Annotated in this window: 49 protein-coding genes (1 of these 49 running past the window's edge); 22 read left to right on the top strand and 27 right to left on the bottom strand. The window is 66.8% G+C overall.

Annotation, left to right across the window (positions count from 1 at the left end; genetic code table 11):
• Positions 1–108: 108 nt before the first annotated feature.
• Positions 109–1,020, bottom strand: coding sequence for a type IV toxin-antitoxin system AbiEi family antitoxin domain-containing protein (locus PKD89_RS00395; RefSeq protein ID WP_287376931.1), 912 nt, complete (start codon positions 1,018–1,020; stop codon positions 109–111).
• 436 nt (positions 1,021–1,456) lie between these two features.
• Entirely contained in the window at positions 1,457–2,233 is a 777-nt protein-coding gene (locus PKD89_RS00400; protein ID WP_289010878.1) for an SIR2 family NAD-dependent protein deacylase, read from the bottom strand.
• A gap of 153 nt (positions 2,234–2,386) precedes the next feature.
• Between PKD89_RS00400 and moeB the strand changes: the two genes are divergently transcribed.
• Positions 2,387–3,619, top strand: coding sequence for a molybdopterin-synthase adenylyltransferase MoeB (gene moeB, locus PKD89_RS00405; RefSeq protein ID WP_289010879.1), 1,233 nt, complete (start codon positions 2,387–2,389; stop codon positions 3,617–3,619).
• 12 nt (positions 3,620–3,631) lie between these two features.
• Here the strand turns inward: moeB and PKD89_RS00410 are convergent, their stop codons facing one another.
• On the bottom strand, positions 3,632–6,403 hold the full coding sequence (locus tag PKD89_RS00410; RefSeq protein WP_289010880.1) for a glycosyltransferase: 2,772 nt from the start codon (positions 6,401–6,403) through the stop codon (positions 3,632–3,634).
• A 102-nt stretch (positions 6,404–6,505) separates the two neighbouring features.
• Between PKD89_RS00410 and PKD89_RS00415 the strand changes: the two genes are divergently transcribed.
• The 7 genes from PKD89_RS00415 (at position 6,506) to PKD89_RS00445 (ending at position 14,078) form a co-directional block, all read left to right on the top strand.
• Positions 6,506–7,621, top strand: a complete 1,116-nt coding sequence (locus PKD89_RS00415; RefSeq protein ID WP_289010881.1) for a glucose-1-phosphate thymidylyltransferase — start codon at positions 6,506–6,508, stop codon at positions 7,619–7,621.
• Between the two features lie 36 nt (positions 7,622–7,657).
• Complete coding sequence (locus tag PKD89_RS00420; protein ID WP_287376914.1) at positions 7,658–8,224, top strand: dTDP-4-dehydrorhamnose 3,5-epimerase family protein; 567 nt, start codon at positions 7,658–7,660, stop codon at positions 8,222–8,224.
• A gap of 42 nt (positions 8,225–8,266) precedes the next feature.
• The gene (gene rfbB / locus PKD89_RS00425) at positions 8,267–9,238 is read left to right on the top strand and encodes a dTDP-glucose 4,6-dehydratase (protein ID WP_289010882.1); all 972 of its coding nucleotides are present in this window, start codon (positions 8,267–8,269) and stop codon (positions 9,236–9,238) included.
• Positions 9,235–10,686 carry an O-antigen ligase family protein gene (locus PKD89_RS00430; RefSeq protein WP_289010883.1) on the top strand — a complete coding sequence of 484 codons (1,452 nt, stop codon included), beginning with the start codon at positions 9,235–9,237 and terminating at the stop codon, positions 10,684–10,686. The genes rfbB and PKD89_RS00430 overlap by 4 nt, the downstream gene beginning before the upstream one ends.
• Positions 10,683–11,651, top strand: coding sequence for a hypothetical protein (locus PKD89_RS00435; RefSeq protein WP_287376903.1), 969 nt, complete (start codon positions 10,683–10,685; stop codon positions 11,649–11,651). The genes PKD89_RS00430 and PKD89_RS00435 overlap by 4 nt, the downstream gene beginning before the upstream one ends.
• Before the next feature lie 78 nt (positions 11,652–11,729).
• On the top strand, positions 11,730–12,446 hold the full coding sequence (locus PKD89_RS00440; RefSeq protein ID WP_287376900.1) for a phosphocholine cytidylyltransferase family protein: 717 nt from the start codon (positions 11,730–11,732) through the stop codon (positions 12,444–12,446).
• A 138-nt stretch (positions 12,447–12,584) separates the two neighbouring features.
• Positions 12,585–14,078: a bifunctional glycosyltransferase/class I SAM-dependent methyltransferase gene (locus tag PKD89_RS00445; protein WP_289010884.1), complete on the top strand. Its 1,494-nt coding sequence runs from the start codon at positions 12,585–12,587 to the stop codon at positions 14,076–14,078.
• Positions 14,079–14,163: 85 nt separating this feature from the next.
• Here the strand turns inward: PKD89_RS00445 and PKD89_RS00450 are convergent, their stop codons facing one another.
• From PKD89_RS00450 to PKD89_RS00475, 6 genes are all read right to left on the bottom strand, one after another.
• Positions 14,164–16,845 carry a UPF0182 family protein gene (locus tag PKD89_RS00450; RefSeq protein ID WP_287389650.1) on the bottom strand — a complete coding sequence of 894 codons (2,682 nt, stop codon included), beginning with the start codon at positions 16,843–16,845 and terminating at the stop codon, positions 14,164–14,166.
• 62 nt (positions 16,846–16,907) lie between these two features.
• The gene (locus tag PKD89_RS00455; RefSeq protein ID WP_287376887.1) at positions 16,908–17,696 is read right to left on the bottom strand and encodes an ABC transporter ATP-binding protein; all 789 of its coding nucleotides are present in this window, start codon (positions 17,694–17,696) and stop codon (positions 16,908–16,910) included.
• A 5-nt stretch (positions 17,697–17,701) separates the two neighbouring features.
• Positions 17,702–18,541, bottom strand: a complete 840-nt coding sequence (locus PKD89_RS00460; protein ID WP_324332210.1) for an ABC transporter permease — start codon at positions 18,539–18,541, stop codon at positions 17,702–17,704.
• A 17-nt stretch (positions 18,542–18,558) separates the two neighbouring features.
• The gene (locus PKD89_RS00465; RefSeq protein WP_289010888.1) at positions 18,559–19,905 is read right to left on the bottom strand and encodes a sugar transferase; all 1,347 of its coding nucleotides are present in this window, start codon (positions 19,903–19,905) and stop codon (positions 18,559–18,561) included.
• Positions 19,902–21,158, bottom strand: coding sequence for an ABC transporter ATP-binding protein (locus tag PKD89_RS00470; RefSeq protein WP_289010890.1), 1,257 nt, complete (start codon positions 21,156–21,158; stop codon positions 19,902–19,904). Before PKD89_RS00470 ends, PKD89_RS00465 begins: the two co-directional genes overlap by 4 nt.
• Positions 21,155–21,964, bottom strand: a complete 810-nt coding sequence (locus PKD89_RS00475) for an ABC transporter permease (protein WP_289010891.1) — start codon at positions 21,962–21,964, stop codon at positions 21,155–21,157. The genes PKD89_RS00470 and PKD89_RS00475 overlap by 4 nt, the downstream gene beginning before the upstream one ends.
• Positions 21,965–22,055: 91 nt before the next feature.
• Between PKD89_RS00475 and PKD89_RS00480 the strand changes: the two genes are divergently transcribed.
• Positions 22,056–22,976 carry a class I SAM-dependent methyltransferase gene (locus PKD89_RS00480; RefSeq protein ID WP_287376873.1) on the top strand — a complete coding sequence of 307 codons (921 nt, stop codon included), beginning with the start codon at positions 22,056–22,058 and terminating at the stop codon, positions 22,974–22,976.
• Positions 22,977–23,071: 95 nt separating this feature from the next.
• On the top strand, positions 23,072–23,773 hold the full coding sequence (locus PKD89_RS00485) for a hypothetical protein (RefSeq protein WP_289010892.1): 702 nt from the start codon (positions 23,072–23,074) through the stop codon (positions 23,771–23,773).
• 114 nt (positions 23,774–23,887) lie between these two features.
• On the opposite strand, the gene PKD89_RS00490 is transcribed toward PKD89_RS00485, so the two are convergent.
• From PKD89_RS00490 to PKD89_RS00505, 4 genes are all read right to left on the bottom strand, one after another.
• Entirely contained in the window at positions 23,888–24,520 is a 633-nt protein-coding gene (locus tag PKD89_RS00490) for a hypothetical protein (protein WP_287389645.1), read from the bottom strand.
• Positions 24,521–24,780: 260 nt separating this feature from the next.
• Positions 24,781–25,611 carry a hypothetical protein gene (locus tag PKD89_RS00495; protein WP_289010910.1) on the bottom strand — a complete coding sequence of 277 codons (831 nt, stop codon included), beginning with the start codon at positions 25,609–25,611 and terminating at the stop codon, positions 24,781–24,783.
• 401 nt (positions 25,612–26,012) lie between these two features.
• Complete coding sequence (locus PKD89_RS00500) at positions 26,013–27,620, bottom strand: glycosyltransferase family 2 protein (protein ID WP_289010909.1); 1,608 nt, start codon at positions 27,618–27,620, stop codon at positions 26,013–26,015.
• On the bottom strand, positions 27,617–27,946 hold the full coding sequence (locus PKD89_RS00505) for a hypothetical protein (RefSeq protein WP_289010908.1): 330 nt from the start codon (positions 27,944–27,946) through the stop codon (positions 27,617–27,619). The genes PKD89_RS00500 and PKD89_RS00505 overlap by 4 nt, the downstream gene beginning before the upstream one ends.
• 127 nt (positions 27,947–28,073) lie before the next feature.
• Here PKD89_RS00505 and PKD89_RS00510 point away from each other — a divergent pair, with 127 nt between their 5' ends.
• Positions 28,074–28,538, top strand: coding sequence for a YbhB/YbcL family Raf kinase inhibitor-like protein (locus PKD89_RS00510; RefSeq protein WP_287389641.1), 465 nt, complete (start codon positions 28,074–28,076; stop codon positions 28,536–28,538).
• Between the two features lie 3 nt (positions 28,539–28,541).
• Here PKD89_RS00510 and PKD89_RS00515 read toward each other — a convergent pair whose 3' ends face one another.
• The 6 genes from PKD89_RS00515 to PKD89_RS00540 form a co-directional block, all read right to left on the bottom strand.
• Entirely contained in the window at positions 28,542–29,513 is a 972-nt protein-coding gene (locus PKD89_RS00515; RefSeq protein ID WP_349257303.1) for an LLM class flavin-dependent oxidoreductase, read from the bottom strand.
• A 52-nt stretch (positions 29,514–29,565) separates the two neighbouring features.
• Positions 29,566–30,333 (bottom strand): polyphosphate--glucose phosphotransferase, encoded by a 768-nt coding sequence (ppgK, locus tag PKD89_RS00520; protein ID WP_287389638.1) that lies wholly within the window; start codon positions 30,331–30,333, stop codon positions 29,566–29,568.
• A gap of 30 nt (positions 30,334–30,363) precedes the next feature.
• Positions 30,364–31,611, bottom strand: a complete 1,248-nt coding sequence (locus tag PKD89_RS00525) for a hypothetical protein (protein ID WP_287389636.1) — start codon at positions 31,609–31,611, stop codon at positions 30,364–30,366.
• Between the two features lie 34 nt (positions 31,612–31,645).
• Entirely contained in the window at positions 31,646–32,491 is an 846-nt protein-coding gene (locus PKD89_RS00530) for a class I SAM-dependent methyltransferase (RefSeq protein WP_287389635.1), read from the bottom strand.
• A 328-nt stretch (positions 32,492–32,819) separates the two neighbouring features.
• Positions 32,820–33,272 (bottom strand): phospholipase A2, encoded by a 453-nt coding sequence (locus PKD89_RS00535; RefSeq protein WP_287389634.1) that lies wholly within the window; start codon positions 33,270–33,272, stop codon positions 32,820–32,822.
• Positions 33,273–33,400: 128 nt separating this feature from the next.
• A complete protein-coding gene (locus tag PKD89_RS00540) occupies positions 33,401–34,609 on the bottom strand; it encodes a TetR family transcriptional regulator C-terminal domain-containing protein (RefSeq protein WP_287389633.1) in 1,209 nt (402 codons plus the stop codon).
• A gap of 113 nt (positions 34,610–34,722) precedes the next feature.
• Here PKD89_RS00540 and PKD89_RS00545 point away from each other — a divergent pair, with 113 nt between their 5' ends.
• Positions 34,723–35,790, top strand: coding sequence for a DUF2804 domain-containing protein (locus PKD89_RS00545; RefSeq protein WP_287389631.1), 1,068 nt, complete (start codon positions 34,723–34,725; stop codon positions 35,788–35,790).
• Positions 35,791–36,012: 222 nt separating this feature from the next.
• Here PKD89_RS00545 and PKD89_RS00550 read toward each other — a convergent pair whose 3' ends face one another.
• Positions 36,013–37,554 (bottom strand): alkaline phosphatase family protein, encoded by a 1,542-nt coding sequence (locus tag PKD89_RS00550; RefSeq protein ID WP_287389630.1) that lies wholly within the window; start codon positions 37,552–37,554, stop codon positions 36,013–36,015.
• Positions 37,555–37,641: 87 nt separating this feature from the next.
• Between PKD89_RS00550 and PKD89_RS00555 the strand changes: the two genes are divergently transcribed.
• Genes PKD89_RS00555 through PKD89_RS00565 form a run of 3 tightly spaced genes read left to right on the top strand, consistent with a single transcriptional unit; the run spans position 37,642 to position 40,325 of the window.
• Entirely contained in the window at positions 37,642–38,022 is a 381-nt protein-coding gene (locus tag PKD89_RS00555; RefSeq protein WP_287389629.1) for a hypothetical protein, read from the top strand.
• Between the two features lie 36 nt (positions 38,023–38,058).
• Positions 38,059–38,901, top strand: a complete 843-nt coding sequence (gene rfbD, locus PKD89_RS00560) for a dTDP-4-dehydrorhamnose reductase (protein WP_287389628.1) — start codon at positions 38,059–38,061, stop codon at positions 38,899–38,901.
• 56 nt (positions 38,902–38,957) lie between these two features.
• Complete coding sequence (locus tag PKD89_RS00565; protein ID WP_289010904.1) at positions 38,958–40,325, top strand: dihydrolipoyl dehydrogenase family protein; 1,368 nt, start codon at positions 38,958–38,960, stop codon at positions 40,323–40,325.
• Between the two features lie 26 nt (positions 40,326–40,351).
• Here PKD89_RS00565 and PKD89_RS00570 read toward each other — a convergent pair whose 3' ends face one another.
• Entirely contained in the window at positions 40,352–40,849 is a 498-nt protein-coding gene (locus tag PKD89_RS00570; protein ID WP_289010903.1) for an SRPBCC family protein, read from the bottom strand.
• A 111-nt stretch (positions 40,850–40,960) separates the two neighbouring features.
• Between PKD89_RS00570 and PKD89_RS00575 the strand changes: the two genes are divergently transcribed.
• A complete protein-coding gene (locus PKD89_RS00575) occupies positions 40,961–41,320 on the top strand; it encodes a hypothetical protein (RefSeq protein WP_287389625.1) in 360 nt (119 codons plus the stop codon).
• Between the two features lie 45 nt (positions 41,321–41,365).
• Positions 41,366–42,322, top strand: a complete 957-nt coding sequence (locus tag PKD89_RS00580; RefSeq protein ID WP_287389624.1) for a neocarzinostatin apoprotein domain-containing protein — start codon at positions 41,366–41,368, stop codon at positions 42,320–42,322.
• Positions 42,323–42,337: 15 nt separating this feature from the next.
• Here PKD89_RS00580 and PKD89_RS00585 read toward each other — a convergent pair whose 3' ends face one another.
• A complete protein-coding gene (locus PKD89_RS00585; protein WP_287389622.1) occupies positions 42,338–43,138 on the bottom strand; it encodes an SDR family NAD(P)-dependent oxidoreductase in 801 nt (266 codons plus the stop codon).
• A gap of 227 nt (positions 43,139–43,365) precedes the next feature.
• On the opposite strand from PKD89_RS00585, the gene PKD89_RS00590 reads away from it, so the two are divergent.
• The gene (locus PKD89_RS00590; RefSeq protein WP_289010901.1) at positions 43,366–43,824 is read left to right on the top strand and encodes a hypothetical protein; all 459 of its coding nucleotides are present in this window, start codon (positions 43,366–43,368) and stop codon (positions 43,822–43,824) included.
• 194 nt (positions 43,825–44,018) lie between these two features.
• On the opposite strand, the gene PKD89_RS00595 is transcribed toward PKD89_RS00590, so the two are convergent.
• The 3 genes from PKD89_RS00595 to PKD89_RS00605 form a co-directional block, all read right to left on the bottom strand.
• Positions 44,019–45,326 (bottom strand): oxygenase MpaB family protein, encoded by a 1,308-nt coding sequence (locus PKD89_RS00595; RefSeq protein WP_287389620.1) that lies wholly within the window; start codon positions 45,324–45,326, stop codon positions 44,019–44,021.
• Positions 45,327–45,440: 114 nt separating this feature from the next.
• Positions 45,441–45,731 (bottom strand): hypothetical protein, encoded by a 291-nt coding sequence (locus tag PKD89_RS00600; protein ID WP_287389619.1) that lies wholly within the window; start codon positions 45,729–45,731, stop codon positions 45,441–45,443.
• Complete coding sequence (locus PKD89_RS00605; protein WP_287389618.1) at positions 45,724–45,966, bottom strand: hypothetical protein; 243 nt, start codon at positions 45,964–45,966, stop codon at positions 45,724–45,726. Before PKD89_RS00605 ends, PKD89_RS00600 begins: the two co-directional genes overlap by 8 nt.
• Positions 45,967–46,179: 213 nt before the next feature.
• Between PKD89_RS00605 and PKD89_RS00610 the strand changes: the two genes are divergently transcribed.
• A complete protein-coding gene (locus PKD89_RS00610) occupies positions 46,180–49,029 on the top strand; it encodes a DEAD/DEAH box helicase (protein ID WP_287389616.1) in 2,850 nt (949 codons plus the stop codon).
• Between the two features lie 184 nt (positions 49,030–49,213).
• On the opposite strand, the gene PKD89_RS00615 is transcribed toward PKD89_RS00610, so the two are convergent.
• Together PKD89_RS00615 and PKD89_RS00620 are read right to left on the bottom strand one after the other, a co-directional pair.
• On the bottom strand, positions 49,214–49,531 hold the full coding sequence (locus PKD89_RS00615; RefSeq protein ID WP_287389614.1) for a hypothetical protein: 318 nt from the start codon (positions 49,529–49,531) through the stop codon (positions 49,214–49,216).
• Positions 49,521–49,781 carry a hypothetical protein gene (locus tag PKD89_RS00620; RefSeq protein WP_287389612.1) on the bottom strand — a complete coding sequence of 87 codons (261 nt, stop codon included), beginning with the start codon at positions 49,779–49,781 and terminating at the stop codon, positions 49,521–49,523. The genes PKD89_RS00615 and PKD89_RS00620 overlap by 11 nt, the downstream gene beginning before the upstream one ends.
• Positions 49,782–49,918: 137 nt before the next feature.
• On the opposite strand from PKD89_RS00620, the gene PKD89_RS00625 reads away from it, so the two are divergent.
• The 3 genes from PKD89_RS00625 to PKD89_RS00635 all read left to right on the top strand — a co-directional run.
• Positions 49,919–50,914 (top strand): GNAT family N-acetyltransferase, encoded by a 996-nt coding sequence (locus PKD89_RS00625; protein WP_287389610.1) that lies wholly within the window; start codon positions 49,919–49,921, stop codon positions 50,912–50,914.
• 475 nt (positions 50,915–51,389) lie between these two features.
• Positions 51,390–56,177 (top strand): Eco57I restriction-modification methylase domain-containing protein, encoded by a 4,788-nt coding sequence (locus PKD89_RS00630; protein ID WP_287389609.1) that lies wholly within the window; start codon positions 51,390–51,392, stop codon positions 56,175–56,177.
• 240 nt (positions 56,178–56,417) lie between these two features.
• Positions 56,418–57,671, top strand: partial view of an RNA-directed DNA polymerase gene (locus tag PKD89_RS00635; protein WP_287390634.1) — the 5' portion only. Its footprint extends 90 nt past the window's final position; 1,254 of the gene's 1,344 nt are visible here — the first part of the coding sequence; the start codon lies at positions 56,418–56,420; its stop codon lies off the right edge, out of view.

Here is a 57,671-nt window from a genome sequence, read left to right on the forward strand (position 1 = left end):
GCGAGCCCTCTCCATCGCCTCGCTTCGCCACGGCGAGCCCTCTCCATCGCCTCGCTTCGCCACGGCGAGCCCTCTCCATCGCCTCGCCCTACCGCCCGCCACCGTGGCTTACTGCCTACGGTCGGGCCGCTTCGCCAATGCGAGCACGTTGCGCACCGCCTCGACGATCTCGTCGTCGGAAAAGGCCGACGTGAGGTGAACCCCGGTCCACCCCGCGGCGGCCAGGTGATTGGTGCGATGACGATCGGCATCAAAGGCCTTGCGGCTTTCGTGGTGTTCGAATCCGTCGGCTTCGGAGAACACCTGTGCATCCACCCAGGCCATGTCCAGCCGGTACTCCTTCACGCCGACCGTGATTCGATGCTGGCATGTGGGGAGAGGGACGCCCGCCTGGGTCAGCACTCGGAGTACCCGGGCTTCGAGCGGGCTCTCCGCTGGACCTGCGCAGCGCCGAAGCTCCACGAGGTCGCTCAGCACACGGGGACGCCGCCCGTACGTCGCTTGCGTGGCGATGACCATGGCGTCGACGGCATCGATCGTGGCCTGGCGACGACGTAGCGCCGTGTCCAGGCAGGTGGCCAGTTCATCAACCGTGATGCGGCCGGACAGGTCGATCAGGGTCCGAGCCGGGCTGGTGACGGGAATGCCGTCGGCGAGTGCCACATCCTCAGGGTCCAGGCGGGTACTTCGGTGCACCCGCACGTTGCGACGCTCAACCTTGCGCCCGCCGGGCACGATCACCTCCACCCGGGCATGACGCACCTCCCATCCCCACACGCGGGCGGCCGTGCTGTGGCTTGCCCATGCCTCGCCGATGCTCAACACTGCTGCGAGCGTCCGCTGATGAAGCGTGGCCGGCGTGGCCCCCAACGCCAGCACGCCGATGCCCGCTCGACGCCAGCGCCCCTTTGCCACCGCAGAGGTCACCGATCCTCGGTCGAAGCCGAGTTGCGCAGCCTGCTGGGTCGTCACCAAACCGTGCTGACGCGTCGCCAACTGAACCAAGGCCCGCTCGCTCATGAGAACAGCGTCTGCCGGGCCGGATAATTCGGCAACGGGGACCACGCCCCGGGCGGGTCCTCCACCGCGTTATGTCGGCGGTCCCCATGGAGCCTGCGCCTCGGGCATCGCCGAGCAGCGCCGCCGAGCAGCGCCGCCGAGCAGCGCCGCCGATCGGGCGCCCCGGTCCAGCCGGCATGCTGCGAAAGTCTGACCGCCGGGTTACGCATCACCACCATGCAAAAGTTGGCGGTGAGACTTTCGCACGACCGCCTGGGAGGGGGTCTGGTGGGTTCGGGCGAGACGGCGAGCATTTGATCCCGTCCGAGCGGTCGTCGCCTTGTTTGGGTGAAGCGGCGCTCGGGTGCCGTCTCGCTCGGGTGCCGTCTTGCTCGGCTCTCGTCTCGCTCGGGTGCCGCCTTGTTCGGCTCCCGTCTCGCTCGGGGTGCCGTCTCGCTCAGGTGTCGATGATGGCGGGCAGCACCTCGGAGATCGAACCGAGCACGACCACGTCGGCCAGATCGTCCATCGGCGTGGGTTCGCCGTTGACGATCACGATCGACGCGCCGTTGGAGGCGGCGATCGGCACCATGTCGGCCACCGGGTACACCTGCAGTGTGGTGCCGACGCTCAACAGCAGGTCGGCCTGGGCCGCGGCGGCGAACACTCGATTGAGGTCGGCCGCAACCAGCGCCTCACCGAAGAAGATCGTGGCCGACTTCAGGATGCTGCCGCAGAGCTGACAAGGAGGATCGGCCTCGCCGGCGCGCACCCGGTCGAGGGTGGTCTGCATCGGCGACGTGATCCCGCAGCCGACACAGCGAACCTGGCGCATCGTGCCGTGAACCTCGACGACCTTCTCGGTCGGCAGCCCCGACTCGACGTGGAGACCGTCGATGTTCTGGGTGACGGTGAGTGCCAGGCGGCCGGTTCGCCCGAGCTCGGCGAGCGCGGTGTGGCCGGGGTTGGGATCGGCGCGCCAGGCCGGGTGGTCCATGCGGGCGCGCCAAGCCCGCTCCCGCACCTCGGGGCCGGCCAGGTAGTGATCGATCGTCGAGAGCTTTTCCGTCTCCGGGTTTCGGGTCCACATGCCGTCAGGGCCTCGAAAGTCGGGGATGCCCGAGTCGGTCGAAATGCCGGCACCGGTCAGCACGACGATCCGCCGGGCGTCGGCGACCAGCTGAGCGGCCCGTCGCACGGCTTCGGGATCGGCGGTCGGGTGAGTCGTGGCCATGGCCTCAACCTACCGAGCGGCCTCATCGGGTGGTCACGCGCAGGGCGGCCGGCCCGCTTGGCGGGAATGTCGACCAGGTTGGTAGGGTTTATGTCAAGCGAGCCCGGAGACTTTCCCCGGGAGTGCACCAACCCCGAGCAACGAGCGTGATCGATGGCCAACTTCCGTGACCTCCTCAAGACGACCAAGCAGCAGATTCGTGAGGTCGATACCGAGACCTCCGACCGGCTGCGCGACCAGGGCTCGATGATCCTCGACGTGCGCGAGGCCGACGAGTACGAGGCGGGTGCAGTACCCGGGGCGTTGTTCATCCCCCGTGGCCACCTCGAGAGCCAGATCGAGATGCGCCTGCCCGACAAGGACACGCCGCTGATCGTGCAGTGCGCAGGCGGCGTGCGTTCGGTCTTCGCGGCCAAGACGCTTGCGGAACTGGGTTACACCGACGTGGCGTCGATGGCCGGCGGGTTCGGCAAGTGGAAGGACGAGGGCCGCGAGTGGAAGGTGCCCCAGAGCCTCGATCCCGACCAGAAGGACCGCTACAAGCGCCATCTGCTGCTGCCCGAGGTGGGCGAGGAAGGTCAGATGAAGCTGCTCGATGCCAAGGTGCTGCTGCTCGGCGCCGGCGGCCTCGGCAGCCCGTCGGGCCTGTACCTGGCGGCGGCGGGTGTCGGCACGCTCGGCATCGTCGATATGGACGTCGTCGACCGCTCCAACCTGCAGCGCCAGATCCTGCACAACGTCGACCGGATCGGCATGCGCAAGGTCGACTCCGCCAAGGAGGCGATCGAGAAGCTCAACCCGGACGTCAAGGTGATCACCCACGACGTGCGCCTTGACGCAGACAACATCGAGGACATCATCTCCGGGTACGACCTGGTCGTCGACGGGGCGGACAACTTCCCCGTTCGGTACATGCTCAACGATGCCTCGGTGAAGTTGGGCATCCCGGTCGTGCACGGCTCGATCTTCCGCTTCGAGGGGCACGTCACCGTGTTCGACCCCAAGAACGGGCCCACCTACCGTGACCTGCTGCCCGAGCCCCCGCCACCCGAGATGGCGCCGTCGTGCGCCGAGGCCGGCGTGCTCGGCGTGCTGCCCGGCATCGTGGGGTGCATCCAGGCGGTCGAGACGATCAAGTACATCCTCGATCTCGGCGACCCGCTGATCGGCCGTTACCTGGCCTTCGACGCCCTGGAGATGAGCTTCCGGGAGTTCAAGATCCGTCGCGATCCGGCCAACGAGATCACCTGGGAGAACCGGGACCAGATCAAGGTGGTCGAGCTGACCGACCAGTGCATGCCGGCGCCGCTGGAGGCGCCGGTCGCCTCCGTAGCCACGTCCAATGGCAACTCAGCGCCGGCCGGTCGGCAGCCGGTCGGCGTCTGAAAGTCGGACGACTCAGCCCTGTCCCCTGGGATCTGCGCGAACCAGGATCTCGGCCAACGCAGAGGCGCCGGCGTCCCAGGTGGGTAACTCGACGTCGGCGGCACGGTCGAACCCGTCGGTGAGGGCCTCGTCCAACGCAACGGCGAGGGCGTTGGGGTCGGTGGCTTCGACGTAGGTGACCAGCTCGCCGCCGATCTCGCGTAGCGAGCCGCCCGTCGAGGAGACGACCCGACAGCCGTGCCGAAGCGCCTCGACGACCGGCAGGCCGTAGCCCTCGGCGTGCGACGGCACGGCGACGACGGTCGCCAGCTCGTACAGCGCATCGAGGGTGGCGTCATTCACTTCGGCTGGCCACACGATCCGATCGCCGAACCCCGGGTGGGTGCGGATGCGCTCACCAAGCTCGTCGGCCTTCCATCCCTGGCGTCCAACGATGACCAGGGTGGCATCGGCGTCGACGGACTCGAAGGCGTCGAGCAGCCCGGCATGGTTCTTGCGGGGTTCGAGGGTGCCGACGACGAGGACGACCGGCCGTTCGGCCAGGCGGTCGAGAAGGCCTTGATCGACAGGTTGGGGTGAACGCGCAACCGGGTCGGCACCCAGCGGGATGACCTCGATCGCCAGCGGCCCCCGGCGACGGTCGCGTGGGCGGTCGTCCGCAAGGCGCAGGAGCTCGCCGGCGGAGAATCGTGAGCTGGTGACGACGACGTCGGCGTGTGCGAGTGCAGCGTCGACGTGGTCGACGAAGACCCGGGCCAGGTTGGGGTCGAACCAATCAGGGTGGGTGACCGGCAAGACGTCGTGCAGCAGGCTGACCACGGTGACCCCGGCGTTGCTCAGCCGGGGGTAGAGCACACGACGGGGAATGTCGCCGAGGTTCCAGCTGGCGTCGAGGTCCAACACGATCGACCCGGCAGGGAACTCCTCGATGATCAACTCGCCGTGGTGGGCCGGGCGTCGACGAAGCTGTGTCCGTCGGCGCGTGGCGTCGATGCGGGACCGCACCGGAGGTACGGCGGCCGCCCGGGTCACGGTCCGGCGCCAACGGGGCGCCCGACCCGGCGGGGGCGGCGGAGGATGGTTGGGCATGGCTTCGGGGTCGAAGAAGGCGGCGGTCTCGGCGTCGTCGAGACGCCGGTAGGCGCCATCGAGCGAACTCCACCGCATGAGCACCAGCGACAGCTCGAGGTGGTCGAGCGCCAGCCTGGTGACCAGCTCGGAGACCGCCCGCTGGATGCCGGCTCGCCAGCGCGAGACGAGCGTGTCGGTCACGTCGATAAAGACGATGGTCGGTCCCCCCACCTCGGGCCGGGGGACCGACGGGGCCGAGGTGCGCAGCCAGCGACTGCCGACCGCGTCGGTGGACGAGGTGCCCACCCGGCGCCAACGGTCGTCCAGTCGGGTGGCGAGGGCGCGGGGGAGGGAGGCACCGGTTCCGGCCATGACCGCGAGCCAGCGGCGGGTGATGTCCAGGTCGGGGCGCTGGAGCCGGCGTACCTTGCCCACGACGTTGCGACGGGCGAACGGCCAGGAGTTCCCCCAGGCGGCACCGAGGGCTCGCCGGGCGTCGGTGCTCGAGCCATTGCGGGCGACGGTGAGCAGCCAATTTCGGTAGTTGAGGAAGAAGAACCCGGACCACGACGACCCGGCGGTCGCCCCGAGCTGATGGTGGAGTACGGAATGCGGAGCGGTCATGGTCATCCATCCGGCCCGTCGCATCCGCCAGGACAGATCGCTGTCCTCGTAGTACATGAAGAACCTGGGGTCGAACAGGCCCACGTCGGCCAGGGCAGCCCTGCGCAACAGCACGCCACCCCCGGTGAAGCCGGGTACGACCTCTGGCTCGGCGAGGCTGTCGACGCGGTCTCCGAGGCGCAGCTCGTAGCCCTCGCAGTGGTCGGTCAGCGCGGTACCCAGGCTGTTGACCCGGCGCCCGGGTCGTCCACCGGCCGGAAGGCTGAGGCGCACGACGCCGTCGATCGGCTCGCCGGTCGCCGACGATGCACCGCAGCGAAGCGCGATCGGCCGGGTGCTCTCGAAGGTCAACTCCAGCCAGGCCGGTTCCTGGCGGTCGCCCTCACCGTCACCGTCGTCGGTGAGGCCGGCGGGCACCGGTATGGCGATCGATCCCTCGTTGGCCACCTCGAGCTCGCGACGAAGTGGGATCGACCAGTGCGGCGGGCGTGCCACCCCTGGGCCGGCGAGCACCTGGGACCATCGGCCTTGCCCGTCGACCGATACCTCGGTCAGCCGGGCCCGGCCGCCCTCGCCACCCACTGCAACCTCGACGTCCACGAACCAACGATCGAAGACGATCAGCGGGGCGGCGGCGCCGACCTCCGGGTGGGCCTCGAGGGTGTCGACCAGGGGCGCAAGCCAGCCACGGTCGACGACGGCATCGTTGTTGACCAACGCAATGAAGTCGGCGTCGGCTGGGCGCAACGCCCGGTTGATCCCCTCGGCGAAACCCAGGTTGGCGCCATTGCGGATGACCCTCCAGCCGGGATGGCGGCGGGCGAGCACCTCGGCGGAGCCGTCGATGCTCCCGTTGTCGACGAGCACCAGGTCCAGCTCACCCGGGGGCCACTCGGTGGCCTCGATCGATCGAATGCAGCGCGACGTCAGGTCGGCGGCGTTCCAATTGAGCACCACGACCCGAACCGACGGCACCTGCGCTGAGGTGACCTGAACAGCGGGCTCCCGTGCGGACGGCTCCCGTGCGGGCGGCTCCCGTGCGGGCGGCGTCCGGTCGGCGTCGTTCTCGGTCGTAGAGGGCTCGGACATCGACCCACGACGCTACCGTCGGGGCCGTGGCCGGCGATCAATCTGGGCTCGGCACGAAGCCGGACGCTGGGGAACCTCGCTGGACCTGCTAGAACGGCGGTGATGAAGGGCCTGATTCTCTCGGGCGGCGCTGGAACGCGTCTGCGCCCGATCACCCACACCAGCGCCAAGCAGTTGGTGCCGGTTGCCAACAAACCGATCCTTTTCTACGGGATCGAGGATATGGCCGCTGCCGGGATCACCGAGATCGGGATCATCGTCGGTGCGACCGCGCCGGAGATCGAGATGGCGGTGGGCGACGGCTCCGACTTCGGGGTGAGCATCACCTACCTGACCCAGGACGAACCGCTCGGGCTGGCGCATTGCGTGCTGATCGCCCAGGAGTTTCTCGGCGATGACGATTTCGTCATGTACCTGGGCGACAACATGTTGCAGCAGGGCCTCGACGGGTTTATCGACCGCTGGCGGACCATGCACGCCGATTCCCGGCCACCGTCGCTCGATGTTTCAAACCGGTCGAACAGCGGCCCGGCGGCCCAGATCCTGTTGACCCCGGTGCCCGAGCCGCATCGCTTCGGGGTGGCCGAACTCGACGCCGCCGGCCACGTGGTGCGGCTGGTCGAGAAGCCTGAGGATCCGCCGTCCGACCTGGCGCTGGTCGGCGTGTACCTGTTCTCGTCGGCGATTCACGAGGCGGTCGCGGCGATCGAGCCATCCGACCGAGGCGAGCTGGAGATCACCGACGCCATCCAGTGGCTGATCGACCACGACGTTCCGGTCCATCACGACCTCCTCGACGGCTGGTGGCTCGACACCGGCAAGAAGGACCCGTTGCTCGAATCGAATCGCCGCGTGCTCGAGAGCATCGAGCCGCGGATCGACGGCGACGTCGACGAGAACTCGACGGTCGATGGCCGGGTGGTTATCGAGGCGGGGGCCCGGCTGATCAACGCCGAGGTGCGTGGCCCGGCGATCATCGGACGCGGTTCGACGATCACCTCGAGCTACATCGGACCGTTCACGGCGATTGCAGCCAACTGCGAGGTGATCGATTCCGAGATCGATCAGTCGGTGATCATGGAGGGGGCCCGCATCCTGTCGGTGCCCCGCCTGACCGACTCGCTGCTGGGACGCGACACCGAAGTGGTTCGCAGCACCCGTCGACCCCACGCAACCCGGGTGATGCTCGGGGATCACTCCGCAGTCGAGCTGGCGTAAACCCACGAAGTCGTTCTCAACCCTGGAGGTTGGCCCATGGCCGAACTGAACCCATCCGACACGATCGACGGCGTGGTCGTCGTCACCCCCGACATCCACCGTGACGCCCGCGGCATGTTCATCGAGACCTACCGGCGCAGCTGGTTTCCCGGTCAGCGGGAAATGATCCAAGGCAACCGCGGCGACCGTCAGGCCAACTCGGTGGTCGGCCTGCACTACCACCTGCATCAGTCCGATTACTGGTACGTCCCCAACGGCTGGGCGAGGGTGGTCCTCCACGACCTGCGCGCCGGCGGTCCCACCGACGGCGCCACCCTGTGCCTGGACATCGGCGAGGTTGACGGCGGCCCCAACAATCACCTGGGTGTCTACATCCCACCCGGCGTCGCCCACGGGTTCGCAGCCCTGACCGACATGACGATCACCTACCTGGTCGACGGCTATTACAACCCGGCCGACGAGCTGGGGGTGGCTTGGAACGATCCGGCGATCGACGCCGATTGGGGGCTCGTCGACCCGCTGGTGTCCGACCGGGATGCCGCCAACCCCGGCCGCGATGCGTTGGAGCCCCAGTGGCGTCCCCACGCCGCACTGCGCACCTGATCACCTCTCTCCCCTCAACAGGACCTCTCAGCAAGGACTCATATGAAGCTGTTCGTCACCGGCGGAGCCGGGTTCATCGGTTCCAACTACGTCCGTCATGTGCTCGACACGAGCGATGATGAGGTGACGGTGTTTGACGCATTGACCTATGCCGGTAACCGGGCCAACCTGGCCGACGTCGAGGACGACCCCCGCTACCGCTTCGTCCACGGGGACATCTGCGACCGCGACGCGGTGAGCGAGGCGATGGCCGGCCACGACGCGGTGGTCCACTTCGCTGCCGAAAGCCACGTCGACCGCTCGATCCTCGGCCCCGACGTGTTCGTCCGAACCAACTGCACCGGCACCAACGTGGTCTGCGATGTCGCCCGGCAGGTCGAGGTGGACGCGATGGTCCACATCTCGACCGACGAGGTCTACGGCTCGATCGAGGCCGGCAGCTTCACCGAGACCGACCCGCTCGATCCCCGGTCGCCGTACTCGGCGGCCAAGGCCGGCTCAGATCTGATCGCCCTCAGCTACTACTCGACCTTCGACCTGCCGGTGCGGGTGACCCGCAGCTCCAACCAGTTCGGTCCCTACCAGTTTCCCGAGAAGCTGATTCCGTTTTTCGCCACCAACCTGATCCAGGGCAACAAGGTGCCGCTGTACGGGGACGGGCTCAACGTCCGCGACTGGCTCTACGTCACCGACAACTGCGTCGCTGTCGACCTGGTGCTGCGCCGGGGAACGGCGGGGGAGATCTACAACATCGGCGCGGACAACGAACGCACCAATCGGGAACTGACCGACCGCGTGCTTGGGCTGTTGGGCAAGGATGAGACCTCGGTCGAGTACGTGGCTGACCGGCTGGGCCACGACCGCCGCTACTCGGTCGACTGCGACAAGGTGCGTGCGTTGGGCTGGGTGGGCCCGACGCGTCCTTTCGAGGAAACGCTGGCCGAGACCGTGCAGTTCTACGTCGATCGGCCTGACTGGTGGGAACCCTTGCTCGAGCGGGTCAAGAACCGGTGAACCTCCCGGCCGACGCCAAGGCGTCGCCCGCGTCCCCCATCGGTTCCTTCGGTGATCCGGTCGGCCTCGTCGTCACGGTTGCCTGGTTGTTCGCCCTGGGCCTTGGGCCGGTGTACACGCTGCGCAACCGCATCAACCCACCGCTGAGCGGCCAGTACATCGACGACGCCCTCGTCAACGCGGCCTTCGTCGGGCTGCACGTGGGGGTGATCGCCGTGATCGTCGTGCTCGCCCGGCGTCGGCCGGCGATCTCTGGACTTACCGCCGTGCTGCTCGTGGCGCTCCACCTGCTGGTGATCGCCTCGGCCTGGTGGTCGCTGGCGCCGGGACGCTCGGCGACGCAGGGGGTGTTGTTTGCGCTGACGACGGTGGCGGCGCTGGTGGTGGGCGACCGGGTCGGCGTGCGGGGCGTCGTCCTCAGCCTGGCGGTCGCCTCCCAGGCGGGCGTCGTGCTCAGCCAGCTGGCGGTGCGGCGGGGCTGGCCCGACACGATCGACCTCAACGGCGACTGGGCGGGCATCTACCTCAACCGCAACTCGCTCGGGCCGGTGTCGGTGTTGGCCCTGCTGGCGACGACGGCGACCGCTGCGCTGTGGTGGTGCGACCGGAGGAGCGGTGATCGGCGGGCGTCCAACGGAGCTGGCGCCCGGGCTTACGGCAGCGTCGTCGGCGTGGTCGTCGCCACCGTCATCGTGGGCCTGCTGCTCGTCGATGCTCACACGCTGATCCGTTCGGCCTCGCTGACGCCCCTGGTCGGCGCCGTCGTGGGACTGCTGACCGCGCTGGTGGCGCTGGCGTTGCCGTGGTGGGCACACCGGCGCCGACCGGCGGGCGCGACGGGCCGGGCAGCGAGCCCGGCGATGCTCGGCGTTGGCCTGCTCGTCACGTGGGCGGGCCTGGCGCTGGCGGCGGTCGTGGGTCGATCGGCGCTGGCGACCGGGCTGGACCGAAGCACGACTCTCTCGGGCCGCACCGAGCTGTGGGGGTGGTTGATCGATGCGATCAGCCGTCGCCCGTTCAGCGGCTGGGGCTGGCTTGGGGTGTGGGAGGACCGGGCGCTCGAGGTCGAGGTGGTCGGCCGCTTCGACGTCGACTTCTCGACGGCCCACAATGCGGTGATCGAGATGCTGCTGGGGGTCGGAATCGTCGGTGGGGTCCTGTTGGTGGCGGCCGTCGGCGTGACGACCTGGCCGGTTGTTGTCGTTGCGGCGAGACCCGGCGTTCAACGCGCCGTCGGCGTCGTGGCGTTGGGGTTTGTCGGATACGTCGTGGCGGTCAACCAGCTGGAGACCTACGTCGGCGCCAACCTGTTGCCCTGGGCCCTGCTGATCGCGCTCGGGGCCGCCTGCGCTCGCCAGTTGAGGGCCGGCACGGCCGAACCGGTCCACACGCCAGGGCCGGTCGGCCGGGCCGGCATGGCGATGCCGGCGGCCGAGGTGGGCTCGTGAACGCCCCCCGCATCGACTGGGTGGTGCTGACCACCGGCGACCGGCCGGTCGAGCTGGCCAGGGCGCTCAACTCGCTCGCCGGTGGGCTCGCCGCCGAGGACCGGGTCCACCTGGTGCTCAACGGGCCGGACCTCGACCCGCCCGCGGCGTCCAGCCTGGCCGCCGACGTGGCGGCGGCCCTGCATGTGATCCACGCCGGGGAGAACCTGGGCATCCCGGGCGGCCGCAACCTGGGCGCCGGCATCGGGAGCGCCGGCGTCGAGCGCGCCGCGACCGTCGAGGCCGTCCAGAACAGTGCCGTTGAAGGTGGGGCCGACGTGATCGCCTTCTTGGACGACGATGCCGTCGTCGTGGGGGCGGGCGCACTGTGCGCCGACCTGCGAGCCCGCTTCGGATCCGATCAGCGGCTGGGCGGTGTCTCGTTTCGCATCGTCGACCCGACGACCGGGGCCACCGCTCAGCGCCACGTGCCCCGCCCGGGCGGTGCCGGGTTGGATCGCGAGGGGCCGGTCACCAGCTTTCTCGGCGGTGCCTCGGCGCTGTCCGGGCCGATGTTCCGCCAGGTCGGCGGCTACGAGGCCGCGTTCTTCTACGCCCACGAGGAGAGCGATCTGGCGTGGCGGGCAATCGGCCAGGGCTGGAGCTTCGTCTATGCGCCCTCTCTGGTCGTCACACACCCGATGCTGCCGACCACCCGTCACCCGGGGGCGATCGAGCGTTCGATGCGCAACCGGGTGTGGCTGGTGCGTCGCAACCTGCCCCTGCCGGTGGCGCTCGTTCACCTGGTGGTGTGGGTGGCGATCGGGCTGACCCGCTCGCGCTCGGCCGCCGGTGCCGCATCGCTGCTGCGGGGCCTTCGCACCGGGCTGGGCCCGTGTCCCCGGCCGCCGGTGCCGGTGGGCACCTCCCAGCGGTGGCGCACCACCTGGCGCCTCACCCGGGCGGGTCGTCCGCCGATCCTCTAGTCCGCTGTCGCTTCGCCTGGTCGGCGGATTCGAACGGTCAGCTACCATCGGCCCTTCATCCTGCGAAAGGTCTGCCGAGTGAGCCCACGTGTTGTGATCCTGGCCGCCGGAGTGGGTTCACGCCTCGGCAAGCCCCATCCCAAGCCGCTGACGCCCATCGCGGGTGGTCGCACGATCATGGACCTGCAGCTTCGCCACCTCAGCGACCGTTTCGATGCCGACTTGATCTCCACCGTCGTGGGGTTCAAGAAGGAAATGATCATGGAGGAGCACCCCGAGGTCTCCTACATCTATAACGATGAGTTTGGCGATACCAACACCTCTAAGAGCCTGCTGAGGGGGCTGCGCCTCACCGGCAGCGACCCGGTGCTGTGGCTCAACGGCGATGTCGTGTTCGACCCGGCAGTGCTCGAGATTCTTCAGCCCTACATCGACCGTGACCAGAGTTTCGTGGCGGTCAACACCGAGTCGGTGTCCGACGAGGAGGTCAAGTACACCCTCGACGACCGGGGCTTCATCAACGAGATCTCCAAGGAGGTCTCGGGAGGCCTGGGCGAGGCGGTCGGCATCAACTTTGTCGGCTCCTCGGACAAGCCGTTCCTGGCCGCTCGCCTGGAGGACTGCGGCCCCCAGGATTACTTCGAGCGAGGCATCGAGCTGGCGATCCAACGGGACCGCCGCAAGTTCCGGGCGGTCGATATCTCTGCGGCCCGTTGCATGGAGGTGGACTTTCCCACCGATCTCGCCCAAGCCGAGACCACGTTTGCCGACCTGGGGTCGGTCCGCAAGGGCTGACGGCCCGCCGTTGGAGCACTGCCCCGAAAACTGGGGGCCGTCCGGGCCTCGGTACACTGGAGGGCCGTTTGGGACAGCCGTCCGGACGGATTGTCGACAACCCCGAGGTGCCCCGTGCCAGAGCCGACCGATCCTGAGATGACCTCCCCGGCCGAGACAGCGGTGGGCGATCTGCGGATCGGCATCCTCGTCGTTGCCTACAACGCTGCGTCGACGCTGCGCGAGGTGCTCGATCGGATCCCCGAGGACTTTCGCACCCGGGTCGAGAAGGTCTACGTGTGCGATGACTTCAGCACCGACGACACCTATTTGATCGGCCTTGGGTACTCCCAGACCCGCGATGACCTGCCGATCACGATGGTGCGCCAGCCTCGCAACCTGGGCTACGGCGGCAACCAGAAGTCGGGGTACCGCATGGCGATCGACGACGACCTGGACGTGGTCGTGCTGCTGCACGGCGACGGGCAGTATGCCCCCGAGAAGCTGCCCGACATGGTGGTGCCCTTCGAGAGCGATTCGGCCGACGCGGTGTTCGGCAGCCGCATGATGACCCCCGGCGGTGCCCTGCAAGGCGGTATGCCCCGGTACAAGTACGTCGGCAACAAGGTCCTGTCCCGCTTCGAGAACCTGATGCTCGGCACCGAGCTGTCGGAGTTTCACAGTGGGTACCGGGCCTATTCGACCAAGGCGCTGGCCTCGATCGATTTCGAGAGCAACTCGGACGACTTCGATTTCGACACCGAGATCATCATCCAGCTGGTTGAGGCTGGAATGCGGATCGAGGAGATCCCGATCCCCACCTACTACGGGGACGAGATCTGTCGGGTCAACGGCATGAAGTACGCGGCCGACGTCGCCACCCATGTGGTGACTTGGCGCCTGAACAAGATGGGCCTCGGGCAGGGGCGCTTCGCCGACGTCGGCGAGGAGTACGACCTCAAGCCGTCTGCGGACAGCTCGCACGGCGTGCTGCTGCGCTGGCTGGACTCGATGCCGTCCTCGCGCGTGCTCGATCTGGGTTGCTCCGGCGGCCAGTTCGCCGCAGTGGCCCGGGCGAGCGGACACCACGTGACCGGGGTCGATGTCGCCGCTGCGCCGGGGGTCACCGACCGACTCGACCGGTTTGTACAGGCCGACCTCGATGCCGGCCTGGGCGAGGAGCTGATCGTCGAGCTGGGCGACGAGCCCTTCGACGTGGTGGTGATGGGCGACGTGCTCGAGCACGTGCGTCATCCGGGCCGGCTGCTCGCCGATGCGCGCAAGCTGCTCGCCCCCGGGGGGTCGATGCTGATCTCGGTGCCCAACTTCGGGCACTGGTACCCGAGGTTCCGCACCGCGCTGGGCGCCTTCGACTACGACATGCGCGGCATCCTCGATCGCACCCACGTGCGCTTCTTCACCCGACGCAGCCTGATGCGCCTGCTCGACGATGCCAACCTTCGGGTGGTGAGCTTCGACCAGGTGGGCCTGCCGCTCGGTGCGCTGGCCGAGCGCAGCGAGCTGGGCGTCGATGAGCACGGCGAATTTGATGAGCAGGGCCCGGGTGTGTTGGCCAAGGCGGAGTGCGCCCTCGCCCAGGCTTGGCCGACGATGTTTGCCTACCAGTTCCTGGTCAAGGCCGAGCCGGCCTGACCGAAGCCGGCCCAGAGGGCAGCCGCCTCCAGCTCAGGCCTCGCAGGCCAGAGGGCCGGGCTCACGGAGTTCGGTCGCCCGCGGATCAGCCGTCCGGTGTCCCGGCGTCGGCCGCCACCGTCTCGGGTGCGGTGGCCACCGGTTGACGCAGGTTGTTGAGCGCCTCTTCGAGGGTGCTGCCTCGCCCGACCAGCCCGTCGGCGTAGGCCAACACCTCGACCAGCTGCTGGGTGGCGTCGGGGCCGTTGGCGGTGACGTACACCGGTCGCACGTACAGCACGTCCTTGCCGTTGGGTACCAGCGTCATGGCGCCGAAGCGAACGGTGGACCCGCCGGCGGAGAGCAGCGTGAACTGTTGGCTGAGCTCGGTGTCGCCGTTGATCGCCGCCTGGACGACTGAAGGGCCCCCGATCTGTGTCTGGCCGTCCGACCCGTCGGGGCTGGGCACGGTCAACAGTTCGAGCTTCTCGCCGTCGTCGTTGTCGGCCAGTGCAAACGCCGACAGGGCGGCGCGCGGCGAGTTGGCGTTGGCGGCCGAGCCAAGGTTGAACGGACGCACCCCCACCCAGCGGGGTCCCTCGCCGGTCGAGGTGTCGAGTACCTGGGCGACCGGCGGAATGCCGCCTGGTGCCGGGTCCGAGCCCTCGATATCGCTGCCCGGGTCGCCGGAGACCACCCAGTTGCGGCTGCCGTCGAGGAACAGGTCGGGGTCGGTCACGTGGTAGCGGCCCAGCATGTTGGTCTGCACCTTGAGCATGTCGACCGGGTAACGCAGGTGCGCCCGAATCCCGGCAGGCATCTCGGAGATCGGGGTGAACGCCCCCGGATAGACACGGCTCCAGGCGTCGAGGATCGGGTCGTCGCCGCCCTGGCGCTCGGTGCGGTACAGCGTGACCGTGCCGTCGTAGGCGTCGACGGTGGCCTTGACCGAAGCGCGCAGGTAATTGAAGCGTCCCTGGGTGAGGTCGCTGTCCGGTGCCAGCCCTGCGGTGTTGGCGAACTGGGAGTTCGGGTAGGTGTCCGACGTGGTGTAGCCGTCGATCACCCAGGTGATCCGGCCGTCGGCGACCACCGGGTACGGGTCGGACCCGAACTTGAGGAAGGGCGCCATCGTGTGCAGGCGCTCGTTGATGTCGCGGCGGTACAACAGCTGCGAGTCGTCGGTGACGTAGTCGCTGACCAGCGGGTCGAGTTCGCCCTGGGTGAGTGCCAGCGCACCCTTCCGCCAGATCGAATTCATCGCTATGCCCGTGTCGGCGTCGAAGGTGGCACCGTTCTGCTGAGCGCGCTCGGTGCCGACGATTGCGTACCAGTTCTTGACGCCCTCGCCGAAGTACAGCTCCGGGTGATCGACCTCGAACTCGCCGGTCAGGGACTCGAAGTCGGGGCGGCCGTCGGGACGCACCTCGTCCGCCGGGGCCACTGCCAGGCCGTCGCCGTGGGTGTAGACCAAGTGCCTTTGTTCCCAGCCGCCCTGCGGAAGGCCGCCTGCGTCGGAGCTGCGGGCGGCGAGCAACACCGGCCGGAGTTCGCCATCGATCTTGTAGCGGTCGAGGTCGACGTTGGTGATCTTCACCGCTGTTCGGCCTTCGAGGACCTGGAAGGTGGAGGCATAGGGCCCCGGGTCGAGCAGCGGAACACGAGCGGGAACACCCTTGGCCGAGCCGGCCGACACCGGCAGGTAGAGCGACGGGGGCGTGGGGTCGGCCTCGACCAGCGAACGTTCGGTGATGTCGTTGAGGGTGTAGGCCGACCGGGTGGCCTCGAGGTTGTTCTCGACGTAGGGTCGCTCGACGATGGCCTCCTGCGGGGCGACCCTGAGGCGTGTGACGATGCCGGGCATCAGGTACAGCCCGACGACGGCGATCACGCCCCAGAGCGCGGCCGCGATCACCGCCAGGCGTCGGAGCCTGAAGCGAAGGTTGGCCAGGCACAGGCAGCCGACGACCACGGCGATCAGCGACAGCGTGTACAGGGTGGTGCGCTGCACGGTCAGCTCGGTATAGCCCGCCCCGACGAAGGCGCCGGAGGTCGACATGGCCAGTGACCGTTGCTGGACGACCATGAAGTCGATCGCCTTGACGAAGGCGAGCAGCCCGAACAGGACCGACAGGTGCGCCACCGCCCGCTGGTCGGAACGGCTGACGAAGTGGGTGAGGCTGATGCGCCGGTTGACCAGGTACACGAGCAGGGCCAGGGCGATGGCGCCGACGAGCATCCAGCTGAGCCAGGTGGTCACCAGGTTCCAGAACGGCAGCTTGAACAGGTAATCGCTGACGTCTCCGCCCAGCTCGGGCACCTCGATCCCGGTCGGGCGACCCTCGCGGAACAACAGCCATACCTGCCACTTCGAAGCGACCCGACGGGTCTCCCACAGGGCGAAGAGCACCGGAGCGGCCACGGTCAGCCATGTGTGGGCGGGACCCATCTTGGCCTCGTACCACTTCAGGATGCGGCCCTTGGGTCGATCGACCTCGGCTGCGCCTCGATGATTGGCTAGGTAGACGGAAGCGCCGGTGACGACGAGGGTAATGACCAGTGCGATCGCGCCCAGTTGCAGCCGCGCCACCATGGTCGTGCGCCAGATCGGCACGTCGGACACCGTGCGGAACCACCACATGTTGAGGGCCTGTTGGGCGATGGCGCGCAGGCTGAAGACGCCGACGAGGATGACGGCGATGACGGCGATGACGGTTCGCTGACGGTGGGATCGGCGCTCGACGAGGCTCACGAGCATGGCGCGTTCGGTGGTGGTGGCGACAGGCATGGTTCAGTCCCGGGTGGCTTCGTCGTGCTGGTGGGGGGAGCCGATCTTCGGTCGGTGCGGGCTCACTTCTGCTTCTCCGTGTACTGGGCGATGACGTCTGCGATGGGTCCGTCGGCTTTCAGCACGCCCTGCTCCAGCCAGATCCCACGCTTGCACAGGCGTTTCAGCTCGTTCATGTTGTGGCTGACCATCAACAACGTGCCGGCGTGGTCCAGCATCTCCTGGATTCGCCCCTCCGACTTGGCTCGAAACTCCTTATCGCCCACCGAGAGCGCCTCGTCGATCATCAGGATCTTGGGGCGGATCGATGTGGCGATGGCGAAGAGCAAACGGGCCTTCATGCCCGACGAATACGATCGCAGCGGACGGTTGATCGCATCGCCGATGTCGGCGAACTCGATGATTGAGTCCATGTGTTCGTCGATCTGTTCGAGCGACATGCCGAGGGCCAGGCAACCGATGCGAATGTTGCGGATGCCGGACACCTTGGGCAACAGGGCTGCGCCCACGCCCATCAGCCGGGGTTCGTAGGCGGCGTAGATCTGCCCGTTGGTCACCGGTAGCAGACCGGCGATGGCGGCCAGGATGGTGCTCTTGCCGGATCCGTTCGAGCCCATGATGGCAACCGACTCGCCCTCGTAGACGGCAAAGCTGGCGCCCTGGACAGCGTGGATGATCGTCCTGCCTGCACCCTTCAGCCCCGTGAAGCGCTCGCGGAGGCCGCGTTGGCGGTCCTCCCAGACCTCGTAGTCGATGTCGACGTCGTTGAGCAGCAGCACCATCGGGCCGCGTTGGGCAGAGTCGGCGTTGGATGCGTCGCCCGGCCGTTCGCCCGGGGTTGGGGTCGTCACCGCCCTCACCCCCGCCCGTATCGCAGCTCGGCCCGCCGGAAGAACCTGAAGCCCCAGACGAGGGCGAAGACCGACCAGCCGATCGCCACCGCAAGCTGGTGTCCGGTCAGCGGGAGACCGAGGAACGACCACCGGTAGAGGGTCAGGTAGGCGGCGAACGGGTTGAGCTCAACCAGCAACAGCATGGGGCCATGGATCCGATCGGCGATTTTGTCGAGGGGAAACATGACCCCGGAGGCGTAGATCCCCAGCCGAAACAGAAACGGCACGATCTGGGCGACGTCTCGAAATCCATCGTTGAGGCGGGCCACGATCATGGCGGCACCGAGGTTGAAGCCGGTATGAATCAGCAGGACCACCGGGATGGCCAACCACCGGGGGTTGGGATAGAGCCCCATGACGATCGACAGCGCCGCCAGCATGCCCAACTCGAACCAGAACGTGATGATGTGGCTGAAGGTCACCGACACCGGCAACAGCGCCCTCGGAAACTGCACCGCTCGGATCAGCCCCTCGTTGGAGGTGATCGCCTGTGCGCCGGACAAGACGGTCTTCGATGTGAGGTTGTAGGAGAACACCCCGATCGTGAGCCACAGCAGGTAGTTGTCGACGCCGCGTGAGGAGTTCAAGATGACGCCGAAGATCACGTAGTACACCAGCACCGTCAGCAGCGGGTTGGTGATGTGCCACAGGTTTCCCAGCAGCGTATCCTGGTGCCGAGCCCGGACCTCCTCCATCGGGAGGGAGGTGGCGAAGTCGCGGCGTCGCCACATCTCGCGGAGGTAGACGAGCAGCGGTTGCTGCGCGGCGACTGGGCGGAGCGGAGGGGTGACGTCGGTGGTCATGGGAGGGAGCCGGCGACCTAGCGGGCCTTGCGCAGCGCCACCAGGCTGCGAAGGGTGAGAATCACGATGCGGAGGTCAAAGGGCAACGATTGATTCCTCAGATAGTAGAACTCGTACTGGAGTTTCTCCCGCGCGCCTTGGGAATCAGAAGTGTACCCGAGGTTGATCTGAGCCCAACCAGTCAGGCCGGGCTTCACCAGGTGGCGGTGGTCATAGAACGGAATGATGGCGCTGAGTTCCGCGACGTAGGACGGCTGCTCGGGTCGAGGGCCGACCAGGGAGAGGTCTCCGCGCAGAATGTTGGCAGCTTGGGGCAGCTCATCGATGTGCAGCTTGCGCAGCACCTTGCCGAACGGGGTGACCCGGGGGTCGTCCTTCTCGGTCCACGGGGTTTTTGTCGTTTTCTCTGCCTGATCGCCGGCGTTGCGCAGCGGCACCATCGTGCGCAGCTTGTGGATGCGGAACTCCTCACCGAGCTTGCCCACCCTGGGCTGGGAGTAGATCAGAGGTCCGCGGTTGCCCAGCAGGTTGCCGATCGCCACGAAGGGGACGGCGACGATGAAGGCCAGGCCGAGGGTGAGGCCGGCGACCACGTCGAGCAGCCGGTTGACGCGCAGGTACACCGGGGAGTGCACCTCGCCGATGTCGAAGAGCAGCGACACGTCGGCCAGCTCGGAGAGCGGCACGAGGCGGAACCAGTCCTCGTAGAAGCCGAGCAGCGTGCGGATGCGCATGCCCTCGGCGTGCAGGTGTGCGGCCTCGCGTGCCAACGGCGAATCGTTCATCAGGTCGTCGGCCAGCACCAGGATGCTTGGCCGATGCACCTCGACGGCTCTGCGCAGCCGCTCGGCCGTGTCGGTGGCGCCGGGGACGACGCTCAGCGTGGCGCCGATGCGCAACATGTTGGGCACGCCGCGCTCGGTGACCCGTTCGAGGTCGGCGAGCTGGTCGGGCGACGCGAGGACGATCGCCATCACCGCACCTCGGCCTCGGCTGGCGACCAACGGCAGGCTGACGAGCAGGTTCACCACCGGCATCACCGCCAAGCTGGCGAACACGACGAATCGGGGTAGCAGGGCATCTCCGGCGGCCAGCTGGATGATCGACGCCACCCCGACGGTGACGGCCGGGGCGGCAAAGCTGGCGCCGACCGCTCGACCGACGGTGCGGACAGCGTCGGGCAACCCGGCCATGTAGGCGACGAACAACAGCCCGATGGTCCACCCGGCGGCGGCGGCAGTTCGACCGGGGTCGCTCAGTGAGTACCGGGGCTCGGCGATGGCTGAGGCGTGAAAGGTGAAGAGCCCGACCACGGCCAGTGCAGTGGCGACGATCAACGCCAGCTGACCGACCCTCCGCCTCATGGGAGTGGCGCCTCCCAGCTGCCGGCGAGGTCGATCAGGCCCGCAACGATCGGGCGCGAGCCCTGTCGAACGACCAGCCGGTATCCCTTGTCGATCCGGTCGTAGAAGTGCTGGTTGTGCTCGTCGCGCACCGCGACGGTCAGCTCGTAGGTGCCCGGCGCCAGCGGCACCCTGTCGACCACCCAATCGATATGGCCGATGCCGTCGACCGTGCCCAGCTGGCGTCCTTCCAGCCAGGTGGAGGTGTCGGCGACGTGGGTACCCGATTCGTGGTGCACCGAGAAGCCCAGCACCGGCGCCTTGACCGGTTGGGTGGTCCGGTAGGCGAAACGGATCGTGCCCGGTTCGCCACAGATCAGCGATTGGGTCTCGGCTCCGGCGTCGTCGACCAGCCCTACCTCGGTGATCTGTATCTCGCCGGAGCCGTGGTGTTCCACGTCACCGAAGCTTCTCCCGGCCCGAGCGTCCTCAGCGGCATTCACCCGGTCGAGGTAGGCGCTGACCACGGCGGAGGCGTCACCGACCAGTTGCACCTCGCCGCCGTCGAGCCAGACCGCTCCGTCGCACATCGTCTCGACGACCGTCATGCTGTGGCTGACGACGATCACGGTGGCGCCGCCCTTGCGCAGCTCGTAGAGGTACTCGAAGCACTTGCGCTGGAAGGCCTCGTCGCCGACGGCAATCACCTCGTCGATCAACAGCACCTCGGGGTCGATGTTGACCGCCACGGCAAAACCGAGCCGCACGTACATGCCGGAGCTGTACACCCGCACGGGGGCATCGATGAACTCGCCGATCTCGGCGAAGTCGACGATGCGGTCCATTCGGGCGTCCACCTCGGCCCTGGTCAGGCCGAGGATGGCGGCGTTGAGGTAGACGTTCTCCCGGCCGGTGAGGTCCGGGTGAAAGCCGGAGCCCAGCTCGAGCAGGGCCGACATGCGACCCGACACATCGATGGTGCCAGCGGTGGTTTGATAGATCCCGGCGATGCATCGCAGCAGTGTCGACTTGCCGGAGCCGTTGTGGCCGACCAGCGCCCACATCGAGCCGGCGGGCACATCGAAGCTGACGTCGGACAGCGCCCAGAACTCCTCGTTCTTGGCGCGTCGCCCGGAGGTGAGGCGCTCCTTGAGCGAGCTGGCGCCCTCGGTGCGCAGGTTGAAGTGCTTGGAGACACCGTTGACCTGGATCGACGAGTCGCCCGTGCGCTCTCCGGGGCCCTTGGCCTTGAGTAACCGCTTCCTCAAGCTCACAGTTCCTCGATGACCGACGGGGCGGTGCGGGAGAAGTACCACCAGCCGAACACGACCGATCCGATTGCCCAAGCCGCGCCGTACGCCACGCTGTTGACCGACGGCATTTGGCCCTCGTACATCAGGAGCTTCATCTGCTGGACGTAGTGGGTCACCGGGTTGAGCTTCAGGATCTGCTGCGCTGTGAACGGCCCGACGTCGGCGTTGATGTCGTCGAGGCGGTACACGATCGGCGTGGCGTAGAACATCAGCTGCAACATCAGCGTGATCAGGTAGCCCACATCACGAAAGCGGGTGTTCCACACGCTGGCGGCCATGCCCATGCCCAGCCCAAGGCCCATTGCGCAGAGCATCACCAACGGGGCCAGGAGCATCATCCAGGTGGCGTTGCCCACGACCAGCATGAACGCAACCAGGATGCCGAACTCGATTGCAGCCTGAAACGCCACGCCCGCCACCGACGCCAGCGCCGGCAACTCGGGCGGGAAGTACACCTTGGTCAGTAGCTGACCTGTATCGGAGAAGGCACCCAGCGGGCCATCGAGTGCGGCCGAGAAGGCGTTCCACACCACCAGGCCGCAGAAGAGGTACAGAGCGAAGTTCTTGAGCGTGCCGTTGGCGCCGATCGGCGCCTGCACCTTGAAGAACACCCCGAATACCAGGCTGTAGATCGCCAGCGACATCGCCGGGTTCATCAGCGACCAGGCCCATCCCAACACGCTGCGCTTGTACCGACCCTTCAGGTCGCGCTGGGTGAGGTTGCTGATCAGCTCGCGGTGGCTCAGGATGACGGCGGGGCTGGTCATAGGACCTGGCAACACTATCGGTCCAGGGTGGTGATCTACAGACACCCAGGCGGTCGGCGGCGGTCCGTTGGCCGTTGGGTAGCGTGATGCGATGACCTCCAGCCGCTATCACGTCGATGAGCGACCCCACGAGCCCAACAACTCCCACACGCTGTTGTTGGACCTGGTCGGCTCCAACCGACGGGTGCTCGAGCTGGGATGCTCGACCGGATACATGACCCAGTGGCTTGCTGCCGCCGGCTGTGATGTCACCGGAGTCGAGGTCAGCCCCGAGGCCGCCGAGGAGGCCCGCCAATGGGCGCAGGAAGTGGTCGTGGGTGATCTTGACTCGCTCGATCTCGAGGCCCAGTTTGGCGACCGGCGCTTTGAGGCGGTGCTGTGCGGCGATGTGCTCGAGCACCTTCGCGACCCGGGCCGGGTGTTGGTGGCGGCCCGGCGCTTGCTCGAGCCCGGCGGTGTCGTTGTCGCCTCGGTGCCCAACGTTGCGCATGGCGATGTGCGCCTGGAGCTCCTCGCCGGACGCTTCGAGTACCGCAACCTCGGCCTGCTCGATGACACCCACGTCAGGCTGTTCACCAGGGACTCCTTGCAGCGGCTGCTGAGGGACTCCGGTCTGGTCGGCGTCGACTGGCGCACGACGCGAGTTCCGTTGGGCACCACCGAACTGGCGGCCGCGGTCGACGCGGCCCCACCCGGGGTGCGGGAAGCGCTCGAGGCCGATCCCGACGCCGAGACCTATCAGTTCGTCGTCGCGGCCGTGCCCGACGACGGCACCAAGGCGCTGGGCGAGTTATCCGACCGATTGGGCGCCGCCCAGCTGCTGGCCGAGCGCTCCGAGGTCGAGAACGTGGCGCTGCGCGCCAAGGTGGAGCTGCTCATCCGAGAGGCCGAGGCTGCTCGCACCGAGGCGGTACGGCTCACTCAGGGCCTCAGCGCCGCACAGGCTGTCAAAAGCTGGAAGGGGCTGACGCCGTTGCGCACAGCGGTGCAGCGGAGCCGAGGCGATCAGTGAGCGATGGTCCGACGGGTCGTCAGGCCGATGAGCCTCGTCCTCCGATGAGCCTCGTCCTCCGATGAGCGCCGCATTCCGATGAGCACAGCATTCCGATGAGCACCGTCACGACACCGGTCATCATCATCGTGCGCGACCGGCTCAACCCTTTGGCGCTGCTGGTCGACTGGCTGGAGCGTGCCGGTGCACAGCGCCTGGTGCTGCTCGACAACGACTCCACCTACCCGCCGCTGGTTGACTACCTGGCCGCCTCCCCCCACGACGTCCGGTTGTTGGGGCGCAACCTCGGACATCGCTCGCCGTGGCTCTCGGGCGTCGCCCAAGAGCTGGGCTGGTCCCGCCACTATCTGGTGACCGACCCCGACGTCATCCCGGTCGAGGAGTGTCCGAGCGATGCGATCGATCATCTCCACGAGGTGCTCAATCGCCATCGCTGGCTGACCAAAGTCGGCCTCGGGCTGCGCATCGACGACGTGCCGGGCCACTACGCACATCGCGATGACGTGATGCGTTGGGAGGCTCAGTTCTGGAAGCAACCCATCGAGCCCGGCCTGTTCGCCGCTCACGTCGACACCACCTTTGCGTTGCACCGGGCCGGCCCGCCGCCCCGCGAGGAAGTCTCCGCCCGCACCGGGTGGCCCTACGTGGCCCGCCATCTCCCCTGGTACGCCGATAGCGCCAACCCGACCGAGGAGGAGCGCTACTACCGCAGCCACACCGACGCCGGGGTCAACAGCTGGGACGGCGACGTCCTGCCCCAATGGCTGCGTTCCACCATCGACGGCGCCACCGGCTGACCTCTACTCGTCCCAGATCCAAGGATCCGATCTTTGGGATGGATTGAGGTCACCTGCTGGCCCGTAATCATCCCAAAGAAGCGATTCCAGCGTTGGGACTGATCGTGGGGCAGCTCAGTTGGGGATCAGCCGGGTGGTGAGCTCGGTGATGGTGATGCTGCGGGTGGAGCGGGTGGTCTCGTCGGGAAGTGCGCCCGTGATCGGCAGGCCGATGATGTTGGCCTCGTAACGCACCGACCACGTGAGCGTGGTGGTCACCTCGTAGGTGCCCGGCTTCAGGTAGGTGTGCAGGCAGGCGCCTGGCGTGGAGTCCGGCCGGCCTCGGGCCCATGGAACTCCGCCGTTCGGACAGATGATCGGCTCGCTGCCGTCGCCCGGGTCGATCGTCAGCGTGCCGGTGGGGGTGGCGGTGGTGACCGCCGAGTTGTTGGCGTCGGCCTGGGCCGTCGCTTGGTCCGGGCCGGGCAGATCGGCCCAGAACCACACCGGCAGGTTCACCGGGGTGGTGCCACCCTGGGGTGGTGCAGACACCAGCTCGGGGTCGGGCAGTTTGGCGGCATCCAGTGCCGCCCTGGCCAGCTGCTCGGGGTCGGCCGGGGCTGGCGGAGGCTGCCCGCCGGGCATCGATGGGTTGTAGGTGAACAACTCGGTGATCCGCAGCTCTCCCCGGTAGTAGCAGTACCGCACGTAGTTGTTGTTGGCTGCGAGATCCGTCACCTCGTCGCCGCCAATTGCAGCACCGTTCACGTTGTCGATGTGCTTGTAGAACCGACAATCCCAGTCATTGTCGACAGCGGAGCTGCCCCCTCCGCGACCGGGAAACCCGCTGCCCGGGCCGCCGCTTCCACCCCCGCCAGCAGCAGAACTGGGTCCGGCACCGCCACCCCCGCCGCCATTGCTCCCGGGCGCCACGGCCCCCGCCTCTATCTGCCCGTCGTCCCCGCCCCCCACATCTTCTGCACCTGCAGGCAGAGTCATGGAGAGTGAGGCCAGTGCGACTATGAGGGTTAGAGATTTGACGCGCATCCTGTCTTCCCATTCCTGGCGTTCTGAAGGATCATCGCTGTGAACCTCAGTCCTTCGGGTGTCGGCACGAGTTGAGCTTCCCAAAAAGCAGAGCTGACCCCGTCGTTCTTGGTTTCGTCCGTCTTGGCGCTGCGACTCTCGTAGTCGTTGTATTCGCACAGCGAGATCTGGATGCGCTCGTTGGCGGCAGGCGAGATGTCGTCGATCCAGAACGCTCCCTCCGAGTTCCTTGGGTAGGCGTAGTAGCTCCCCTGGTCGGTTAGCCGTTGGACTCGAACATGGCTTTCGAACAGCGGTTCTACCTGGCCTAGAAGGTCGGGGCGTTCGAGGTCGGTCATCGAGGTCGGGATCTCCGTGTCCGGCTTCGTGTCGGTGACCGTGGTGATCATGGCGTCGAGGTACTCGTGGATGACGTCGGCGGCTTCCTGCTGCTCGTCGGTCCACTCCGGCTCCAGCAGCAGCCCCCTGGCGACGGCGGGGGTCTTGGCCTCGTAACCGCCAGCGGACACGACGGTGCCGTCGGCGAAGCGCTCAGCAGATGGGGCCGATGTCGGGGGCACCGTGGTCTCGGTCGGATCGCTTGAGCCGCGTGTGTCAGGTGGTTCGGCGGCGGAAGCTTTGGACGGCTCGGAAGCGGTCGAAGCGGCGGTCCCACTGTCGCCCGAAACGGCTGTCGTTGACGTGGTGGCCTCCGCCTCCGCCTCGGCCAGCGGGGTGACTTCCCTGCCGGAGTCGCCGCCGCAGCTTGCGGCCGGGATCAGCAACGCTCCGCCGATCACCACGGAAATGGCGAGGCGGGCGGAGAGGAACATGGCTGGTGCTCCTACGCGGCGCCGCTTGGTGGCTCGCTGATTGGCGCCTGTCGGAGCAGGGCTGACCGTCGATGTCTCGGTCGCTTCAGAGAGATCGCCGTCACCCATGAGGCCCTCGCACAGACATCGCCGCGGCAATCGGCCCCACCCCAAAGCATCCCTGCCGCAGCCGTCGACCCCCCGGTCGACATGTCGAGCCTACCGAGCAGTCCGGCGATGTCCAGCAGAAAATCGCGGGTCGCGCAACCCCACCTGCGGCATCCGTCGGGTGTCGAGCTTGGTGCACAGCTGGGCTGGCGAGAACCGCTCGTGTTGCTCCAGACTCCCCTCGATGAGAGCAGAGTCGACCTTCTGGGGGCCCTGACCGAGCACAACCACCCAGGGAGAAGTGTCGGAGGCAACTACCAGTTGGTCGGTTCGATCAGCTGCGCCCGATGGTCGGCCCAGTTGGGGTTGAGGTAGGGGTCCCTGTACACACGGTGGCGCCAGCGATCGTTGATCGCCTCCACCTCCCAGGCGAGAACCTGAGGGTTTCGGCTGACGCTCTCGAAGTGGTACAGCCGGGCATGAGGCGACACGACGATGCGGTATCCACGAAACCGCAGCTTCTGGCACAGGTCGACGTCGTTGAAGCTGGCGGGCAGGCCCTCCCACATGCCACCGACCTCGTCCCATACGTCGCGGCGGATCACGGCGCACGCGGCGGTGACCCCGGCCGCTTCCCGGTCGCACATGAGCACCCGCCGGTTGGCCTCGTCAGTGGGGCTGCGGCCCAGCATCAGGTGGGTGACGCTGCTGTACAGGAACGCATGGCCGGCGTGTTGCAGGTTGCCGTCGGCGAACAGCAGGTGGGCGCCCGCCATGCCGACGTCGTCTTCTCGCAGGAACCCGACCAGCGTGTCGAGCCAGTCGGGGGTGATCACCTGGACGTCGTCGTTCAGCAGGCACAACACCTCGCCGTTGGCGTGAGCGGCGCCCAGGTTGGTCTTCTGGGCAAAGTTGAAGGGCGCATCGAAGGGGACGAGGACCAAACGGTCGCCGAGGATGCCTGACAGCTCTTCGAGCACCGCCGCTGGAGTGTCGGCGTCGGCGACGCACACCAACTCCCACGGCTCGTAAGTGGTCTGGTCCACCAGCGACCGAGCGAGGGCGGTGACGAAGCACCGGCGTTGACCCCACACGGTCGAGGATGTGCCCCGAGTTGGTACGACGAGCGACACCAACGGGGCTGGGCGGTCACGAAAGTGGCGCTGCAGCCGGTAGACCCCGGGCTCCACGTCGACGACATCCGCTTCCAGGCCGACCCGTTTGGCGTGGTCGGCCAATGCTGCTCGGGCGGCGTCATTTGCTTTGGGCTTGGCGTCGATGTGGTCGGCCACCGCCCCGGGCGCCGACCGGCAGTGGTACAGCACCTTGGGGATGTGATGGATCTGCCGGGCCTGCTCGGTGACCCGCAACGCCAGGTCGTAGTCCTGGCTGCCGTCGTAGCCGGGCCGAAACCCGCCGGCGCGCTGCATCAGCGTGCGGCGGATCACCAGCAGGTGGCCCAGGTGCATCTGGCAGCGCAGCCGCTCGGGGCTCCAGTCGGGCTTGAAGAACGGCAGCTCGTGGTGGCGGCCGGTCTGGTCGATCTTGTCCTCGTCGGTGTAGATGACGTCGACCTCTTCGACGGCCTCGATCGCTGCGGTCACCTCCGCCAGGGCGTTGGGGTGTAGCTCGTCGTCGTGGTTGAGCAACGCCACGAATGTGCCGGTGGCGGTGGCCAGCGCGGTGGCGGTCGCTCCGACGACCCCCTGGTTGGCGTCGTGGGTGATCAGCTTCAGGCGCGGGTCGTCGCCCAGCTGCCGTCGGATCTCGTCGAGGCCGGCCGTGTAGGAGGAGGCGTCGTCGACGACCACCCACTCCCACTCCGCCCGCTGGGCCAGCATCGATCCGGCCAGTCGCCGGGCTAGGTCGACGTTGGTGTCGTAGGCCCGGGTGAGGACCGAGATCGTCGGCGGTGGGGTCATGGGCGAGCGCTGCGCCTCGCGCGGATTGCGCCCTCGGCGCGTTGACGGGCCGCCTCGGACCCGGGCAGGCGACGGACCAGCCCGATCGCCTTGCCGGCGATCCGGTTGCGTCGCGTGACCGGTCGCTGCATGGCCAGGATTGTGTGCTCGGCCTCGGTCAAGCGTGCCCGCAGTTCGCCGGCGGTCGCCTCGGCGCCGATCACGGCGTCGCGCAGCCGCCAGATCTCCAGCTGCGCCTCGATGGAGGCGTTGGAGTGTGAGTCGTGGTCGCTGGCGTCGGGGTCGGCTGCGTCATCGGGCGCAGGCGGGTCGGTACGAGAGGACATATCGATCCCAGGTTACGGCAGCCCCCCATCGGGCCTGCGGACTCCCACGGGTGTCCAGGTTGGTCGGCGTGGCCACGGGGTACGGTCGAGTCGTAGGAACGTTCCGCTCATCCGCAAGGAGACCACCATGGCAGACCTGAACCTCGGCGACCTCGCCATCACCTCGAGCGCTTTCGTGCACGGGGACAGGCTGGCCGACAAGTACGCCTACTCAGACGAGAACGTGTCGCCGCCGTTGGCCTGGAGCGACGTTCCCGACGGCACGGCCGAGCTGGTCGTCGTGTGTCACGACCCCGATGCGCCGATGGTCGACGGGTTCACCCACTGGGTGCTCACGGGCATCGAGCCGGACCGTTCGGGCCTGGACGAGGGCACCGATGCGGGCGTGGCCGGGACGAGCACGTTCGGTGAGGAGGGCTACGGCGGACCGGCGCCGCCCCCCGGGCACGGCACCCACCACTACTTCTTTCACCTGTACGCCTTGGACCAGCCTTCCGGGCTGCCGGCGGGCGCCGACCGCTCCGAGGTGATGGCGGCCATCGACGGTCACATCATCGAGCAGGCGCGCATCGTCGGCACGTTCAGCACCTGAGCATCAGCCGAGGCCGGCCACCTCGGCGAGCAGCTCGAGCGACTGGAGGCGACCCTCGACCGAGCGCGAGCCGGGCGCCACGATCAGCTCGTCGGCGTCGGCGTGCGCACGGAAGTCCTCGAGGTACTCGGACACGGTGTCGGGCGTGCCGGCGGCGGTATAGCGCATCATCGAGGCCACCTGGCGTCCGCCGGGCGAGTCGACGACTGCGTCCAGCTCGGCCTCGGAGAATCGGCGCCCGGGCGCAAGCAACGCTGCGATGCGGGAGCGCTTGGCGTGATGCAGCTCCTCGGCGGCCTCCTCCTCGGTGGGGGCCACGATCACGTTGACCGCGGCGATCGCCCACGGTGAGTCGGCCTGCTCGGATGGGCTGAACCGCCCCCGGTAGATCTGGATCGCCTGGGTGAGCGCCTCCGGCGCGAAGTGAGAGGCGAAGGCGTAGGGGAGGCCGAGCTGAGCGGCCAGCTGGGCGCCGAACGTCGATGAGCCCAGGATGTACAGCGGTACGTTGGTTCCAGCGCCTGGGATGGCCTTGACGCCAGGGATCCGGCTCTCCGAGCCGAGGAATCCCTGCAGCTCCAGCACGTCCTCAGGGAACGATTCGGCCGACATCGGGTCCCGCCGGAGGGCGCGCATCGTCACCTGATCGGTTCCCGGCGCCCGACCCAAGCCAAGATCGATTCGGCCGGGGTGGAGCGTGGCCAGCGTGCCGAACTGTTCGGCGATGGTGAGGGGTGAGTGGTTGGGCAACATGATCCCGCCCGAGCCCAAGCGGATCGTTTCGGTGTTGGCGGCCACATGGGCGATCAGCACGCTGGTGGCCGACGACGCGATCGAGGCCATGTTGTGGTGCTCGGCGTACCAGACGCGTCGGTAACCGCTGCGTTCGGCGCACTGCGCCATGGCCACGCTGGCCTCGAGGGCCTCGCGCACGGTGGCATCACCGCGGACGACGGCCAGGTCGAGCACGGACAGGGGAGTGTTCTTCAGACGGGGCACGACCGGTGGAACGAGTGGGGCGGCGGGTCTATTCCGTGACCGGGTGCTTTTGAGTGCTCATGGCCGCACCGACGATGCCGGCTTGGTTCTGCAGCACCGCCGGCATCACGTCGGTTCCGGACGGGACCTCGGCGAGGACGTGCTCGGCGAAGCGGTCGAACTTCCGCGAGACCCCTCCGCCGAGGATGATCAGCTCCGGCGAGAAGAGCATGGTGAGCATCGCCAGGTACTCGCCGACCCGCGTGCCCCAGTGATCCCAGCCAAGGTTGTTGGCCTTGCGTACGGAGGCGGCGGCGTAGTGCTCGGCCTCCTGGGCCTTGAACTCCATGTGGCCCAGCTCGGTGTTGGGCACGAGTTCGCCGTCGACGAAGAGCGCACTGCCGATGCCGGTGCCCAGGGTCAGCAGGATCACGACGCCGCTTCGACCCTTTCCGGCGCCGAAGCGCACCTCGGCCAACCCGGCAGCGTCGGCGTCGTTGAGCACGACACATGGCACGCCCAGCTGCTCGCCGAACAGCGCCTGGGCATCGGTACCGATCCATGACGGATCAATGTTGGCCGCAGTGCGGACGATGCCGCTGCGGACGACCGCCGGGACGGTGATGCCAATCGACGGCGCCCCGCCCAGCTGGTCGACCAGCCGGCTGACGGTGGCGGCCACGAGTTTGGGCGTCGCCGGCTGCGGGGTGTCGATGCGGGGGCGGACGGAAGCGAGTTCGCCCCGCTTCACGTCGACCAGTGCGGCCTTCACACCGCTGCCGCCGACATCGACCCCGATCACGCGTGTGTCACTCATAGCAAGCACCATACCGATGGGTCGGGCGCGCTACCGGGTGACCAGCGGCTGGGTGCGTTCGGTCGACCAGCTGATCAGCCCGGCGACGGTCGATGCGGCGGCCACGACGCCGAAGGCGGCGGTCAGCGTGAGCAGTTCGACCCGGGCGTGAAAGCCAAGCACGGCCCAGTTGAGGGCGGCGATGGCCAGGCGAGCCAGAATGAGCGCCGGGATGACCGGGATCGCCGCCCGCAGCAGACCGTGCGCCAGGTCGATCTGGCCGGCCTCCGTCCGGGTGAGGCCGATCGCCCGAACCGTGCGGAACACGGGCCGCACCGCGAGGTGCTCGGCCCGTTGGGCGGCAAAGATGGCGGCACCGCCAAACGCGGCGATCAGCAGGATCAGCAGCATGAGAATGGGCGTGGCATTGCCCGACCAGAACTGGGCGTTGTAGTCGCGAACTTCGGCTGCGCTGAGCACTTGCACGTCGGGGCCGGCGGCCGCCTCGACCGTGGCGCGATCGGAGGCGAAGGCCACATATCCGAACGGGTCCTGGGGGTACCCGGCTGCGGTCGTGTTGGCGTACACCACCGTGCGGTTCAGCAGGCTCATCGGACGGTCGAAGAACCCGACCACCCGGTAGCGCTCGCCCCGGATAGTGGTGACCTCGCCGAGGGCGTAACCGTCCTCCCGGTCGACAACCACCTCACCCGGCTTCAGCAAGCACCGGGCTTCCCGTCGTTCGCACACACTGGGCCCGGCCACGGGGGGCGACAAGCCGTCGCCGGCCGCACCCGGCCCCAGCACCAGCCCGGTAATCCGCTCGCCGGACTGGCGGGTGACCACCGCCAGGTCGAGGCGAAACGGCACGGCGAGCACCGCTGTGCTTCGGGCGTCGCCGGGCGCAGCACCGGCGAAGCGGCCGAGCGAAACCCGGCTGGTGTCCATGAAGTGGTCGGTGCCGGGTGCCAGTACCCAGTAGGGCGACCCGGCACCGGGCGGCACCAACGCCTCGACGCCCTCGGCCAGGCGGGTCTGCCCATCGCGGATCTCCGATTCGATGGCGAAGGCTGCCGACAACGCGGTAATGCCCAGCATCGGAAGCAGGATGCCGGCGGTCCACAACCGCCACGACGGGCCCGGACGCGTCTGGAAGCCGCGTCCGGCCAGCAGTAGGCGCCGGCGGGAGCGCGGGGTGAGTGCCATGGCCGCGAGAACGAGCACCGCCGCCAGGCATACGGGTACGCCCACCAGGCGCAGGCCGTCGACGACCGAACGTGCCAGCTGGGTCAGGTCCACGCGAGGGAGCTACGGCAGGTGATGACAGTTCAGGTTAGTTGCGCCGGGCGGTAACGATCCAGGTGCCTGCCCCCATCCGGACCACGTCGTCCTCCCGGTGCTCAGCGAGCACTTCAGCGGCGGCGCGAATGGCCGCCGCCCTCACCGATGGGTCGACCGCCGCCAGCCGGCCGGCAGTGCCGGGGTTCTGTTCGAGCACCCGCTCGGCGAGCGGCCCGATGTCGGTCGCTCCGTACAGGACCGCCTCGTCCGGCCCGGGTTCGATCTCCACGTCGGTCAACCCAGCCGACTCGAGTAGCGCGGTCGTCTGGTCGGGCTCGGCGAGCGAGAACGGGCTGGGTTCGCCGGGCCCGGGCGGGGGCGGAAGCTCGAGAACTGCGGCTGCCGCCATCACGGGAGCCACGATGAAGGGGTTGGCCATCGGGGAGGCGAAACACACGAAACCCAGGTGTCCGCCGGGGATCAATGCCCGGGCAATGTTCGAGAAGGCGGCCACCGGGTCGGGATAGAACATGACGCCGCAGCGCGAGAAGGCGAGATCGAAGCTGTCCTCGCCGAGGTCGGCGGTTTGGACGTCGGCCTCAACGAAGCGAAGGTTGGTGAGCTCGCTGGCAGCGGCCCTGCGGCGGGCCTCGCCGAGCATGCGCGCCGACAGGTCGACGCCGACCACCTCGCCGGGCGGCACCAACGCCGCAAGGTCGAAGGTGGTCGTGCCCACGCCACACCCAATGTCGAGCACCCGGTCGCCGGGAGCCGGGTCGAGCCGCCGGATGACTGCGTCCCCAAATGAGGCCAGCGTCGCATCGAAATACTCGACGTGACGGACCCAGGCGTCGCCGACGACGTCGTTCCAGAGCGCCCGTTGTACCTCGTTTGCCATGTTGCATGCTCCTCCGGTGGCACCGCTGGCCAACCACGACAGGCTCGTCATGGCGCATGACCCAGGAACTCAGCTCTGTAGAGGGCCGATCATCACGTGTGGGGTGGTGGGTGATCGGCCTGACGGCCACGACGGTGTGTGTCCATCGTGCGCCCGTTGGGTCGTGAGAGCCAGAGGAAGTTGCCCGGTGTCGAGCGTGACCCACGCCCGCCGTCGACGCAGGCTCGCAAGTACATGTAAATCTTTGGGACCCCGCTCTGCGCGGCTGTGGGGCGCCGAGGTTGGCCTCGACGCCCCACACTGCCCATCGATCACATGACGGCGATGCTCAGTAGTTCAGATTGGCTGGGCCCTTGTAGCTGCCCTTTCCGCTCTTTCGGACTGCGTTGTAGTAGGTGTCGGTGAACCCGGCACACCGCCTGGCGCTCCAGGTCTTGGTGAGGTCGCTGCCGTGCTGCCACTTGCACGAGGCGATCATGTCGGCCTTGAACAACGAGTCGCACGTCTGCCGGCTCACCCAGTATGGGGATGCGCCGGTACGTGATGACCCGCCGTAGCAGCCGTCGTGATGATCGCATGGATGGTTGAAGTTGAAGATGCCCGGCATGCTGTCGGGGATGACCAGGCCGGCGCCGGAGGGGCCACACCCGTTGGACTTCCATGGGTGCGAGCTGTCGTTGCCCGGCGTCGCGGCGTTGGTCCCCGTGTGAGCACCGGCGGTGCCGACGACGGCGAACACCGGCAACAGCGCCATGACGGCGATGGCGAACAGGGAGCGCACGGCTCTCCGGGATCTGGGACGAACGGTGGTTGACATGTCGGGTACCCCCCTGGGTGATTGGTTCGGGAGATCATCTGTCAGGCACCGAGAGGCAATCCATCGCTACGACGCGGCAATTTGCCGCGAAGTCAGCAGGCGGCGAGTGCGTCGATGACCGGCTGGATCCGTTCCACCGAGAATCCGCGGCAGGCTAGGCGAAGTGCCGTCTCTGCCAGGTATCCCGGAAGGTTGCGGTCATCGCAATCGTCCGGCATCGCTTCGGGCTGCAGCATCCCCCCGAGCGCCTGGAGCGTGTCGATGACCACCGGAGCGGGATGCGGATCGTTGACACACAGCAGAAAGAACCGAACCAGCTCGCTCCGGCCGGCGGTGATCGTGGTCAGCGCGCTGACACCGGAGGCCTCCCCGTCGCTCAAGACCATCAGGGCTTGCGCCGCCGAGGCCAGTTCCTCGGCCACCAGCTTCTCGATCGAGCCGATGATCAATTCCAGATGCGGCTCGTCCATTCGCATCCGTTCGGCGAGGGTGGCCACCGAGATCGTGCGACAGGCACCTCCCCGCTGGATTTCCTGGGTCAGCTCGGCGAGTGCCCGGGCGCGAACCTCGAAGATGGTCGACCCCTCGAAGCTCTGGGTGGGCCGGGTGTACCTCGACACCGCCGACTGAAACGGCACCGGTGCCTCGTCGGCGTCCTGGGTCAACGTTGGAAACAGGCCAAGCAGGACAACGCCGAACAGGTCGTCGGTGACCGCTTCCGGGTCGACGGCGCGCCGCACGACCAGCCCCTCGACGAGGGCGCCCATGCAAGCTGCCAGCGTGCCGGTTGAGAAGCCCGGTCGCATCTTGCGCCCCCAGTGGGACAGGAGGGAGTCAAACAGGTCGGCGACGATGTCGTCGAGGTGCCGATAGATCGACCGCAGCTGGTCGGCGACCTCAGGGTCGTTGCGGCCCACCCACAGCGCCAACTGCACCTCGGCGATCGGTTGGGTGGCGACGTCGGCGAAGTACAGCTCGCACATCGCCTTGATCGTGCGGACGGGATCGACCTCCGGGGTTTCGAGAACGCTCGCCTTCATCGCTGCTGCCAGCTCACGGGTGGCGCCGGTGCGTTCGGGGTCGAGCCAGTGCTCCGCCAGGTTTCGCAGCAGCCCCTTGTCGTTGCCGCCCTTCCCAAGCCTGATCAGCGACGAGTGGACGGCGCTGCGCGACATGTGAAGCAGGTCGGCGACCCGTTCGGCGCTGACGCCCTTCTCGAGCACGAGGTAGCCGTTGCTTTGGATGTGATGTGCGGTTGCCCGGGCCAGTTCGGACGCCCGGCTGGAGCCGTCGATGGTCATGGGCCAACCGTGACAGATCTGTAGGTGTGAGCGGCAGCCAAACGAGATCGTGTTGCGGGATCAGACGGGCGGGAGCGACCGGCGCGGGACCGGTCAAGCTACCGTCTCGGGCTATGTCGACGACCCCAACGCACGAGCGGCGGCTGACCGATCCGGTCGATCTGACGAGGCCAGCCGGCTCCCGGCTGAACCCCGGCGGCACCCACCTGAACCCTGACGCCGTCGGGTGGTCCTCCACGCCGCTGCACCGAGCCAACCTTCGAGGCAACTGGGGTCGGAACAAGCGCTGGGACTATTGGGCGGTTCTGGCCGGCGACCTGGTTGTTTCGGCTACCTATGCCGACATCGACTACCTGGGCCTGGCCGATGTCTGGTGGGCCGACCTGGTCACCGGAGAGCACGGAGGCGTCAACGTCGTGTCGCCTCTGGGGCGCGGTTTGGAGATGCCCGAACACCCCGGCACGACGCCCCTCAGGCTGCGCCATAAGGACCTCGACCTGACGATCGACGACGCACACAACGGAACGACCACCATCTCCGCTCGCTGGACCGAGGCCGACGGGTTGCCGGCCGAGCTGGAAGCGCACATCGCATTGCCCGAGGGGCACGAGTCGCTCAACGTGGTGATTCCCTGGAGTGAGAAGCGCTTCCAATACACCTCGAAGCATCAGGCCCGGCCCGCCACCGGACGCCTCACCGTGGGGGGCGTGACGCGGGTTCTGGAGGATGGGCCCCGGGGTGCCTGGGGGGTGCTCGACGTCGGAAGAGGCCGCTGGCCCTACTCCACCCGTTGGAACTGGGGTGGCGGCGCCGGGCGGGCGAGTGGGGACGGGCCGGTGGTCGGCCTTCAGATCGGCGCCAAGTGGACCGAGGGCACCGGGCTGACCGAGAACGGCGTGATCATCGACGGCCGACTCACCAAGATCGGCGCCGAGCTCGGCTGGGAGTACTCGTGGGACAACCCGATGCGGCCGTGGAGGATCACAGATCCGAGCGGCCACCTCGAGCTGGAGCTGACGCCCCGCTACGACAAACACTCCCGCACCAACGTGGGGGTTCTGAGCACCGAGACCCACCAGGTGTTCGGGGACTGGTCCGGCTGGGTGGCCGACGATGACGGCCAACGCGTCGACTTCGACGACCTGCAGGGTTTCGCCGAGGAGTCCCGCTCCCGCTGGTAGGCCAGCGGCGCTCGACCCGGCCGCCGGTCCCAGATCTCACCGAACCGGGGAGTGGAAACGACCGCCTGAGCGACGGCCGGGCTCCCGAGTTCGCCGATCGCTCCCAACCGGGGAGTGGAAACGACCGCCTGGGCGACGTCTGGGCTCCCGAGTTGGCGTTCTTGCGGTGGCTGGGCGGTGCGTGGGGTCAGCCGTGAGTAGGGGGCAGGCGCGAACTCAGGCTCAGGTGAGGTAGATGAGGCCGCCGCCGACATCCCGGTGGGGCACGCCGGTCGCCTCCAACTCGGATGCCCAGCCGCTGGACACCGCCGGATCGCTCTGCTCCATGCCGTGGTCAGCGAGCACCACCACTGCCGTGCGCTCCCGGACGCCTGCGGCGTCGATGGCGGCGATCACGTCGCCCACCCTGGCGTCGGAGTCACGCACTGCCGCCCGGGCGGCCGGGTGATGGGGGCCAACCTCGTGGGCCGCTTCGTCGGTGAGCGACAGGCTGCACCAGCTGAGCGTGGGCAGCGGGTTGCCGTCGACCTGACGCCAGGCGTTGATCGTGTGGGTGACGCTCAGATGGTCGACCGTCGACATGAAGTCGTACTGGTCGCTGCGCAGGCCGGGGTCGTCGGTGAGGTGGGTGACGTCGTCGAGTTCGGGCAGGCCGGAGGTCACGCCGTCGCGCACCAGGGCAAAGGTTGAGAAGCTCGCCCCGGTGTCGCAGAACTCGAAGCTGGCGCTGGTGTAGGCCCCTGGCCGGCTGCGGGCGACCGCCGAGAAGAGCGTCTCGATCGACGGATCGACGTGGCTCGACGAGTGAAACATCTGCTCGAAGGACAACAGGTTCACCTCGGTGTCCCTCTCACGGTCGTACCAGGCGTGGTTGATCACGCCGGAGTGGCCCGGGTGGGCGCCGGTGAGGGCTGTGGTGTGGTTGGCGAGGGTGGCGGTCGGCAACGAGGCGAACACGCCGTGGCCAAACGTGGTGCCACCGGCGGCCAGAGCGGCGATGTTGGGGGCCTCGCCCGAGGCGACCGCGTCGGCGAGCAGGTTGGCGTTGCAGCCGTCGAGCAGGAAGACGACCAGGTGATCGGGGGTCTCGCCGCTGAGCACGTCGACTTCGGAGTCGCCGTCCTGGCGGGCCAGCAGGGCATCGACCCGTCGCCGGCCGGTCGGGCCGACGCCGGCGGGATGGGGCTCCACCCCCAACAGCGCGGCGAGGGTCGGGGCGATGTTCACCATGCGGGTCGCCCGGTCGAGTGTGCCCAGCGGTCGCACGCCGCAACCCGACAGGATCAGCGGTGCCCGTCCCTGGACGGCGCCGAGCGAGCCGTGTTGGCCGACGTTGTCGTGGATCGAGTGGGCGCCGGTGTGGGTGGCCAGAAGGTCGGGTGCGTGGGCGCCATCGAAGAACTGGGCGATCCCGTCGTAGGCGTAGGGATAGGAGTTGTCGACCCGGTCGGGGAAGCGGTGTTGCCGCTCGGCGTCGAGGCCGAGAAAGCGGTCGGTCGCCTGATCGGCCAGCGGGTTGCGACCGGTGACTTCCAGCTCGTCGAAGCGCCACCGTCCGCCGTCCTCGACGCGGCGGAACAACACCGAACCATCGACCGCTGCGGCCCGGTAGGTATCGGGGGCCGGGGACCAGAGAGCCAGCTCCATCCGGTCGGCCAACTCGGGCGTCGTCAGCGCTCGTTCCAGAGTGGCGAGTGCGGTCAACCGCCCGTCCGGTTCGGCGGCGGAATCGGTGGTCGCAAGGTCGAGGGCTTCAAGCTCCATGGGACGGAGCGTAGGGGACGGGCCGAGCGCCCAAGCCTCCCGATCACGAGGCGCTGCGGGTCTGGACGGTCGTGTCACACTGACCTGATGAACTTGACGATCACCCCGCGCCATGCCCGCACCGCGCTCGTCGGTATTCGCGGCTGCGTCGGCGTCGGCGCACTGTTCGCACCGAGCGCGACCGGCAAGCTGATGGGCATCGATGCCGAGGAGAACCCGGCCGCCCCCTATCTCGCTCGCCTGTTCGGCGTGCGGGAGTTGTTCATGGTGGCGCCGTTTGCGCTCGGCGCTTCCGACGACGTGATCGACTTTACGCTGCGGTGCGGGGTGGCGGTCGACAGCGTTGATGCGTTGGCTGCGGTCGCCGCCGGCGTCACGAAGAGTCTGCCCACGCAGGCAGCGGTGATGGCTGGGCTGGTGGCCACGGCTGCGGCCGGTCTGGGTGCCTTTGCCTGCACCGAGCTGTAGGAGCAGCCACTCCAGCCATCGTGCAAGGATGGCCAGATGCGCATTCTGCTTACCGGTGCCCGTGGACAGCTTGGAACCGATATCGCTCTGCGGCTGTCCGACCGCGACGAGGTGTTGGCGGTCGATCTGCCCGAGTTCGACCTGACCGACCGGGACACCTCGCTCGGGATGGTCACCCAGTTCTCGCCCGATGTGATCCTCCACTGTGCGGCGTTCACAGCTGTCGACCGGTGCGAGGCCGAGCCCGAGACGGCATGGCGGGCCAACGCCTTGGCCACCCGGTTTCTTGCCGACGGGGCCCGTCGGGTGGGCGCCCACGTCGTCTACATCTCGACCGACTACGTCTTCGACGGCACCAAGGCCGGCCCCTACCTCGAGTGGGATCGACCCAACCCCCAGTCGGTTTACGGCCGCTCCAAGCTGGGTGGCGAGCTGGAGATCGACGCCAACTGGAGCGTGGTGCGCACGTCGTGGGTGTGCGGCGAGCACGGCCACAACATGGTGAAGACGCTGCTGTCGCTGGGGGAGGGGACCAAGCCGCTGAGCTTCGTCGACGATCAGCTTGGCCACCCCACCTTCACGTCCGACCTGGCCGGCATGGCGATCAAGCTGGGCCGCGAGCGAGTGCCGGGCACGTTCCACTGCACCAACCAGGGTGCGGTCAGCTGGTACCAGTTCGCCCGCACCGTGTTCGACCTGGCCGGGTTCGACCCGGAGCGCATCAGCCCGATCATGACCACCGATCTCGACCCGCCCCGCCCGGCGCCCCGCCCGGCCAACTCGGTGCTCGACAACTTCGCCTGGCGCCATCACGGTTTCGTCGAGAGCCGCCACTACACCGAGCCGCTCCGCGAGCTTTTGGCTGCGCTTCAGGGCTGATTCTCGGCCGAAGGCGCTCGGCGGCCCCGAACGGGCGCGATGGGTAGCCTGCGGGCATGCCCTTGCGTTTTGTGATCATCGGTGGTGGCCCGGCCGGCGTGGCCGCGGCGACCTATTCGGCCCGCCTCGGAGCTGAGGTGACCGTGATCGAGCGCGACGTGCTGGGCGGCGCCGCTCAGCTGTGGGACTGCATCCCATCCAAGGCGATGATCGCCACCGGCGCCACGTTCAATCAGGTGACCGAGGCCGGCTCGATGGGCGTTGGCGTGGGTGACTCGGTGGTGCATCTTGATTCGGTGCGCGACCGCATTGAGTCGATCACCAGCTCGCTGGTGAGAACCAACTGGACGCTGCTCGAGAGTCAGCATGTCAACGTGATCGAGGGCACCGGCCGCCTCGTCGACCCGCACACGGTGGTGGCCACGCTGGCCGACGGTTCGGAGGAGACGATCGAGGCCGACGCCATTCTGGTGTCCACCGGCAGCCGCCCGCGCATCCCGGACTGGGCCGAGCCCGACGGCGTGCGGGTGCTGACCACACGCCACGCTTACCCGCCGCCGGAACTGCCCGAGCACCTGATTGTGATCGGCTCGGGCGTCACCGGCGTGGAGTTCGTCCACATGTTCAGCTCGTTCGGTTCCGAAGTGACCCTGATCGTCAGCCGCCAGCAGGTGCTGCCGCAGAAGGATCCCGAGGTGGCGGCGGCGTTGGAGACGGACTTCCTCGGCCGGGGCGTTCACCTCATGAAGGGCGCCCGGGCCGTTGGTATCGATCGAGGCGACGACGGGTCGGTCACCGTGCGCTGCGACGACGGGCGGTCGGCGACGGGCTCGCACACGTTGCTGGCGATCGGGTCGATCCCCAACACCGAGAACGTCGGCCTGGTCGAGGCCGGGGTGGCCATGGACGGCCTGTGGCCCAAGGAGCTCGACCACCACCTCCGTACCAACATCCCCAACATCTATCTGGCCGGCGACGTGTCGGGGAAGCTTCCGCTGGCCTCGGTGGCCTCGATGCAGGGCAAGAAGATCGCCGAGCACGTGATGGGCCTGCACATCGTTGAGCACCGTCATCTCGATTACGACAAGGCCGCTTCGGCGATCTTCACCGAACCCGAGATCGCCGACGTGGGCCTGGCTGAGGCCGATGCTTTCGCCGAGGGGCGCAAGGTGCGGGTGACCAAGGTCCCCTTCGCCACCACCTCCAAGGCGCTGATCAACAACGATGCCCGGGGCTTCGTCAAGATCATTTCGGATCCGGCGACCGGTGTCGTGCTGGGTGGATCGATCGTCGGCCGCCACGCCGCCGAGCTGATCTCGGTGCTGGCCGTCGCGGTCACCGCCGGGCTGCGGGTGTCGGACCTGGCCGACAGCCTGCTGGTGCACCCGGCCCTGGCCGAGGCGCTCGCCGAGGCCGCCGAGTAGCTCGGCTCGGCCGCGGCGGGCCGAGCTCAGGCGTAGTGGTTGCCGAGGAGTTCCTGGTAGCGGTCGGCGTCCCAGTCGGGCATGGCGTTGCCGTGGAACGCTGCGTGGTGGCGATCGGCGTAGAACTCCCAACCGGGCCCGAGGTCCACGGCGCTGAGGTCGTCGGGGAGTCGGTGGGTAAAGGTCATCGTGGTGATGCCGTCGGATTCGGCGAGTTCAAGCTCAAGTCGCCACGGCTCGCCCATGCCGGCGGTCTCGACCAGGAATCGCGTGGGCGGCTCGCATTCGATGATCTGCATCGGTTCGGCCGGAGCGCCGTCCTCGGCGCTCATCGTCACCATGATGGTGCTGCCCGGATGCAACTCGCCCTCAATGCTGCCGTACCAATGGGCGACGCGGTCAGGTTCGGTGAGGCTGGCCCAAACATCGCCGATCGGCGCTGGAAAGCTCCGTTCGATGATCAGCCGCTGTCCATCGGAGGCGGAATGGACACGGCCGGAGGGTGCGCTCGGGTAGGTACTCATGCTTGTCATACCTCATCAGTTCGAGAGTGTCCTGATAACCGGGAATAGGCAGCCCCTTATTCCCCCTTACACTCCTAAGTGGGAATAGGTCGAGTGAAGGGGGAGGTCATCGTGAACGGAACCACAACGCTCGCCCCCCATGGTGCCGAGACGTTTCCGTGGGTGCAACAGGGTCGCGATGGAAGCCGGGCCGATCGGGAGTTCAGCGAGGTCACGGTTTCTCTCCCTCCTCACTTTCACGGGGTCGACCTCGCCGTCGATGCCGAGTTGTCGGCGGCGTTGGAGCAGGCGATGCAGGCCATCACCAAACTCGATTCCACCCACGGCGTAGCGCTGGCGCCCTTGCGTGGCATCCTCCTCCGCGCCGAGTCGGTCGCCTCCTCCAAGATCGAGCAGATTACGGCGGGCGTCGATGTGCCGCGCCTCTGGGCGAGACCAGAGCCTCTAGCGGGTCGGGCCTTCCGAGCTTAGAATGAACTATAGACGGGCTTTGAAAATTCTTTCGGGGGACGACCTATGAGACCGAGATTCCGATCGCTACTGCCGCTGGTCATGCTGGCCATGTTGTTGGCACCCGCCGAGGCTGGTGCCGCCGGCCCTGGAGGCACCATCACCGTCACGCCGGCGACCGGGCTGGTCGATGGGCAGGTGGTGACCGTCACGGGCACGGGTCTTCCCCCTGGCACGGAACTGGAGATCTTCCAGTGTCGTGCCGGTGCTGTTGACGAGTCTGGTTGTTCCGGGTCGGTGGCCTTCGACCTCGCAACCGACAACGTCGGGGGGTTCACCTACACCATCCAGGTCGATGCCTTCACCTTTGGTTGGGGCGTTCTCGCCAGCGGCCAGGGTGGGGACGAGATCGACTGTCGCGCCGGTCCGGAAGCTTGCTTTATCGGAGTCGGGTTTTTGGCTGACGCGGGCGAGTCGACCAAGGCGCCCATCTCGTTTGACCCGACGGCACCGCTTCGGCCCCCGGTGAGCGCCACGGTCGAGCCGTCCACCAACCTGCGTGACGGACAGGTCGTTCGTGTGGAGGGCAAGAACCTGAGCAACCGCGAGCAGGCGTTCATCTTCCAGTGTGCGAAGTCGGAGCCACCGGGGCAGACGTGCGCATTCGCGGACGACCTCCGACAGGTCCCCGACGATCAGGACAGCATCTCGCTCGACGTGATGGTGCATGAGGTGGTGCGGGATCCTGATGGCAGCGAAGCCGACTGCACCGGCGCTGCCGGCGACTGCGTCATGATCGTCTCGTGGGGTTTTAGCTTCGATCCCGACCGCATCGCCATCGTTCCGCTGTCGTTCGCTGCCGACGCACCTCCTCAGGTGACAACGACAACGGTGCCGCCCCCGCCGTCAGACATTCCGCCCTCAGCGTCCGACGATGTTGCGCCATCGTCCCGCGATGACGTGCCGTCCTCGCTCAACGCCGCCGCAACCCCGGTCCCCCTGGCTCCATCCTTCACGGGTTAGATGGTGAGGCGCCGGTCAGGTCAGTTTGTCGAGGACGCGCCCCATCAGGCCGGTGCGGCCGGGCACGAGGCGTGCGGTGATGTCCAGCAGTCGGGCGTCGAGGCCGACCACCACGCGGGCCCGGTTGTGCTCGATGCCCCGCACCACTCCCTTGGCCACGGTGCTCGGTGGACGCAGGATCAGCGGGGCCAAGCGTGACGAGGCCATGGTGGAGAGGCGCTCGCTCTCGGCGCCTCGGGCGGCAGACATGATGTTGGTGCGGATCGAGCCGGGGAACACCGCCGTCACCCCAACCGTCGATGCTGCCAGTTCTCCCCGAAGTGCCTCGGTGAACGAGCGCACCGCTCCCTTCGAGAGGGCGTAGGCGGCATTCTGGGGTAGCCCAACGAAGGCCACCATCGACGACATGTTGACGATGTGGGCTTCGTCGGCCTTGCGCAGTGTCGGCAGGAAGTAGTGGCAGCCGTGCACCACGCCCCACACGTTGATGTCGGTGATCCAGCGGACGAGGTCCAGGTCGTCGGCCTCGAAGCGGCCCGCCGCCGTCACCCCGGCGTTGTTCACCAGGATGTTGCAGGAGCCGTGGGCGGCCACCACTTCGTCGGGCAGCTCGGACATGCGGGTCGGGTCGGAGACATCGGCGATATGTGTCGTGGCGTGGGTCTTGACGAGCGCGGCGGTCTCGTCCAGTCCGTTCTGGTTGATGTCCACCAGGGCCATCGCACAACCCCGCTCGGCCAGGGCCAGGCTGATGGCCCGGCCTATCCCGCTGCCTGCTCCAGTGACCACGGCTACTCGACCGTCAAGATTCTCCATCTCCTCATTCTGTCGCAGCGGCGGGTAGGCGGCTCAGTTGCGGATCCCCAGAAGAGCGAGTAGCGCCGCCGGGAGCACGCTGGGCGGCGCTGCTACCAACCGATGGTCCGCCGAGATGGCGTCAGGCAACCGAAGGCTCGGCGTCTTGGTCAATGGAAGCCCGTGGAACCGGAGGAAGGGCGTGGCGAGCACCCCTGGACAATTGAGAGGGCAGGCGTACGCTTACTGTGAGGCGGGCGATCTCGCCGGCCAGGGCGGTGACAGACATGGTTCACCTACGCGTTGTTCGAAATATCGCCGTCATGATGGTGGTTGGTTTGCTGGCTCTGACGCTCGGCATCCCCTCGGCCGGTGCCGACATGGTGACGGTAGGTTCTGGCGTCTCGACGGTCGTCAATCAGGTCGCCGTTGCCCAATCAGCACCGGCGTCGCTCGTCCAGGCCGACCCGGTCTCGAGTCTGTTCGGCCTGCTCCTGCAGTCAATCGGGGGCGCTTTCCTCAATTGGGGCGAGAGCATCATGAACACCGCCATCGCCGATGGCCCAGCGGCATTGGGGTCCTGGCAGATTGGGAAGTTCGTCTGGGACGTCGGCTGCCAGTGGGGTGTCGCTGGTGAGCAACTCGTCCCGGGACTTCCCCCAACCTTCCCGTTCAAGTGCACCCTGTTTCCCCGCTGGCCCTACTGAGTTCGCTGAGTTCCCCGGACCCTAGGGCTCACGGCCACTTCGGCATACCGTGCGTGTCCGACCCAGGTCTGACCACGGCTATCGGCTGTGCGATCCTCACCGGCAGTGTGGAATCCAGCCGCAATAGTTGACAGGTAGGGGAGCGAGTTGGGTGTTGGACGGCACGGACTCGCGCAGCGGTCGGAGGGGGAGGCCTATGCCCACTCGGCGGCGTCGGTGACGAAATCGGCGTGGCCGTAGCTGTCGAGCAACTTGGCCAGGCGGCTGTTCAGGTGGGCGTCCACGTGGCCGGACACCAGCGGCAGGCGCAGGCCGAGGCGGTAGCCGGCGATCGAGCTCCCCACCACCAGGGCCGCCAAACCGGCCGCGATCTGCTTGTCGAGCCCGAACTCAATGCCCATCTCGTCGGAGCGGTCCGTGTCGCCGCCCATGAACTGACGGATGAGTATGAACCGGGAGAAGCCGTCCTCGAGCCAGGCGTGCACCTTGCCGCCGATGGTCGACGTGTCGAAAAGGTCGACGGCCATCGTGCCGCGCACCAGGCTGCCGCAGGTCTCGTCGTCGTAGCCCTCCCGCAGCGAGACGTGGCGGGCGGTCAGCAGGTCGACGATCTCCTGGGGCGTCTCGCCAAGTAGGTCCGCCGGCAGCCCGAGCAGGAAGCACCGGTAGCGGGACACTTCCACGGTGGCCCGCTCCTCGTCGGTGAAGGTGGTGCGCCCCGTTCCGAGCACCTTCATCGACAGCATGAACACGCCGATGAGCCCGGCCGGCATCTGGTCGACCTGAGGGATCGGGATGCCGTAGGTGGCAACGTCCCAGCGGTCTGAGCGGAGCAGGTGGAAGCGCACCATCGAGTGCATCAGCCGCACCTTGGCCGCCGCCTGAAACCCCTTGCCGTGGCGATCGAGCGCACCCGGCATCGTCGTGGCCGTGAAGAAGCTGGCTGTCTCGAACACCCGCTTGACCGCCGCCTCGTTCGAGAGGGCGCCGGTCATCGTCATGGGCAAGGCCGCGTACTTGTTGAGGAAGGTGGCGAGGAACGCACCTCGGATGGCGAACGGTGTGGCCGTGGCCATCGGCACCCGCTCCTCCGCCGCACCCTTGCGAACCAGGTCGAGGTCGAGCCAGTCCGGCGTGGCCTCCATCGACGCGATCAGGTCGCGCAGTTCCTGCGGTGCGTCCTCGACGGCGTCCACTCCCTCGGCGCAGGCCTGCTCGACCTGGCCGATCAACGTGCCCAACCCGAGCGTTGGGATGAGCGCGGCGTAGGCGTCGGCCACCCGGTCGCCGGTCATCGTGTAGTTGCGCATGCGTTCCAGCAGCTCGGGCCGGTCGAACACGCGGGCCACCGGCTTGCGAATGCCCGCGAAGCGTTCGTCGTCGATGGTGGCGTCGTGGTCGAGGCGCTCGGGAACGATCGAGAAGTCGACCTTGCCGTACACCTCCGGGACCAGCGTGGCTTGATCGAGCACGCTCTGGTCGTAGGTCGTTGTTGCCGGCATCAAGCCGCCCCTCGTCGATGTGATGCGAACGGTAGCGCTCGTGGCAAACCTCGGCTCAGAAAGACGAGCTCCGCACTCAGCCGTTTGTTTGGCTGGCCCGAGCAGGTGGGGAGCTCAGGCAACCGAGCCAGCTGCACCTTGGTCAATGGCGGGTCCGTAACGCTCGTGTGCCGCCTGACCTGAAGTTCCGATGAGGCTCCCGATCTGTCGCCAGCTCACCCCGTCCTCGCGGGCTCGGCGGACTGCATCCACGACTTGGCGTTCGCTCGCCGCCAGGTCGCGCACTGCCCGCTGCAGGAGGTACTCGGCGACCGGTTGTTCCACACCGTCGGACGGGTCGATGTTCTCGAATCGGTCCGCGAGTTCGTCGGCGTGACTGATGATCTCCTGCAACGTTCTAGGCATGGCGCTCCTTCAGAAACTTTGCTTGGGCTTTCATCGCGTGGAAAATGACGTCGGCGTCCCCCACCTGTTCGTGGGCCACGCCGATTTCGAGAAGCCGGCCGGCCCGATCGGGACCGATGATCATGGACATGTCGTCGAAGTGGATGATCCGCCAGGGATACCGGAAGGCATGGAGGATGTCATCGTCAGAGACTCGATGGCGGCGAGCACTGGGCAAAATGGTTGGCTCACGCATGTCAGGGTACCTTGAGAGCGTGTGGGCGGCAAGCGCTGGTTCTGGTCACAACCAGGTTGAGCAATGGCATCACGTGTGTCCACGGGTAGGGCTCCCCGGTGATTGAGTTGCCCCTCTGAGCGGTCACTGGTGGACACAGCGGATCGCCCGGGGTGAGCAAAGCGGCGCCGTGCCTGGCATTGTTGAGCGACCGCCCACGGAGGAACCCCGCCGATGCCCGTCGCCACCCCCGACAAGTCGCTGTCGTTGATCGCCCCCGGCGCCCAGGTGGTGGTTCGCGATGAGGAGTGGCTGGTGCGGGCCATCGCCCAGACCCCGGCTGACGGCATGCGGGTGCGCTGTGTGGGCACCTCCACGCTGGTGCGCGACACCGAGGCGACGTTCCTCACCAAGCTGGACAACATCACGCCCCTCCGCCCGGAGGAGACGAAGCTGACGGCGGACGACTCTCCGCAGTTCCGGGCATCGCGCCTGTACCTGGAGGCGGTGCTGCGCAAGACGCCGGTGCCGGCCAACCAGACCGGCCTGGCCCTGGCCGACCGGCACCTGCTCGACCGCCTCGACTTTCAGCGCCGGGCCGCCCATAAGGCCATCGCCGGGTTGCGTCCCCGCCTGCTGATCGCCGATGCGGTCGGCCTGGGCAAGACGCTGGAGGTGGGCCTGATCCTCGCCGAGCTGATCCGCCGGGGCCGGGGCGACAAGATCCTGGTGGTCACGCCCCGCCACATCCTCGAGCAGTTCCAGCACGAGCTGTGGACCCGCTTCGCCATCCCGCTCGTGCGCCTCGACTCCGACGGCATCGCCAGGGTGCGCCGGGAGATCCCCGCCAACCGCAACCCGTTCAGCTACTACCGCCGGGCGATCATCTCGATCGACACCCTGAAGAACGCCGGCCGCTACCGCCACCACCTCGAGGGCATCCACTGGGATGCGGTGGTCATCGACGAGTGCCACAACCTGGTCAACCGGGGCACACTCAACAACCAGCTGGCCCGCGTGCTGGCCCCCCGCACCGAGGCGCTGCTGCTCACCAGCGCCACCCCGCACAACGGCGACCCCGAGAGCTTCGCCGAGCTGATCCGCCTGCTCGATCCCACCGCCATCGCCGACCCGACCAGCATCGAGTCGGCCGACATCGACCACCTCTACGTCCGGCGCCACAAGGCCCACGACGAGGTGGCCGCCGAAGTGCGGGCCGACTGGGCCGACCGCCTCGAACCCAAGCCGCTGCTCATCGAGGCCTCGGACGCCGAGAACGCCATGTTCACCGAGCTGGCCGACACCTGGATCCACCCGACGTCGGGCATGGCCCCAACGTCGGGCAAGGGCCGCTCCCTGTTTCCGTGGACGCTCTTCAAGGCGGCGCTGTCGTCGCACCGGGCGCTGGGCGAGACGATCACCGCCCGCCGCAACACCCTCGCCAAGCGGGAGACCGTCGACCAAGCGAGCGGCGCCGAGAACACCAAGGCGGAGGATGCGGCGCTCGAACGCCTGGGCGAGCTGAACGCCGCCATCGACGACCACAGTGCCTCCAAGCTGACGGCGCTGATCGAGCAGTTGCGAGAGATCGGAGTCGGCCCCCGCAGCAACACCCGGGTGGTCGTGTTCTCCGAGCGCATCGCCACGCTCGACTGGCTGGCCGCCACCGTGCCCAAGGCACTCAAGCTGAAGGACAAAGACGTCCGGGTGCTGCACGGCGGCATGGCCGATGTGAAGCAGATGGACGTCATCTCCGAGTTCGGCTTGGCCGAGTCGGGCGTGAAAATGCTGCTCACCGGCGACATGGCCTCCGAGGGCGTCAACCTGCACCGCCAGTGCCACCACCTGATCCATTTCGATCTGCCCTGGTCGCTCATCACCATCGAGCAGCGCAACGGCCGCATCGACCGCTACGGACAGCACCGCGCCCCCGACGTGCGGGCACTGCTACTCAATCCCGATCACCCCCACCTCCACGGCGACGTGCGCATCTTCACCAAGCTGCTTCAGCGTGAGGACGAGGCCCATCGGGCGTTTGGCGAGTCGTCGTCGCTGCTGGGCGTGCACACCGAGGCACTGGAGGAGGAGGCGGTGATGGCCAGCCTGCAGGCCGGCGTCGATCCCGACCTGGCCATCCCGGCCGAACCACAGAATGACTTCGACCTGATGGCGGTGCTGTCGGGCGCCACCGGCACCCAGGCGGTGCCCGTGCACCGGCCGCCCAGCCTGTTCGAGAGCGACTCGGCGTTCGTCGACGAAGCGCTCCGTCAGGCCTTCGACGATGCCGATACCACCATGGGTCTCCGTCGGGATCCGGGCGACGAGACGTTCCTGTCGTTGGTGCCGCCCAAGGACTTGATCGCCCGGATGAGGGCCCTGCCCCGCTCCTACCTGGCCGAGCAGCGGGTGGCCGAGCGGCTGAAGCTCACCGGCAACGAAACCCTGGCCAACGCGCAGCTGGTCAAGGCCCGGGAGTCCACCGATTCGGGCTGGCCCGACGTGGGCTTCCTCGCACCGCTGCATCCGTTTGGCGACTGGCTGGTCGACAAGGTGCTGGCCACGGTGGGTCGTAACGAGGCGCCGATCATCGTCGCAGATGTGGACGAGCCCGTGTTCTGCGTGCAGGGCATGTACTCCAACGGGCGTGGTCACCCGCAGCTTGTGGAGTGGATGGCCGTCACCGAGCACCTCGGCACGCCGGTGATCGCCGACCTGTTCGAGGTGCTCGAACGGGCGAACGTCGACGCCGACATGGCCAACCCCGGCACACCCATCGACGTCGAGGTGCTCCAGGATCAGTTGGGCGACGTGATCGAGCAGGTACGTAACGAACTCCAGGTTCGCCGCGACCTCTACGAAGCCGAGCTTGCCGAGACGCTCGCCGCCCCGCAGGAGCGCCTACGTGCCTGGGAGGTTCGCTCCGAGCAGTTGGCGATGGACCTGGTGGAGCACCGCCGCGCCCAACGGGTTCGGGGCATCGATGGCGTCCGCTCCGACACCACTCGGCTTATCGAGTCGATGCACACCCAGGGCGACCCGCTCATTCGAGTGCTCGCCGTCATGGTGGGACCGAGCTACCGGTAGATCAAGCTGGCCTCTTCCGCTCGTGTGCCGACAAGTCGGGGACTCAGAGAGTGCTGTAGCACCAACGCCATCTGTTCGAAAACCGTTCGACGAGTCCAATCGATTCTCATAGGAGGCAACCAGCTGGTCCGTCTACCGGTCGTGCAGGTGGGCCGGCCCGAGAATGGAAATAGTAGGCCCTGAGTCAGCGCAACTCCTCGTCTCGGTAGTAGAAGGCAAAGGCTGCGCCTAAAAGAGTTACCAAGGGGGTAATTAGGATCCCCGCGAGGGCAACTGCGTCTTGGGCGACTAGACGCTTGAGCATCACAGCCACGATCAGGAGAATCGCTTCGAGCGCGATCACTGTGAGCAGAGCGATGGCCAGGCGCCATTGCCTGACCGGTCGCTGGTCAACTATTCGCGCTGCTGCCGACCCGCCGATGTCATCGCTGGTGATGACATCGGTCTCGACGTCTTCAACTCCTAGGAGTAGACCGTCGCGCTCGGAGGAGTCATCGCGCATTGAAAAGTATAACTTCCCGGGTCTCCCCATCCTCCTTGATGAACACCTGAGAGTTCTTGTGCTCTACGGCGAAGAATCGGAACATAGCGATTGACTGCCTGATTAATGAAGTGAGCGACAGCTCAAGGGCATCGGCTGTCTCGCGCACGGAGTCGTACGCATCGGGGGTCAGCTTGACCGTGATGCGACGGACCTCGCCCGGCTCCCTCAACTTTGTGCCGACCGCCTGAAGTTGACTCTGAGTGTCCATGGTGTCCTCTCGTGGTGCTTGATGTGCTGTTCGTCTACCGGTAGGGTAGCACCAAGTGCAGCATAAGAGCATCAAAAAGTCGTCAAAAAGTAACCCAGCAGGAATTCGGGTGGCTGGGTCAGAGCCTCGGGGGAACTATGAACGACGAAGTGCCAGGGAGTGAATCACGTACTCGCCGTCCTGCGCTCAGAGTGAGCTTGGAGGGCCTGACTGGGATCTTCGCCGAGGAGCCGTTGAGCAGATGGCGATTCCACTCGGGGGTCTTATGGCGAGGTCTCTGGTGCGTAACGGACGCGTTTCGGGACGATGAGGTCGAATACCACCTGGGATCGACCAGCGGCGCTTTCAAGGCTGCCATTCCTGACGGCTCTCGGGACGAGGTTGATGACGCAGCAACCATTGCGGAAGAGATGTCCCTCAACTATCTGGTGAACCGTGCTCGAGATGTGGCAAGCGTTGACAGCGCCGGGCGAGAACTAGCGAAGCTCGGCCAACTTCAACGGCTGGCGATACATGGGGTTGACCCAGAACTGAGCTGGGCAAGGGTCGGATTTGGGCGAGATCCGGCTGTGAAGTGCGAAGTCAAAGGCCGGATTGTCAGTTTGACCTCGTCTGCGTGGGATGACCGGGTCCCCAGCGGCCTTGCGATTACCCAGCCCTTGCAGTCCGTGATCCGGCGCATTCGGGCTGCGGCCGACGAGGGCATAGTGCGTCACTTGGCGAGCGCACCAGAGGTGCAGCGGTTGGGAAAGGCCTCGTACGACCAAGAAGCGGTGGTCAAGTCTCTACTTTATGACTCGGATTCGCGAGTCAACTACTTGATCACGTTTCGCGGCGAGGACGTGGGTTTTGCGCACGTCGAGTTCACAGAGGACGAAAATGGACGATTTGGATGGCCTTGTATGGTCGTGACCAAGCCTGACCTCCAGGGGCAAGGGCTGGGCACTCGGGTCATGGCAGCGTTGTGCCATGAAGCAGTAGTGAGAAAAGCGGTGCCTCATTTGCCGCTCAGCCAGGACGCTGAGGTAGTCGAGCGAATCGCAGTGCGCCTCGGATTCGAATACGGGGGAATTAGGGGAGGTATTGAACGTGATGCCTCGGTGCCTTACTACCAGCCGCCTGCTGATGAGTAACCCACCGTCCTGGGAGGGGGACGGCGATCGCGACAGTACGAACGAGCAGTCGCTATCGGCTACGAGCCCTGTGATCATCGGCTAGCGGCGGCACCGCCAGTTGACAAGTTGGACTTGCGGGCGTGACGGGATGACCTCCCTTCCATCAAGGCAACGGGTGGTGACCGCATCCGTAGCGCGAGGAGTTCTCCGGGACACCGAATAGTCGTAGCGCGTTTTCCAGTGGAGCGGGCTTTGGGAGCCGTCGAGGCCGGCGTGGAGAGTTGAACAGAACTGGGCCGGGTGTTCGGTAAGAGTTCGAAGCGCGCAAGTCCGACCAGAAGCCTGATGAATAGGGGGAACGCGGCGGTGGGGCGACGCTGAACAGGATGGGCCACAATGGGATGGTGTTTGTTCGCGCCCCGGTCGTCCAGTGGAGCCCAGCCGTCAACGGCGCTGCGGCGCCGTGTGTCTTGGCACAGGTGGGCGTGAGTCGGTGACGTTTTCGTCGATCACCAACCGGGGTGAGTTCTTCTCGAATCACTATCTGGACGCTGTCATTGGGGGCGACCTGGGTGATCTGCGTAAAGCGTGGGATGAGGCGGAGGGCAAGAGCGAGCCGTCGGCTCGTAGCACTCTGCGCGGCTCAGGGAGCGGGTTCTTCGCAGCGCGGGCAACGGCAAGCGAAGCCACAGGCGACCGGGCGTCGGAGGCGATCCGCAGTCTCAACGACGTCGTGCTGAAGGCGCTCGGGTTCACTCCACAGCGCGAGACTCTCGATCTGGTCCGCAACACCACCGACACCCTCACCCTGCTGGTGGCGGCCAAGGCCGAAACCGGCACGGGCCTGTGGCTGGTCGCGCTCGACGCCGGCCTGGCTGATTCGGCCGACGACCTGTTCGACGACGAGTCGACCCAAGCGGCCGGCGAAGAGGCGGAACAGCAGTCCGCCGGGCTCCTCCTCGAACCGGGCCAGCGCCGTGGCGACAAGAAGCAGATCACCACAGCAGCCGACGCAGTCGGCGAACTGTTCGCCATAGACGAGCCGCCACGGTTCGTCCTAGTGCTCGGGGGCCGCATCGCGCTCCTGGCCGAGCGGGCGAAGTGGGCTGAGGGCCGGTATCTGGCGGTCGACCTCGACGCCGCCCTCGAGCGCAACGACACCAAGGCCAGGGGCGAGCTGGAGACGATCGCCGCATTGTTCTCCGCCGACGCGCTCCTCCCCGGCGGCGCCGATGGCGACGGCGCCCAGAGTGCGCTTGACGATCTGGTCGAGAAGTCACACAAGCACGCCGTGGGGGTGTCCAAGGAGCTGCGGTCCGGTATCCGGGAGAGCATCGAGATCCTGGCCAACGAGGTCATCGTCCAGCGTCTCACCAGCAACAAGGCGGTGTATGAGGGCCCCAACCGGGTGGACGCCAAGGTGCTCACCACCCAGTGCCTGCGTTACCTGTACCGGTTGTTGGTGTTGCTCTATGCGGAGTCCCGTCCGGAGCTGGGCATCGTGCCCGTGAACGACGAGGCCTACCAGGAGGGCTACAGCCTCGACCGGCTGCGCGAGTTGTGCCTGGTCGATCTCGACACCGGACACGCCAGAGCGGGCAGCCACCTCAACCAGTCGCTCACCGCCCTGTTCGAGCTGGTCAACGAGGGCTACCACCAAGAACACGCCGAGCAGCAGATGTTCGTCGACGACGCCAACGTTGCCGACCGTTCCGAGGAGCTTTACCTGCAGTTCCCCGGGTTGGACGCCCAGCTCTTCGACACCAAATCAACCGAGCTGCTCGACGGTGTCACCCTGCGCAACGAGGCCCTCCAGCAGGTGCTGCGCAAGCTGATGCTGTCCACCGGCAAACGCAAGAGCGACTCGGCCGGGTTCATCTCCTATGCCCAGCTGGGCATCAACCAGCTGGGTGCGGTGTACGAGGGGTTGATGGCCTATAGCGGGTTCCTCGCCACCGGTGACCTGTTCGAGGTGGCCAAGGGCGGCGACCCCGAGGGTGGCACGTGGATGCTGCCCGTCGACGACGCCGACGGCTACCCCGACAACGTGTTCGTCACCACCGAGGACCCCAACACCGGCCGTCCCGTGCGGGTGCGTCACGCCAAGGGCAGCTTCGTGTTCCGCCTGTCGGGGCGCGACCGGCAGCGTTCCGCCAGCTACTACACGCCCGAGGTGCTCACCCGCTGTGTGGTCAAGCACGCCCTGGCCGAGCTGTTGGGCACCGACGACTACGCCCCCGAGGGCGGCAGCGCCCAGATCACCGAGGCCACCGAGCTGCTCGACCTCACCATCTGCGAGCCGGCCCTGGGCTCCGGGGCGTTCCTCAACGAGGCGATCAACCAGCTGGCAGCCGAGTACCTGAAGCGCCGCCAGGCCGAGCTGGGGGAGTCCCTCGATCCCGACGCCTACCTCCGCGAACTCCAGCGGGTGAAGGCGCACTTCGCCCTGCACCAGAGCTACGGGGTGGATCTCAACGCCACAGCGGTCGAGCTGGCCGAGGTCAGCCTGTGGCTCAACGCCATGCACCCCGGGTTGAAGGCCCCGTGGTTCGGCCTGCAACTGCGCCAGGGCAACAGCCTCATCGGATGTCGCCGGGCCACCTGGAACGCCGACCAGCTGAAGCACCGCCCGTGGGCCGAGACCCGCAAGGGGCACGTGCAGCCCCCGGTGGATCGCAAGCTGTCCGAGCCGCTCGCCGACAGCCACATCCATCACTTTCTGCTGCCCGGCCACGGCTGGGCGGCGGTGGCCGACCGCAAGGAGGCCAAGGAGCTGCGGGAAGACGAAGCCAAGCGCCTCAAAACCTGGCGCGCCACCATCTTGAAGGCTCCCCAACCAGCGCACGCCAAACGACTTGAAGCGCTGGCCGCCGGGGTAGAGGCCATGTGGGCCCAAGCAACCGAGCGCATCCGCCTCACCCAGCAGGGGCTGAGGCGACCGATTGATGTCTACGGCGCCACCATCGCCGAACGCGAGCCCGGCACCAGTCGTGCTCAAGCGGAGAAGGCCCTCACCGATCCCGACTCACCGCTGGGCCGATTGCGGACGCTGATGGACGCCTGGGTTGGATTGTGGTTCTGGCCCCTCGACACCGGCCAGAGCCCACCGAATTGGGAGCAGTGGCTCCAAATAGCCGAGGAGCTGATCCGTCCCGACGAGCGACACGGACTAGAAGGCCAACTCGACCTCTTCGATGACCTGGCCCAACTGCTCGATGCCGAGGAGTCCGAGAAGCGCAACCAAACCTCCGTCGCCGAACTGAAGCAGCAGCACCCATGGCTGGATGTGGCCGTCGGCGCCGCCCGCCGTGAGGGTGCCTGGCACTGGGACCTGGAGTTCGCTCCCGTCTTTCAGCAGGGCGGAGGCTTCGACCTCCAAGTCGGTAATCCGCCTTGGGTGCGGCCGCGATGGTACGAGGATCTTGTTCTGGCCGAAATCGATCCATGGTGGGGAATCACTGACCGGTCATCGTCGGCCGAACAGCGTCGACGTAGGTCGCAGAACCTTGCCGCTACAGGGGCACAGGCTCGGTATCTGTTGGAGGTGGCATCCTCCGAAGGGGTCGGGGAGATTCTGGGCTCTCCAGTCGTACGGGCCGAATTGGCCGGGGTGCATACCAACCTCTACATGACCTTCATGGATACTGCTTGGCGCAATTCTGCGGACGAAGGAATCACAGGTCTCATCCACCCAGAGAGCCACTTTGTCGATCCCAACGCTGGCCAGCTTCGACGCGCCACCTTTGAGCGACTCCGCCGGCATTGGCAGTTCATCAACGAGGTCTTCTTGTTTGAGGACATCAACCACAAGACCGTGTTCGGGATCCATGTCTACGGAGCCTCTGAAGCGATCCGGTTCGCGCAAGCTTCGTACTTGTTCCACCCTGACACGCTTGACCGGTCTCTCGGTCATGACAGCAACGGCGAATCTCCAGGCATTCAGCACGCTGGTGGAGGATGGGACCTCCGACCTCATAGCTCGCGGATCGTCACGATCGATGTGCAGGTGCTCACGAGCTGGGCGCAACTGTTCGATGAGCCAGGCACGCCACCGGCGGAGGCGCGGCTGCTCCGGCCGGTGACCGATGCTGACCTCGAAGCGCTGACGGTGTTGTCCAACCAGCCAAAGCGGCTCGCTGACCACGACTACCGCTGGACGACTGGATGGCACGAGAAGAGTGCCAAGACGGACGGCATCATTCGTTGGGACAGCGCAGTGCCGGGTTCCTGGGACGAGGTCATCCTGCAAGGACCGCACTTCTCTGTGGCGAACCCCTTCAACAAGCAGCCCAACGAGAACTGTAAGCACAATCAGGACTACAGCGAGTGGGATCTGGAGGCGTTGCCCGAACGGGTCACTCCGCGAACGAACTACCAACGGGACTGCGATCTGGCCACTTACGAGGGTGAACAGCCTTCGTGGGATGGCGTCCCAGTCACCTCGATGTGGCGAGTCATTCACCGATTGATGACTCAGCCAGGTCTCGAACGCTCTCTTCACGCTGCCATTTCCCTTCCGGGACCGCTCCACATCAACGGCGTGCAATCGACTGTCTTCCTGACCAACAGCGAGGTCGTCGCGTGGGCAGGGCTGTGCTCGGCGCTTCCACTTGACTACCTCGCCAAGATCTCTGGCACCGTCAACCTCTTCGATACCTACCTCCAACGCTTTCCCTTCCCAACTGAGGCGGCCGGGTCGCGGGCGCTGCTGCTCCGCACCCTTCGGCTGAACTGCCTGACGGCCGACTACGCCGCGCTGTGGGAGGAACTCTTCGATCCCGCTTGGCAGCAAGACGAGTGGTTGGACTCATCGCTCACTCGAGTGGAACTCGGAGACATCGGTCCGAAGTGGACCATGGACATGCCACTCCGACGGGACCAGGACCGCTGGCAGGCGCTCGTTGAGATCGACGCGCTGGCGGCACTCATGCTCGGATTGTCCGCCGATCAGCTCTGCGCCATGTATCGCACTCAGTTCGCCGTGCTCCGGAAGTACGAACACAAGATGGTTTTCGACGCCGAGGGTCGGAAGATCTGTGGGTACCACCAGAGCGCCGGATTCCGCCAGAGCCAACTCCAAGACCAGGCCAAGGCGGGCGACCTCCCCAAGGAGTGGACCAACCTCTGGAAGCTCTACGAGCAGTACGACGCCGACCCCGCGTCAGTCGACTGGCTAGGCCACTACGCCCCGCCATTCCGGCGGGCCTTTCGCGAAGAACAGATGGTTCAAGCGGTGCGGTGCCTCACTGCTGTCCACGCAGGAGGTGGTATGTGTGCCTGAAGTCGCGCCGATTCAAATTGGCCAACCAACCCTCAAAGGAGGTGTCACTTGATGTTCCCTAAAGAACTGATGAATTTGTGCGACTTCGACAACGTCTTGCGTCATGAATTGCGTCAACCGCTTGAAGGGTTTCCGCAAGCCACATTGGAGCATGCTTTGAGGTGGGACCCGGACGGGGCGGCACCTCACTTACGCAAACATCTGATAAAGGGGTTGGGAGGTCGAGGCAGGGAGGTGGTGATGGCCAACAAGTCCGACACCCACTTCCGACCTCTCAGCCGCCTTGACTTCTTGGCTCGGTTAGGCTTCCGAGCCCTTTCCACCCTAATTTCAGGGCCCGGGCTACCGGCCTTAGATCGGTCTTGGATCGCTCTAAGTCAATTCAGAGAGTATCCCGCAAACTCCACCGGTGGAAAGTATGTTGTGTCTTGTGACGTGCACAATTTTTATCAGGGTGTGCGACACGCTGACGTGGTCGATCAGATAGTTGGATTGACAGGTCAGTTGGAAGTGGCGTTGGTACTTAACGAAGCCTTGCAAGGAATGATGAGGGGATCGGTCGGCCTCCCTCAGTTTTCTGAAGTGTCCGACTTTATATCTGAGCTCGTCGTGAGCGTAGCAGAAAGGCGTCTCCTTAGAAAGGGTTATGACGTCGTACGGTTCAATGACGATTTTCGATTCGTCTGCTCATCTTACCGTGAGTCATTGGATGCACTGGAAGAAATCACTATCGAGCTTGCCCGGCTTGGGCTCTCGCTCAATGATAATAAAACGTTCATCTTCGGTTCAGCGTTTTATAAGAACTGGATTGCTAGGCCTGATGAGGAGTGGGCAAAGCTTGCAGGTCGGAAGGATGTTAGCCCATTGATCGGGGACTCGATTTACCGTTCCCTTGACGGTATGATTTTCGTTGATCCTGGGGAATGGCCCGCAATGGCCAAGGCGGCGCGCGCTGCTTTGGCTAACTGGTCTCAGCATCGTGCCATTGGAGCAGATGATCGGCTCGCATCCCGTCTCCAACTAGATTTAGTGCGTAGGGCTTTGGCGGTCCTCGCCGTCTTGCCAGGGGAGTACGCTGATATCAACATTTTGGTGGAGCTCTGGCACAGTGAGCCGCAGTTGTCCGAGCCGATTTCATCCTTCGTCAGTGCTGCCGGTAAAGAGAATAACCCCATTGGCGCAGCGGCTGTGGAGCGACTTGTGGGATCTTCTAATAGTGGTTACGGCTCGTGGCAGACTATGTGGTTGTTGAAGGCGGTCGCCAGTGTTGAGAACATCGGCGGGGCTACTAGGTCTTTCGTCCTTAGGGCATTGAACGCTGGAACGTCGTCTGTGGCATCCTTAGGGGCTGTGGCTGCGGCGCAACATCGAATCATCGACATCGCAGATGTGGCAGCGATGTTTGACAAAGTCGATGTTGCATCGCAGCCGGAGATAGCAGCGTCCGTAGCCTTTCTTGCGAAGAAAGATAACGACAGGAGAATGCGTGCGCTC

It is taken from the genome of Candidatus Neomicrothrix sp., from assembly GCF_035329545.1.
Taxonomy (GTDB): domain Bacteria; phylum Actinomycetota; class Acidimicrobiia; order Acidimicrobiales; family Microtrichaceae; genus Microthrix; species Microthrix subdominans.

What these genes read in the sequence shown, in the direction of transcription:
- PKD89_RS00460 (WP_324332210.1), bottom strand. Translation starts at nt 18,541, where the DNA reads ATGACCACCGACGTCACCCCTCCGCTCCGCCCAGTCGCCGCGCAGCAA.
- moeB (WP_289010879.1), top strand. Translation starts at nt 2,387, where the DNA reads ATGGCCAACTTCCGTGACCTCCTCAAGACGACCAAGCAGCAGATTCGT.
- rfbD (WP_287389628.1), top strand. Translation starts at nt 38,059, where the DNA reads ATGCGCATTCTGCTTACCGGTGCCCGTGGACAGCTTGGAACCGATATC.
- PKD89_RS00610 (WP_287389616.1), top strand. Translation starts at nt 46,180, where the DNA reads ATGCCCGTCGCCACCCCCGACAAGTCGCTGTCGTTGATCGCCCCCGGC.
- PKD89_RS00445 (WP_289010884.1), top strand. Translation starts at nt 12,585, where the DNA reads ATGACCTCCCCGGCCGAGACAGCGGTGGGCGATCTGCGGATCGGCATC.
- PKD89_RS00540 (WP_287389633.1), bottom strand. Translation starts at nt 34,609, where the DNA reads ATGACCATCGACGGCTCCAGCCGGGCGTCCGAACTGGCCCGGGCAACC.
- PKD89_RS00395 (WP_287376931.1), bottom strand. Translation starts at nt 1,020, where the DNA reads ATGAGCGAGCGGGCCTTGGTTCAGTTGGCGACGCGTCAGCACGGTTTG.
- PKD89_RS00465 (WP_289010888.1), bottom strand. Translation starts at nt 19,905, where the DNA reads ATGAGGCGGAGGGTCGGTCAGCTGGCGTTGATCGTCGCCACTGCACTG.
- PKD89_RS00410 (WP_289010880.1), bottom strand. Translation starts at nt 6,403, where the DNA reads ATGTCCGAGCCCTCTACGACCGAGAACGACGCCGACCGGACGCCGCCC.
- PKD89_RS00450 (WP_287389650.1), bottom strand. Translation starts at nt 16,845, where the DNA reads ATGCCTGTCGCCACCACCACCGAACGCGCCATGCTCGTGAGCCTCGTC.
- PKD89_RS00550 (WP_287389630.1), bottom strand. Translation starts at nt 37,554, where the DNA reads ATGGAGCTTGAAGCCCTCGACCTTGCGACCACCGATTCCGCCGCCGAA.
- PKD89_RS00555 (WP_287389629.1), top strand. Translation starts at nt 37,642, where the DNA reads ATGAACTTGACGATCACCCCGCGCCATGCCCGCACCGCGCTCGTCGGT.
- PKD89_RS00400 (WP_289010878.1), bottom strand. Translation starts at nt 2,233, where the DNA reads ATGGCCACGACTCACCCGACCGCCGATCCCGAAGCCGTGCGACGGGCC.
- PKD89_RS00620 (WP_287389612.1), bottom strand. Translation starts at nt 49,781, where the DNA reads ATGGACACTCAGAGTCAACTTCAGGCGGTCGGCACAAAGTTGAGGGAG.
- PKD89_RS00415 (WP_289010881.1), top strand. Translation starts at nt 6,506, where the DNA reads ATGAAGGGCCTGATTCTCTCGGGCGGCGCTGGAACGCGTCTGCGCCCG.
- PKD89_RS00565 (WP_289010904.1), top strand. Translation starts at nt 38,958, where the DNA reads ATGCCCTTGCGTTTTGTGATCATCGGTGGTGGCCCGGCCGGCGTGGCC.
- PKD89_RS00580 (WP_287389624.1), top strand. Translation starts at nt 41,366, where the DNA reads ATGAGACCGAGATTCCGATCGCTACTGCCGCTGGTCATGCTGGCCATG.
- PKD89_RS00615 (WP_287389614.1), bottom strand. Translation starts at nt 49,531, where the DNA reads ATGCGCGATGACTCCTCCGAGCGCGACGGTCTACTCCTAGGAGTTGAA.
- PKD89_RS00545 (WP_287389631.1), top strand. Translation starts at nt 34,723, where the DNA reads ATGTCGACGACCCCAACGCACGAGCGGCGGCTGACCGATCCGGTCGAT.
- PKD89_RS00625 (WP_287389610.1), top strand. Translation starts at nt 49,919, where the DNA reads ATGAACGACGAAGTGCCAGGGAGTGAATCACGTACTCGCCGTCCTGCG.
- PKD89_RS00570 (WP_289010903.1), bottom strand. Translation starts at nt 40,849, where the DNA reads ATGAGTACCTACCCGAGCGCACCCTCCGGCCGTGTCCATTCCGCCTCC.
- PKD89_RS00510 (WP_287389641.1), top strand. Translation starts at nt 28,074, where the DNA reads ATGGCAGACCTGAACCTCGGCGACCTCGCCATCACCTCGAGCGCTTTC.
- ppgK (WP_287389638.1), bottom strand. Translation starts at nt 30,333, where the DNA reads ATGAGTGACACACGCGTGATCGGGGTCGATGTCGGCGGCAGCGGTGTG.
- PKD89_RS00480 (WP_287376873.1), top strand. Translation starts at nt 22,056, where the DNA reads ATGACCTCCAGCCGCTATCACGTCGATGAGCGACCCCACGAGCCCAAC.
- PKD89_RS00500 (WP_289010909.1), bottom strand. Translation starts at nt 27,620, where the DNA reads ATGACCCCACCGCCGACGATCTCGGTCCTCACCCGGGCCTACGACACC.
- PKD89_RS00485 (WP_289010892.1), top strand. Translation starts at nt 23,072, where the DNA reads ATGAGCACCGTCACGACACCGGTCATCATCATCGTGCGCGACCGGCTC.
- PKD89_RS00495 (WP_289010910.1), bottom strand. Translation starts at nt 25,611, where the DNA reads ATGTTCCTCTCCGCCCGCCTCGCCATTTCCGTGGTGATCGGCGGAGCG.
- PKD89_RS00530 (WP_287389635.1), bottom strand. Translation starts at nt 32,491, where the DNA reads ATGGCAAACGAGGTACAACGGGCGCTCTGGAACGACGTCGTCGGCGAC.
- PKD89_RS00585 (WP_287389622.1), bottom strand. Translation starts at nt 43,138, where the DNA reads ATGGAGAATCTTGACGGTCGAGTAGCCGTGGTCACTGGAGCAGGCAGC.
- PKD89_RS00595 (WP_287389620.1), bottom strand. Translation starts at nt 45,326, where the DNA reads ATGCCGGCAACAACGACCTACGACCAGAGCGTGCTCGATCAAGCCACG.
- PKD89_RS00605 (WP_287389618.1), bottom strand. Translation starts at nt 45,966, where the DNA reads ATGCGTGAGCCAACCATTTTGCCCAGTGCTCGCCGCCATCGAGTCTCT.
- PKD89_RS00420 (WP_287376914.1), top strand. Translation starts at nt 7,658, where the DNA reads ATGGCCGAACTGAACCCATCCGACACGATCGACGGCGTGGTCGTCGTC.
- PKD89_RS00505 (WP_289010908.1), bottom strand. Translation starts at nt 27,946, where the DNA reads ATGTCCTCTCGTACCGACCCGCCTGCGCCCGATGACGCAGCCGACCCC.
- PKD89_RS00475 (WP_289010891.1), bottom strand. Translation starts at nt 21,964, where the DNA reads ATGACCAGCCCCGCCGTCATCCTGAGCCACCGCGAGCTGATCAGCAAC.
- rfbB (WP_289010882.1), top strand. Translation starts at nt 8,267, where the DNA reads ATGAAGCTGTTCGTCACCGGCGGAGCCGGGTTCATCGGTTCCAACTAC.
- PKD89_RS00600 (WP_287389619.1), bottom strand. Translation starts at nt 45,731, where the DNA reads ATGCCTAGAACGTTGCAGGAGATCATCAGTCACGCCGACGAACTCGCG.